The sequence below is a fragment of the Acidovorax sp. ST3 genome, assembly GCF_003231145.1.
In the GTDB taxonomy this organism is placed as follows: Bacteria; Pseudomonadota; Gammaproteobacteria; order Burkholderiales; family Burkholderiaceae_C; genus Acidovorax.
Genome location: NZ_QKVP01000004.1, coordinates 673,744 through 728,637, shown reverse-complemented (window position 1 = coordinate 728,637; position 54,894 = coordinate 673,744). Strand labels below are relative to the sequence as shown.

Sequence of the window (54,894 nt, the reverse complement as noted above, 5' to 3'; positions counted from 1 at the left end):
CCCGAGAGCGTGGTGAGCCCCGAAGAAGCCCCCCAGATCCGTGGCCGCTCGATGCTCGTGAAGCGCCTGCAGCCCATCCCGGTCGAAGCCGTGGTGCGCGGCTACCTGGCCGGCAGCGGATGGAAGGAGTACCAGGAGTCTCGCTCGGTCTGCGGCGTGCCCCTGCCCGAAGGCCTGACCAACGCCGCCAAGCTGCCCGAGCCCATCTACACGCCCGCCGCCAAGGCTGCCATGGGCGAGCACGACGAGAACATCACGTTCGAGCGCACGGTGGAGATGATTGGCCTGGACTTGGCCACGCGCATCCGCGACCTGAGCATTGCCATCTACAAGGCGGCTGCCGAGATCGCCCTGGCCAAGGGCATGATCATTGCCGACACCAAATTTGAATTCGGCCTGGCCCCTGACGGCACGCTGGTGCTGATGGACGAAGTGCTTACGCCCGACAGCTCCCGCTACTGGCCGGTGGAAGGTTATGCCGAAGCCCTGGCCAAGGGCGAGAACCCCCCCAGCTACGACAAGCAGTTTGTGCGTGACTGGCTGGAGCAGGCCCAGGTCAACGGCAAGCCCTGGGACAAGACAGCGCCCTCGCCCCGCCTACCCCAGGCAGTGATCGAGAAGACAGCCGCCAAGTACCGCGAAGCGCTGGAGCGGCTGACAAGCTGAGTTGGGCCGTCACCCACGTCGATGCACCCAAGAAAAAGGCCCTTCACGGGCCTTTTTCTTTGGGGATATGGGCCCTCAGCTCAGCACCACACTGGATAACCGTCGGCGGTACGTGGCCACCACCGGGTCTTCGGGCGGGATCTGACCCTCGGCGACCTTGGGCTTGGGGGCCTCGATCAGTTCGAGGATGGCGACATAGGTCTTGCGCGCGATCTCTTCGCTCCAGGCCTTGTCGCGCATGAGGATTTCGAGCAGCTCGTCCATGGCGTCGGTCCAGCGCTGCTGGGTGATGAGCCAGCGGGCGCGGGCATAGCGGGTGTCGAAATCCCGCTTGTTAGCCGCGATTTTTGCCTCAAATCCGGCCTCAGCGGCTGCATCGTAAGCGCCAGATGCTACAAAATCCAGAGCATCCATCCAGACCTTGAGGGCGCCCAGCTTGCGCGACATGGCGGCCTTGGCGATCACGGGCGCAAACGCCACCTTGGCATCGTCCTCGCGCCCCAGCTGCAGCAGCAGCTTGACGTAGTCAAAGCGCGCGTCGTCGTTGGCGGGGTCGGTCACGACGGCATGCTGCAGTTTCTCCAGCGCGGTGCCGGTGTCGCCTTCTGCCAGTGCTTCCTGCGCCTCTTCTTCCTCGGCCTCGGCCACCATTTCTTCGGCGGTCGGCACGTGCTTGTCGAGGAAGGCGCGCACCTGGCCTTCGGGCAGAGCGCCCATGAATCCGTCTACAGGCTGGCCGTTCATCAGCAGCACGCAGGTGGGAATGCTGCGGATGCCGAACATGCCCGCCAGCTGCTGTTCCTGGTCAGAGTCGATCTTGGCGAGCTTGAAGCGGCCCGCGTATTCCGTCTCCAGCTTCTCCAGCACCGGGCCCAGCGACTTACAAGGGCCACACCATGGCGCCCAAAAGTCCACCAGCACGGGCACATTCATCGAGGCGGCAACCACCTCGGCTTCAAAGTTCTCTACGGTGACGTCAATCATGATGGTGTGGGGCTTAGAACCTGTGGAACAAACAGTTTGCGCGCTATTTTGTCCCATCGAAACAGCCCCACACCCGCCAGGGGGGCGCAAAAAGTAAAATCGCGGGTTCCACCTACAGCGGCTGGGCAGACAAAACCTGCCCGCCAGCACCTTCCACACCATGAAACCCATCCAGATCGGCGTGGTCATGGGTTCCAGCAGCGACTGGGACACCATGCAGCATGCAGTGCAAATCCTTGAACAGTTCGGCATCGCGCACGAGGCCCGCGTGGTGTCGGCCCATCGCATGCCCGATGACATGTTTGCCTACGCCGAGGCCGCCGCTAGCCGGGGGCTGAAAGCCATCATCGCCGGGGCTGGCGGCGCCGCCCACCTGCCCGGCATGATTGCTGCCAAGACCCCTGTGCCCGTGCTGGGCGTGCCCGTGGCCAGCCGCCACCTGCAGGGTGTGGACTCGCTGCACAGCATTGTGCAAATGCCCAAGGGCATCCCCGTGGCGACGTTTGCCATCGGCACCGCCGGTGCGGCCAACGCGGCCCTGTTTGCCGTGGCCCTGCTGGCCAACGAAAGCCCCGACCTGCGCCAGCGCCTGGAAGCCTTCCGCGCCGAGCAGACGGAAGTGGCCCGCAACATGACCCTGCCACCCGCCGCATGACTGCCAGTGACCTGAAGCCTTTGCTCCCCGGTGCGACCCTGGGCGTGCTGGGTGGCGGCCAGCTGGGCCGCATGTTCGTGCACCAGGCGCAGGCCATGGGCTACTTCACGGCCGTGCTCGATGCCGATCCGACCAGCCCCGCCGGGCTGGTGAGCCACCACCACATCCAGACGGGCTACGAAGACCCGCAAGGCCTGGCCGAGCTGGCCCGCCTGTCGGATGCGGTGACCACCGAGTTCGAGAACGTACCCGCCGCTGCATTGGCCGCCCTGGCCACGCAACGCCCAGTGTCGCCCGCCGCCAGCGCCGTGTCTGTGGCGCAAGACCGTGCACGCGAGAAGGCGCACTTTGTGGCCTGCGGCGTGCCTTGCGCACCGTATGCGGTGATCGAAACGGCAGAACAACTGGCGACTGTATCGCCCGACCTGCTGCCAGGGATTCTGAAAACGGCCCGCATGGGCTACGACGGCAAGGGCCAGGTGCGCGTGAAGGCGCCTGCCGAGCTGGCTGCCGCGTGGGAGTCTGTCGGCAAGGTGCCCTGCGTGCTGGAGAAGATGCTGCCGCTGCAGCTGGAATGCTCCGTCATCGTGGCGCGCGGTGCCGATGGGGCGATGGTGCACCTGCCCGTGCAGCGCAACCTGCACCGCGACGGCATCCTGGCCGTGACCGAGGTTTATGAAGGAAATTTGCCGCAAGCGCTAGTGGATCAAGCGGTAGCTGCTGCGAAATCTGTAGCGGAAGGGCTGCAATATGTAGGTGTGCTGTGCGTGGAGTTCTTTGTGCTGCAGGACGGCAGCCTCGTGGTCAACGAGATTGCCCCACGCCCGCACAACAGCGGCCACTACAGCCAGAACGCCTGCGACGTGTCGCAGTTCGAGCTGCAGGTGCGCACCATGGCCCGCCTGCCGCTGACGCAGCCACGCCAGCACAGCGCCGCCGTCATGCTGAACCTGCTGGGCGACTTGTGGTTTGCCCACGGCGACGCGGCGCAGACTCCGCCCTGGGCCCAGGTACTGGCCCTGCCCGGCACCCATCTGCACCTGTATGGCAAGCGCGACGCCAAGCGCGGCCGCAAGATGGGGCACCTGAACATCACCGCCGCCTCCCCTGAGGCGGCTCGCGCCACGGCCCTGCAGGCCGCAGCGCTGCTGGGCATCGAGCCCTTCTGAGCCAGGTTGTTTCCATGATCCTTGACGGCAACGACCCCCAGGCCATCACCGCCGCTGCACGCGCGGTGCGCAGCGGCGCCCTGCTCGGCCTGCCCACCGAAACGGTGTATGGCCTCGCGGCCGATGCCAGCAGTGATACCGCCGTGGCGCAGATCTTTGCCGCCAAGGGGCGGCCCAGCGACCACCCGCTGATCGTGCATGTGGCCAATGCCGAGGGCATTGCGCACTTCGCCAGCCGAGTGCCCGACTTTGCGCAAAAGCTGGTCGATGCCTTCTGGCCCGGCCCGCTCACGCTCATCCTGCCGCGCCTGCCCGGCGTGGCCACCGCCGCCACCGGCGGGCAGGACAGCGTGGGGCTGCGCTGCCCCGCACACCCCGTAGCCCACGCCCTGCTGCTGGCCTGCGCGGCCCCCAGCGATGGCGACGAAGCCGGTGGCCCGCCCGTCTGGGGCGTGGCGGCCCCCAGCGCCAACCGTTTTGGCCGCGTGAGCCCCACCACCGCCCAGCATGTGCAGGACGAGCTGGGCGACGACCTGCTGGTGCTGGACGGCGGGCCCTGCGACGTGGGCATTGAAAGCACCATCGTGGACTGCACGCGTGGTGTGCCAGTGCTGCTGCGGCCGGGCGCGATCACCCGGGCGCAGATTGCAGCAGCCTGCGGCATCGCCCCCCTGTCCAAGGAAGACCTGCCCACAGCCACGCCCCGCGCCTCGGGCACGCTCGAGGCCCATTACGCGCCCAGCGCCAAGGTGCGGCTGATGGACGCCAAGGCGCTACAGACCAGCCTGGATATGCTGGGCGCCGATGCCGCTCACATCGCGGTCTATGCGCGCGCTGCACTGCGCACTCAGTCGTCCAAACTGGTCATGCGGCGCATGCCCGATGACGCAGCGGCCACGGCGCAGCAGCTGTTCGCCGTGCTGCGCAGTTTTGACGACGAAGGCGTGAAGCTGATCTGGATCGAGACCCCGCCCGCCAGCCCCGAGTGGGAAGGCGTGCGCGACCGCCTGCAGCGCGCATCCGCCGCCTGAACCTGCGCGATGGCGCCGCTTTACATCCGTTGACTTTGCGTCGTTAAACTACCCCCCACTTTTCTGGAGAAATACATGGCAGCAAATTGGATGCGCCGCACCCTCATGGTCGCCGCATGTGCGTCGGCCGCGTTGCTCGCGGCCTGCGGTTCCAGCACCACCGAATCGGCCATCACGCCCCAACGCTTCATTGCGTTCGGCGACGCCATGAACGATGTGGGGCAAAACGGCTCGCGCTACACCGTCAATGACGGCAGCGTCAACAACTGGACCCTGCAGGTGGTGGCCAACTACGGCAAGTCGCTCACCCCGGTCTCTGCAGGCGGCCTGAGCTACGCCACCGGCAATGCCCGCGTCAGCGCCAAGCCCGATGCGACCGGCAATGCCAGCACCCGCACCGTCACCGAACAGATCGACGCCTTCCTGGCCAGCGGCAGCTTTGCAGCCACTGACGTGGTGATGGTGAGCGGCGGTGTCAGCGACGTGATCGCCGGCATGGCCGCTGTGAACGCAGGCACCCTGACCCAGGACGCCATGGTGGCCGCCGCCCGCAAGGCCGGTGAGGACCTCGCGGCCCAGGTACGCCGCCTGGTGACGGCGGGCGCCAAGTACGTGGTGGTGACCGGCACCTACGACCTGAGCAAGACCCCCTGGGCCAAGGCCATCGGCCGCGAAGCCCTGCTGAGCAACGCCAGCAGCCGCTTCAACGAAGGCCTGCTGGTTGGCATCGTGGACCTGGGCGCCAACGTGCTGTACGTGGACTCGGCCTACTACGTGAACCTGTATACCAGCGTGCCGGGCAACTATGGCTTCAACAACTCCACGGCTGCAGTGTGCACGTCGGTGGACGCGAACAACGGTATCGGTATCGGCGCGGGCCAGGTCAATTCGGCCCTGTGCACGTCGTCCACGCTGCTGTCGGGTGCCAATGCCACCTCGTTCGTGTTTGCCGATAGCGTGTACCTCACGCCATCGGCCCAGCGCCAGTTTGGCACCTACGCCTACGACCGCCTGCGCGCACGCTGGTAAGCCGGCGCGCTCCGCCCAGCAAAAAGCCGCCCACTGGGCGGCTTTTTTTGTGGGCCTGACCCGTCCTGAATAGCGTTGACACGAGGACCTTTCAAAAAGGGCATGTGTCATGGAATCAGGCATCAAACGCACGCAGCGCGACTACACGCTGGCCTTTAAATTGGCAGTGGTGCAGCAGGTAGAAAAAGGCGAGCTCACGTACAAACAGGCGCAGCAGCGCTACGGCATCCAGGGCCGCTCGACGGTACTGGTGTGGCTGCGCAAGCACGGCCGCCTGGGTTGGAGTCCTGCGGCATCATCTGCAACCATGCCGCTAGACAAGACCAAAGGCCCGCCCACGCCCGAGCAGCAGATCAAGGCGCTGCAGGTGCAGCTCGAACAGGCGCAGGAGAAGGCCGGGCTGTTTGAAGCCGTCATCGATGTGCTGCGCAAGGACTACGGGGTGCGCGTCGTAAAAAAGCCTTTGGGCAAGTCCTCTCGCAAAACCTCATCTCAGGGTTGAGCGTGAAGAGGGCTTGCCAGCATATGGGCCACAGCCGTCAGGCGTACTACCAGGGTAGACGCCGCGAGGCCGATCGCCTGGCGAATGCGCAGACGGTGGTGGAGTTGGTGCGCGAGCAGCGCATGCGCCAGCCACGCATAGGCACGCACAAGTTGCATCACTTGCTGCAGGAGCCTCTGCAGCGCCAGGCAATAGCGCTGGGCCGCGATGCGATGTTCGACGTCCTGCGCAATGCCAGGCTGCTGGTGGCGCCCCGGCGGGCATACCACAAGACGACTGACAGTCATCACCGCTTCAGGCGTCATCCGAACCTGCTCAAAGCCGGGCCACAGCAGGTTCGCGCCAGCGCCAGCGAACAGGTCTGGGTAGCCGACATCACCTACTTGCCCACACACGGCAAGTTCGTCTATCTGAGCCTGGTCACGGATGCGCACTCCAGGAAGATCGTCGGCTGGCACGTGCATGAGAGCCTGCAGACCGAAGAGGTGGCGCAGGCCATGAAGATGGCGCTCTCGGGGCGACAGAGCAATCGGCAGTTGGTGCACCACTCCGACAGGGGTATCCAGTACTGCTCGACGTACTACCAGGCCCTGCACAAGCGCCATGGCGTGATCTGCTCGATGACGGACGGCTACGACTGCTACCAGAACGCGCTGGCCGAGCGGGTCAACGGCATCTTGAAGAGCGAGTTTTTGCTGCAGCGCCCCGCCGATCTGGGGCAGGCCAGAAGGATGGTGGAGCAGTCGGTACGCATCTACAACTGCGAGCGGCCACACCTGTCGCTGAAAATGCAAACGCCGGATGCGGTGCATCGGGCGTCATTGGCCGGATAGTCCGGCTGGAGTTTTTAACCGTCCTGGGTGTCAACGCTATTCAGGACGGGTCAGCCATCGATCTGCCCCGGATGAAGATCAGAACCGATAGACCACGCCCAGCGCCACCACGTTGGGGTTGAGCTTGACGTCGATGGTCTGGCCCGTGGACAGCGTGTTGCGGGTCTTCACGAAGGTCTTGTAGTACGCCACGTCCAGCGACCACTGGTCGTTGAGCGCAATGCTCACACCCACCTGCGGCGTGAGGCCAAACCGGGATTCAGCGCTCAGCGTGGTGGGACGCGAAGGGCTGCCGCCGGTGAGCCCCGTCAGCGCTGCGGTGCCGCGCTCCTTGAAGAACTTGGCGTAAGTCACGCCCAGGCCCACGTAGGGGCGCACGCGCGCATTGGCCTCCAGAAAGCGGTACTGCGCGAACACGGTCATGGGCAGCACCTTGACCTCGCCGATCTTGCCCACGCCGGCGATGGCTCCGGCGCCCATAATGTTGTGCTTGAAAGGCAGGGCCAGGGGCACGTCCACCGCCCAGTGGTCGGTGAGCATGTAGGTGATACCGCCAGCCAACTGGGTGTCGGCATGCACGTCCACCTTGGTGCCCGTGAAGCTGGGCGCGGACAGGTCGCCACTGGTGACCTGGGGCGCGATTTGCGTGGCGCCCGCGCGCACCAGCCAGCTGCCAGCGGTCTGGGCCTGCGCGCCGCCCGACAGGGTGAGCGCCAGTGCAGCCACAGCGCCAGCCAGGGAAGGGGTGATGGTTTTGTTTTGCATGGTGTATGAACCCTTCAACTGCCGATTACAGCCAGCCCGCGCGGGCCAGCGAACGCGATACCAGCTGGCTTACCAGCTGGTGGCCATACGGCGTGGGGTGGAAGCTGTCGGAGAACGCGTAGGTCTTCCACCAGTCCGCGCCCCCCGTGGCGCCTGCGGGTGGTGTCTGCGCCGACAGGGCGGCTGCCGTGCAGGTGGGGAAGGTATAGCTGGGTAGGCCGTCAGCACCCAGGCCGGTGATGGGGCATGCGGTGTTCTTGGCGTTGGTCAGCCCGAACTGCGCCGGGTTGGCCACCTGGTCGTTGAACGAGGTGTAGAAGTCCACCACCACCACCTTGCTGTTGCCCGCAAAACGTTTGGCCAGCTGGGCGTTGAAGGCTTCGAGCCAGGCCTTGAGCAGGCCCTGCACCTGCGCGCTGGCGGCAGCGCCCGCGGACGCCGTGATGCCGCCGAGCACCTGCTGCAGGCGCGGCGTCTTGTCGATGGCGGGCATGTTCAGCACCGCCACACGCTGCGCCCCCTTGCTCAAGGCATTGGCCTCGATCGCGTCGTGGAACTTGTCGGCCAGCGCCACCATGTAGGCGCCACCCACCTGGGCCTGGCCCGTGGCACCGCCCGCAAGGCCGGCGTTGACCGTGGCCGCAGGCAGCAGGGTGGAGAGCAGCGCGCCGAAGGCCTTGCCGCCATCCTTGGAGGCCGACAGGTAGGCACCGATGAGATCCGCAGCGTCATTGCCGCCACCGTCGATCAGCAACAGGTCCCCCGCGCTGAAGCCGTCAGCCCCTGCGTCGGTCAGCTGCTTGACGATGGAAACAGGCGATGCAGGCGCCGTGAAGTTGTTGATGCGACCGCCACCAATGGCGTAGTTGGTGCAGCCCGCCGCGTTGTTGAACGCGCTGCCGGTGGACACATAGCGGGGGCAGAGCGTGCTGCCGTAGTTGCTCGCCACCAGTTCGGGCCAGATGGGCGTGGACGCCGGGCCTGTGGGTGCGCTGCCTTGCACCGTGAACTTGAAGCCGAACGTGCCGCTGTCGGCGATGCTGTCACCCATGACCTTGACGGTCTTGATGGGCGCCACCGGCGAGGTGTCGGCACCGCCGCCCCCGCATGCCACCAGCAGCGACGCTGCCGCCAGAGAAACCCACAAAGCCTTGCGCTGAAAAACCATCGGTATCACTCCTGTTATCGTAAAAATAGAACGACCGTGCTATTCCTCGCAAATCATATTCGCCAACGCAAAAAAGCCCCACCGGGTAAACACTGGTGGGGCTTAGGGGTGGGGTTCTAAAAGCCCGCGAACCCCTTGGGGGGCTTCACGCAGGCATCACAGCCGTCACTTGACCGTGTCGAACACCGCCTTGGCCTGCGCGTGGCAGAAAGGTGGCTCGTAGGTGCCGTGGTAGCTGCCGTAGTAGGTGGCAAAAGCTGCCGAGGTGGGGTCGGTGGGAGCCTTGCCGCCAGGGCCATAAGCGGCCTGGATGGCAGCGTCCACATCAACTGTGCTGACGTTCGTCACACCCCGGCTGTCAAAGTCGGCTTTCATGACGGCCATGTGGACCGCTGGGGGCACCGTGGGGTCGCCCGCGCCGCCGCACAGCATCACACGCGCCTTGGGGGTCCAGCCCAGCAAGTCGTTCTTTTTGGCGGCCAGGTACAGCGGGTGGGTGGTGCTGGTCTGCGAGCCGGTGATGAACGCCGACTGGAACAGCGCGTCACGCGCCTGGTTGGGCGTGCCCGAGGGCAGCGTGCCCGTGGTCACCAGGGTGGTGTAGTTGAGCGTGGGATTGGGCAGCAGATTCTCGATGTAGCCCGAGTACGGCGCCTTGAACACGTCCTTCACGTCGGTATAGACGTTGCCATAGACCTTCTGCCAGGCGGTGACGAGGTAGGGCACAAAGAACTGCACGCCCGCGATCGCGTCGGGAATGCGCAGCGAACCCGACAGGTTGTAGGGGCCCGCCAGGTGCGCGCCCGCGACCACGTTGAATTCGTTGCCGTAGTCCCGCTCGGCGGCGCGCTGCGCTGCCATGGACGAGTGGCCGCCCTGCGAGTAACCGGTGAACATCACCTTGCCCGACAGCGTGGCCCCCACCGTGCCTGCCGCATTGCGTGCAGCGCGCACCGAGTCGATGACCGATGTGGCTTCTGAATCCGCATGCAGGTAGGGGTGGTAGCTGTAGCCCGACTTGGCAAAGCCCAGGTAGTCGGTGGCCACCACGGCATAGCCCTGCGCGGCATACATGGCGGCCAGCAGGAAGGTTTCGCTGTCTTGCGGGTTGGCCAGGGTGCGGGGCTTTTGCACATCGGTGCCCTTGGCATAGGCCACCAGTGGGGCTGCCGTGGTGCAGCTGCCGGCCGGCACCAGCATCACGCCCGAGGCATTGGTGTTTTCGCCGCTCTTGGCACCCACGGTCGCATAGTTCAGCGACACCACCTTCACATCGCACTTGGCCTTGCCGCTGATCGCCTGCAGGCCGCTGCTGGCCGTGGCCGCGTCGATCTGCGCCACGGTGAGCGTGGTGAGCGTGGCAGGGGGGTCGATCAGTGCGCCGCGCGCCGGGTCGTCAGAGCCACCGCAGGCGACAAGCAGGACCGCCGCAGCGGCCACACAGGTAAGGCGGAAATAGGTCATGGATGGATACCTCGGTCAGTGAAGAACGACGCATCGTGCGCGCACCTGCGCTGCAGCATCCATAGGGGATAACGCGGGAGGCCATGCCTCGCCAGACACCTAGGCGACAGCGCGCCAGGGTAGCCCCGCCCGGTCAGTCAGGACGGCGTGCGCTGTACACCAGCTTCATGCCCAGTATGGTGCCGGCCAGGGCCAGGGTGATGGCATTGGCCACCACGATGGGCCAGGCCGCCAGCGCCAGGCCGTAGGCCAGCCACAGTGCCACCCCCACCGTGAAAACGCTGTACATGCCCAGCGAGATACCGCTCACGTCCCGCGTGCGAAAGGTGTGCAGGGCCTGCGGCACAAAGCTGCAGGTGGTCAGGCAGGCGGCCAGATAGCCGATCAGTTCATGGAGTTGCATGGTGGGGAAAACGCAGGGCAGCAGCGATTATTCACTGCTCACGTGCCGTCCAGTCGATGAGGCTGTCGAGCACGGGCCGCGCAGCCCCTGCGTTGGGGTGGTTGACCACCGCCACCAGCACATAGCGGCGCCCGCTGGCGGCATGCACATAGCCCGCCACAGCCATCACGTCGCGCAGGCTGCCTGTCTTGAGGTGGGCGGTGCCCGCCCGGCTCTGGCTGCGGCGCAGCGTGCCATCCACCCCCGTGATCGGCAGCGACGCCACCAGTTCCGGCATCACGGGCGATACCCAGGCCACCTGCAGCATGCGGGCCAAGGCCTGCGCAGTCAGGCGCGCATCGCGGCTGAGCCCGGCGCCGTTGTCTACTTGCGGCAAGTCCGCATCGCCCACGCGGGCCTGCCACCACTGGCGCAGCACCTCGCGGGCGCCGTCGAACGTGGCCACGCCGTTTTTTTGCAGCGCCAGGGTCAGAAAGACCTGCTGCGCCATCACGTTGTTGCTGTACTTGTTCACGTCGCGCACCACCTCGGACAGTGCGGGGGATGTGACCACAAACGCGGGCTTGAGGCCCGGGGGCACCTTGCCGTCTCGCACGCTGCCCGTGAGCTTGCCGCCCAGATCGCGCCACATGCCCTCCACCGCCCGCGCCGCAAAGCCGCGCGGGTCGGCCGCCGCCACCGGCCACACGCGTTCGCCACAGGCAGCGGGGTACACGCCCTGGAACGACACCTTCGAGGGGTCCGACAACTCCGCACGCAGGGCAGTACGCCAGTCCCCACAATCCGCGCCCGGCGCCGCCAGCGCCACGGTGGGCTGGCGCTGCACTCCGGCCAGTGGCGGGTCGTACTGGATGCGCGCCAAGCCAGCGGCCGCATCGGGCACAAAGGTCATCACCGACGACTTGTAATTCAGCAGCAGGGCCTCGGGGGATGCGTTATAGGGCCGCAGCGGCTCGCCATCAAACCGCGCCGGGTCCTGGTCGGGCACATCGAACGCCGTGCGGTCCAGCACGATGTCGCCCACGATGACCTGGATGCCCTGGCCCTGCAGTCGCCGCATCAGCAGCCACAGCCGCTCCATGACCAGCTTGGGATCGCCCTGGCCCTGGATGTACACATTGCCGCGCAGGCTGCCGTCCTGCACCGTACCTTGCACATACACCGGCGTGTTCCAGACATAGGCGGGGCCCAGCTGTTCCAGCGCTGCATAGGTGGTCACCAGCTTCATCACCGACGCGGGGTTCACCGGCACCTGGGCACGGTGCGCAAGGCGCGGGCTGGCCTTGCCGGTAGCTTGCGCGTCCACCACCATCACCGACAGGGACTCGCGCGGCAATTTGGTGCGTGCCAGGGCGGCCTCCACCTCGAGCGGCAGAGCGCCCGCGGCGGGTGCCGCCGTCTGCGCCCCCGCCGAGCCCACCCCACCCGCAGCCACCAGCCACGCGGCACCCCAACCCACCACACCACGCAGCACACGGCGGCGCCAAAGAGCAGAAACAGACAACATGGCGGGGAGTCTATCGCCCGCGCACCTGCACCAAGCGCCGCTCTGCCCCCAGCGCCAGCACGGCCCGCGGCGGGCGCCGATAATCGCCCGATGCGTTTTTCTCCCCGCACCATCGGCCTGCTGGCGGCCGTGGTCACCGTCACCATCTGGACGGGCTTCATCATCATCGCCCGCGCCTCGGCCCAGCGCACGCTCACCCCGTTCGACATTGCGCTGCTGCGCATCGTGGGCGCCAGCCTGGTCTTGCTGCCCTGGGGCTGGTGGATGGTGCGACGGCGCCACGCGGCGCTGGGGGCCTCGGCACCGGCGTCCAGCCTGGCGGGCATATCGCCCCTGCCCTTGCGCACCACGGCGCTGCTGGGCAGCTTTGGCGGGCTGCTGTACGCGCTGCTGGCCTATTCGGGGTTCTTCCATGCACCGGCCACCCATGCGGCGGTGCTCATGCCGGGCAGCCTGCCGCTGTGGACGGCGCTGCTGGCCGCCTGGCTGCTGCGCGACCACATCACGCCGCTGCGCGCCGCCGGCCTGGCGCTGATCGTGGCGGGCGACCTGCTGGTGGGTGGGCGCAGCCTGCTGGCGGCGTTTTCGGGCGGGGACGTGTGGAAGGGCGACCTGCTGTTCATGCTGGCCGCCTCGTCCTGGGCCACCTACAGCGTGCTGGCGCGGCGCCACGCGGTCGATGCGGTGCAGGCCACCATCGCCATCACCGCGTTTGCCTGCATGGTGTACCTGCCCAGCTATGCGCTGCTGGTCTGGCTGGGTGCAGTCACCAGCCATCTGGCCCAGGCGCCATGGAGCGAGATCGCGTTCCAGATGCTGTTCCAGGGCGGGGGCTCCGTGGTGGTCTCGGGCATTGGCTTCACGCGCATGATCCAGCACTATGGGCCCGTGCGCTCCACCATGATCACGGCCCTGGTGCCCGGCCTGTCGGCCATCGGGGCAGTGGTGTTTCTGGATGAGCCGATGCACTGGAATCTGGTGGCCGGCCTGCTGCTGGTCACCGCCGGTATCCTCGTGGGGGTGCTGCGCAAAAGCCAGGCCCCTGCAGCCGCAGCCAAAGCGGCGTCCTGAGCGCCTTTGTCCCCGCCGCGCCACCCCATACCTCCCGACCCTGCCCATGAATCTGCTTGCCTTTGACACCAGTACCGACACTCTCTCCATCGCTGTGCAGCATGGCGATGGGGTCTGGCAGCACCAGGGGCCTGGGGGCGCACAGGCCTCGGCGGCGCTGATCCCAGCGGTGCGCGCGCTGATGGCGCAGGCGGGCCTGACGTTCGACACCTTGGATGCGGTGGTGTTCGGGCGCGGCCCGGGCTCTTTCACCGGGCTGCGCACCGCCTGCGCCGTGGCCCAGGGACTGGCGTTTGGTGCCAAAGGCGGGCAAGGAGTGCCCGTCCTGCCGGTGGACACCCTGCTGGCCGTGGCCGAGGAGGCCCGCCGGCAACACGGCTGTACGCAGGTGGTGGCGGTGCTGGATGCGCGCATGGACGAGGTCTACCACGCGCGCTGCGAGTGGTTGCCGGGAGAAGCCCGCTGGCAGGCGGACGAGGACTTCGGCCTGGGTGCACCCGAGACGGTGCAGCCCCCCACAGGCTGGACGGTGGCAGGCAATGCCCGCGCGCCCTATGGCGACCGGCTGGCGCCCGCCGCCTCACACGTCACGGCCTTGCCCACCGCCACGGCCCTGCTGCGCCTGGCCCCCGCCCTGATCGCTGCGGGCCAAGCCGTGGCCGCGGGCGATGCCCTGCCGCGCTACATCCGCGATAAAGTGGCGCAAACCACCGCCGAACGTGCCGCGCTGCGCGCCGCCCAGGCGGCGGCCAGTCCCTGAGATGTGGTGAATGAATCCCCCATGAGCGCACTGCCTACTTCTTCTGCATTGCCGCCCGGCGCCAGCACCGCCCGCCCCGAGGCGCGCTTCGAGACGCTGACCTTGGCCCGGCTGGATGCCGTGCTGGCGGTGGAACAGCGCGCCTATTCGCACCCCTGGACCCGTGGCAACTTCACCGACGCGCTGGCATCTGGCTACGAGGCGCAGCTGCTGATGGCGGACGACCACCTGCTGGGCTACTTTGTGGCCATGATGGGGGTGGATGAAGTGCACCTGCTCAACATCACCGTCACCCCCGAATACCAGCGCCAGGGCTGGGCCCGCGTGCTGCTGGACGCCCTGGCCCTGTGGTCACGCGGGCGCGGGGCACAATGGCTGTGGCTGGAGGTGCGGGCGAGCAACCTGCGCGCCCAGCAGATCTACCAGACCCACGGATTCCGCCGCGTGGGCGACCGCAAGCGCTACTACCCCGCCGCGCACGGCCAACGCGAAGACGCCGTGGTCATGAGCCTGGCGCTCTGACCCTACGCCGCACCCCGTACCCGCTGAACCTCTGATGGCCTGTTTTCTTTCTGTATGAGCCTCCACCTCGATGCGCGACAGCGCGCCATGCTGCAAGAAATGGGCGTCACCGTGTGGGGCCCCTCCCCCGCCCAGGAAGCCACGGCGCAGCCCCCGGCAAGCGCTCCTTCAGCCCCTGCGGCCGTGGCGGCACCTGCCGTCGCACCGCCGAGCGCACAACCCCAGGCGCCCTCTCCCGCGCCGTCTCCTGCGCCTGCCGAGCGCCCCCCAGCGCCCCCAGCCCACACCACCAGCCGCAGCACATCGCCGACTCCTGCACCGGCCACCACAGGCCCTGCCGCGCCCGCCCTGCGGCTGCACCCACCCCAGGCGCTGTACCCCACCGCCGACCCGGCGCAAACGCCCTCCGGGCTGGGCCGGGGCTGGCTGATCGTGGCCGAGAGCATGACGCCCGCCGAGCCCCTGGGTGGCGATGCGGGCCGCCTGCTCGACAACATGCTGCGGGCCATGCAATTGCACCGGCACCCGCGCGTGTTCCTGGCGGCACTGGAACGGTCTGCGCCCGGCACGGAAGCCAGCGCCGACATCCCGGCCACCCTGGCCGAAGCTGTGGCCCAGCTGCAGCCCGCCATGGTGCTGGTGCTGGGCCATGTGGCGGCACGCGCGGCGCTGGGCCGCACCGAGCCCCTGGGCCGCCTGCGCGCGGGCCCGCATGTGTTGGCCGGGTGCCCGGCGGTGGTGACCTACGACCCCGCCTTTTTGCTGCGCTCGCAGGACAACAAGGCCGCCGCCTGGGCCGACCTGTGCCGGGCGCTGGCCATGGTGCGCAGTGCCGAGGCCGAGGGCTGAGAGCCTGTTGGCAGGGCCCCAGCCCCCTTCCATGCCCCCCGCCGGACCGGCGAGATCATCGCCCGGTGCCATAATCCGCCGCTTGCCTAATTTTTACGGAGACAGCTCCTTGGAAACCTACCCGAGTTGGTAGCTTTCAGCTCCCGGCGCATTTGACTGCTGTGGGGTTGAAAGCACCCCTACCCCCACACCGCGGACGCCAAAAAACAAGGGAGTGAGCCCATGCTCAACATCTTTACGCTCGCCAATGGCCGGCTGTTCCAGGAAGAAATCGAGTCCCTGGAAGAGCTGACCAAGTTCCAGCCGATCTGGGTGGACCTGGAAGCCCCCACGCTGGAAGAAAAGCGCTGGATCAAGCAGCACTACGGCCTGTCCATCCCCGAGGATGCGATGGACGAGGACATCGAGGAATCCGCCCGCTTCTACGAGGAAGACAACGGCGAGCTGCACATCCGCAGCGACTTCTTGATCGATGACGACGAAGACCCCCGTTCGGTGCGCGTGGCCTTCATCCTGAACCAGCACAACACCAACCTGAAAAGCCGGGGCGTGCTGTTCTCCATCCACGATGAAGACGTGCCCGTGTTCCGCCTGCTGCGCATGCGCGCACGCCGCGCGCCCGGCCTCATCGAAGATGCCAAGGAAGTGCTGCTCAAGCTGTTCGACGCCGACGCCGAGTATTCGGCCGACACGCTGGAGAACATCTACGACGAGCTGGAGGCCGTGAGCAAACAGGTGCTGGCGGGCGATGTGACCGACACCCGCGCCGGCGAGGTGCTGGCCGCCATCGCGCGCCAGGAAGACTTGAACGGTCGTATCCGCCGCAACGTGATGGACACGCGCCGCGCCGTGAGCTTCATGATGCGCTCCAAGATGCTCAACTCCGAGCAGTTCGAGGAAGCCCGCCAGATCCTGCGCGACATCGAGTCGCTGGACAACCACACGGCGTTCCTGTTCGACAAGATCAACTTCTTGATGGACGCCACGGTCGGTTTCATCAACATCAACCAGAACAAGATCATCAAGATCTTCTCGGTGGCCAGCGTTGCCTTGCTGCCGCCCACGCTGATCGCCAGCGTGTACGGCATGAACTTCAAGTTCATGCCCGAACTGGACTGGTCGCTGGGCTACCCGTATGCGCTGGGACTGATGCTGGCGAGCGCGCTAGGGCCCATGTGGTACTTCCGCAAGCGCGGCTGGTTGAAATAGGCTTCCCCCTGTGGCGCTGGTGGATACATAGCGCCGGTTTCAGCGCATCGTATCGAACGGCAAATGGGATGCGGTGGAGTGCTCTTTAGAGGGAAATCTGCCACAAGCGCTAGTGCAATATGCCCTGGCCGCTATCAATTTCATAGTTTCTGTAAAAACGACAGCACCATGTGCTCGGCATACCGGCTGGCCACGGTCTGCACGAATTGGGCGAAGTCGCCGTGTGCGTCGTCGTCGGCGCGGTCGGAGATGGTGCGCACCGCGGCAAAGGGCAGGCTGTAGTCATGGCACACCTGGGCGACGGCGGCGCCCTCCATCTCCACGGCCAGCACATCGTGCCCGGCCGCGCGCAGGGCGGTGCACAGGCGCTCGGACTCTTGTGCGGTGGCCACAAAACGATCGCCGCTGGCCACCAGGCCCTGGTGCGCCCGATGGGCATCCCCATAGATATTTTTCAAGCCCCAGAGACCGCTTGCGCTAGTGACGCATAGGTTGGCAGCTTCCAAAAGCATAGCAGTCAGTGCCGGATCGCACGCCAGGCGGGTGCGTGCGTATCCCGGCAGCTCCCACCGAGGGAACAGCGGCGAGGCATCCATATCGTGCTGCACATAGTCTTGCGCCACCACCACATCACCCCGGTGGACCCCGTCGCCGACCCCTCCCGCGACGCCCGTGAAGACGATGCGCGCTACCCCAAAATGTTCGATCAAAGCCGTGGCCGTGGTGGCAGCGGCCACTTTGCCGATGCCCGACAGCGCCAGCACCACCGGGCGGTCGTGCAGCTCTCCGCGCCAGAACGCGCGGCCAGCGTGCATCAGCCGCTGCGGGTGCGCCAGCTGTTGCACCAGCGAGCTCTGTTCTTCGGGCAGCGCACTCAGGATGGCAGTGCTCATGCAAAGGTCCTTGGGGTCATGTCATGGGGCCACAAAACACCCGCGCCACCCGGGGCCGCGCGGTCGCAAAAAAGGCGGCCGAAGCCGCCTGGGGATTGTGACGTGCCAGCAGGCCGCGTCACTTCTTGTCGCGCAGTTCGCGGCGCAGGATTTTGCCCACGGGGGTCTTGGGCAGCTCGGTGCGGAACTCGATCACCTTGGGCTGCTTGTAGCCCGTGAGCTCGTGGCGGCAGAACTCCTTGACCTGCGCTTCGGTGAGCGCCGGGTCCTTCTTCACGATCACGAGCTTCACGGCCTCGCCGGTCTTTTCGTCGGGTACGCCCACCACGGCGCATTCGAGCACGCCGGGGCAGTTGGCCACCACTTCTTCGACCTCGTTGGGGTACACGTTGAAGCCGCTGACCAGCACCATGTCCTTCTTGCGGTCCACGATCTTGAAGAAGCCGCGCGCATCCATCACGCCGATGTCGCCCGACTTGAAGTAGCCGTCCTCGGTCATGACCTTGGCGGTTTCATCGGGGCGCTGCCAGTAGCCGGCCATCACCTGCGGGCCCTTGATGGCGATTTCGCCCGGCTCGCCCAGCGTGGTGACCTCGCGGCCCTCGTCGTCCAGCAGCTTCATGGAGGTGCTGGGCAGCGGCACGCCGATGGTGCCGGTGTACTCGGTGCTGGTGGTGGGGTTGCAGCTGGCCGAAGGGCTTGTCTCCGACAGGCCATAGCCTTCGCAGATGGGGCAGCCCGTCTTTTCGAGCCAGAGCTTGGCCACGGCGCCCTGCACCGCCATGCCGCCGCCCACCGAAACCTTGAGGTTCTTCCAGTTGACGGTGTTGAAGTCGGGGTGGTTGGCCAGGCCGTTGAACAGCGTGTTGACCGCCGGGAAGCTGTGGAAGGTGTGCTTGGACAGCTCCTTCAGCACCGCAGGCAGGTCGCGCGGGTTGGCGATGAGGATGGTCTTGCCGCCCGTGCGCATGCTCAGCATCATGTTCACGGTGAACGCGAAGATGTGATACAGCGGCAACGCACAGATGCTGGTGGGCTGCTCGCCCGCCGGCACCTTCTTCATCACAGGCTCGTTCCAGGCCTCGGACTGCAGCACGTTGGCAATCACGTTGCGGTGCAACAGCACCGCGCCCTTGCTCACGCCCGTGGTGCCGCCGGTGTACTGCAGCAGCGCGATGTCGTCCGGCTTGATGTCAGGCTTCTTGAGGGTGCCGCGCGTGCCTTGGGCCACGGCGTCATTGAAGCGCACCGCACCCGGCAGGTTGTAGGCGGGCACCATCTTCTTGACGTTGCGCACCACGTAGTTGACCAGGGTCCCTTTGAGCAGACCGAGCTGGTCACCCATGGCGCACAGCACCACGTGCTTGACGGGCGTGTGCGCAATGCACTGCTCCAGCGTGGTGGCGAAGTTCTCGATGATGACGATGGCCTTGGCGCCCGAGTCCTTGAGCTGGTGCTCCAGCTCGCGCGGCGTGTACAGGGGGTTCACGTTGACGACCACGAAGCCCGCGCGCAGCACGGCCGCCACGGTCACCGGGTACTGGGGCACGTTGGGCATCATGATGGCCACGCGGTCGCCCTTGACCAGCCCCAGGCCCTGCAGATAGGCCGCAAACGCGCTGGAGAGCGAGTCGGTCTGGGCGTAGGTCACGTCCTTGCCCATGAAGCTGTAGGCCACGCGGTTGGCGTACTTCTTGAACGCCTCGTCCATCAGCGCCACAAGGGAGCTGTACTGCGTGGTGTCGATGTCTGCGGGAACACCTTGTGGATAGGCGGCCAGCCACGGGCGGTCGGTCATTGTGATTGTCTCCTGGTAGGTTTTATGGGGGTCCTGCAAGCACGCCGATGTTTTCAGCACGGTCGTGCTTTTATTGTGGAGGAATTATGCCCGTCAGCTCTTGAGCGCGGCCAGTACCTCGTCCAGCATTTTCTTGGCATCGCCAAACAGCATGCGGTTGTTGTCCTTGTAGAACAAGGGGTTGTCCACCCCCGCGTAGCCCGAGGCCATCGAGCGCTTCATCACGATGGAGGTCTTGGCCTTCCACACCTCCAGCACGGGCATGCCGGCGATGGGGCTGGTGGGGTCGTCCTGCGCGGCGGGGTTCACGATGTCGTTGGCGCCGATGACGATGGCCACGTCGGTGTCCGGAAAGTCCTCGTTGATCTCGTCCATCTCCATCACGATGTCGTAGGGCACCTTGGCTTCGGCCAGCAGCACGTTCATGTGGCCGGGCATGCGGCCTGCCACCGGGTGGATGGCAAAGCGCACCTGCACGCCCTTGTCGCGCAGGGTCTTCACGATGTCGTTGACCGTGTGCTGCGCCTGGGCCACGGCCATGCCATAGCCGGGAACGATGATCACGCTCTTGGCATCGCGCAGCAGCTCGGCCGTCTCGGCGGCGGCCACGGGCACCACTTCGCCCTGCGGCTCGGCAGCGTCGCCCTTCTTGGCGGGCGCACCAGCACCGGAGCCAAAACCCCCGGCGATCACGCTGATGAAGTTGCGGTTCATTGCGTTGCACATGATGTAGGACAGGATGGCGCCCGAGGAGCCCACGAGCGCACCGGTCACAATAAGCAGGTCGTTGGACAGCATGAAACCCGTGGCCGCCGCCGCCCAGCCCGAGTAGCTGTTGAGCATGGACACCACCACCGGCATGTCGGCCCCGCCAATGGCCATGACCATGTGGATGCCGAACAGCAGCGCAATCACCGTCATCACCATCAGAGGCACCATGCCTTGCTCGACGGTCTCGGCGCGCAGGAACTCGCGGCCAAACCAGATCACCACCAGCAGCGCCACCAGGTTGAGCCAGTGGCGGCCGGGCAGCAGCAGCGGCTTGCCGCCGATCTTGCCGTTGAGCTTGCCAAAGGCGATCAGCGAGCCACTGAATGTGACGGCCCCAATCAGGATGCCGACATAGATCTCCACCTCGTGGATGATCTTTTCCGCGCCCTGCAGCTGGATAGAGGTATCGACATAGCTGGCAAACCCCACCAGGCAGGCCGCCAGGCCTACCAGGCTGTGCATGAGCGCAACCAGCTCGGGCATCTGCGTCATCTTGACGACCTTGGCCGCATACAGGCCAATGCCGCCGCCAATGACCAGCGCACCGATGATCCAGGCCACGCCCGCCGGGCTGACGCGGGGGCCAAACACGGTGGCCAGCACGGCCAGCGCCATGCCGACCATGCCGAACAGGTTGCCCCGGCGGGAGGTTTCAGGATTGGAAAGCCCACCCAGACTCAGGATGAACAAAATGGCCGCGCCCAGGTAGGCGACGGTAGCGAGACTTTGGGACATGTTGCGTGCTCCTCGTTGTTCTTGTCGTTATCGGATTACTTGCGGAACATGGCCAGCATGCGGCGCGTGACCGCAAAGCCGCCGAACATGTTGATGGCCGTGAGCACCAAGGCCGCAAACGCTAGCCACAGGATGAGCCCGTCAGGCCGACCGTTCACGCCCGCATCGGGCGGCGCAATCTGCACCAGCGCACCGATGGCGATGATGCTGGAGATGGCGTTGGTCACGCTCATCAGCGGCGTGTGCAGCGCGGGCGTCACGTTCCACACCACCATGTAGCCGATGAAGCAGGCAAGCACGAACACCGTGAAGTGCCCCAGGAAGGCCACGGGCGCGTAGGCACCGACGGCCCAGAACAGCACGGCCACCACGGCAAAAACGATGGTCAGCGTCTTGGCGGACATGGGCGCGCCCGTGCCATGGCCATGGCCCGATTTCTTTTCGACCACCGGGGCCGCTGCCTTGGGTGCGGGCGCCGGTGCTTGTTTGAGCGGCGGGGCGGGCCAGGTGATGGCGCCGTCCTTGACCACGGTGAGGCCACGGATCGCGTCGTCCTCCATGTTGACCACCGCCACACCGTCCTTGGCCTTGCACAGCTCTTCGGTCAGGCGCAGCAGGTTGGTGGCGTACAACGTGGACGACTGCTTGGCCAGGCGCGAGGCCAGGTCGGTGTAGCCCACGATGGTCACGCCATGGCGCACCACGGCCTCGCCAGGCACCGTGAGTTCGCAGTTGCCGCCCTGCTCTGCCGCCATGTCCACGATCACGCTGCCGGGCTTCATGCTCTGCACCATCTCGGCGGTGATGAGCTTGGGCGCAGGTTTGCCGGGGATCAGCGCGGTGGTGATGATGATGTCGGCGTCCTTGGCCTGCTCGGCGTACATCTTGCGCTGCGCAGCCTGGAAGCCCTCGCTCATGACCTTGGCGTAGCCGCCGCCGCCCGAGCCTTCTTCCTCGTAGTCCACCTTGACGAACTCGCCGCCCAGCGACTTGACCTGGTCGGCCACCTCGGCGCGCGTGTCGTTGGCGCGCACGATGGCGCCGAGGTTGGCAGCGGTGCCAATGGCGGCAAGGCCTGCCACGCCAGCGCCCGCAATGAACACCTTGGCGGGCGGCACTTTGCCTGCGGCCGTGATCTGGCCGTTGAAGAAGCGGCCGAAAGCGTTGGCTGCTTCGATCACGGCACGGTAGCCGCTGACCCCGGCGGTGGAAGTGAGCGCGTCCATCTTCTGAGCGCGACTCAAAGTGCGGGGTAGGCAGTCGATGGCCAGCACCGTGGCCTTCTTGGCGGCCAGCTGCTGCATCAGATCGGGGTTCTGGGCGGGCCAGATGAAGTCGATGAGGGTGGTGCCCTCGCGCATCCGCGCCACTTCATCGCTGCTGGGCGGGCGCACCTTGAAGACGATGTCGGATGCCGCCCACAGTGCCGCAGCATCGCTGACGATCTCGGCGCCTGCAGCGCGGTAGACATCGTCACTGAAGTTGGCGGCATCCCCAGCCCCGGATTCGACCGTGACGGCAAAGCCCAGCTTGATCAGCTTCTCCACCACATCGGGCACAGTGGCCACGCGCTTTTCGCCGGGGAAGGTTTCCTTGGGCACGCCGATACGCTGCGGCTGCGGGACGGGGCTTGTCTGCATCAGAGGTCTCCTCAAGTTTCGTAATCGTTATGCCAGGCCGCCAGACAGGGAGGGCTTGCGCGCTAAGGCCTGGAGGTGGGTGTTGGGAAGGGGAAGGGCGGAATGGCCAGATGACCGTCCACCATGCCGGCGCTCAGGCGCACGGCCTGGGCCAGGTCACGACCCCACTGCAGGGTAGGGCGCCCGGCAGCAAGGAACTCTTGGGCGTTGTGCGTTACAGGACGCAGTAGCCGATGGTCTACCAGGGCATCCACTTCCCCCCATACGCCTGCCTGAGTCACGTAGCGGAAACTCATGTACGTGTAGGGCTGGCTCAAAGTGATCTGGTGAACGCCGAGCCACTCAACCAGGTCTGGTCGGTTCTTGTCCAGCCACTGGGCACCACTTCCCCAACGCCTGAGGCGCAGGCAGTCTGCGCGCACCGGGCTGCCGGCAGCAGCGTCCTCCACAATGACATCTTTCTGGGGAGGGCAGTCGCCGATGTCTTGGGGCGGTCCACCCAGATTCCCGGGATGATTGGTCTGTACGCGCAACACAGCCACCCAGTCTCCCTCTACGCTGCGCAGCCCGACAGTGCGGGTCTGAAGGGAAATACTCCCTACGGAGCCTGCAACAGCCTTTTCAGAGGTGCCCAGATCCTGCCACGCCCCCGGTGGCAACACCAGGCGGGCCCGGCCCACGGGGTATTCGGATTGGGGAGGAACAGTGAGGGGCGCGCAGGCCACCGTGAACACCGTCACAGCCAACACGGGCAAGAGAGGCAACAGCCGCCGGAACTTTGAAATGGTCAGAGTCATAGAGAAAGGTTCATACGAATTCGCCTTCAATCATCCCACGGCACCCGAGTACGTCCTTCGACGGCTCCTGCCATGCAACAACCAGCTCGGTGTCGCTGGTGAAAAATGTGTTGAAAGCGCCCTGGTATCGGACACTTCTTGCGGCGCTGCCGGTGGGCAAGCTGACCGCGAGCTTACATGAAGAAAATCTTTGCGCTGTCGCCTTTGTCTGCTGTAGAGAGAACTCCCCAGTCTCCACCCGCACACAGGCAAAAAAAAGCCTGGCAGCACAACGCAGCCAGGCTGGGCAGCGGCCCCTGAGGGCCTGGTGCCAACGATCAGTTCACCACTTGCGCCAGCGCACCCGAGGCGTACTGGGCCGCCACGGCCTGCAGGCTCAGGCCCTTGATCTTGCTGCCCTGACCTTCGCAGCCGAACTCCAGGTAGCGCTGCTTGCAGACCTGCTTGGCCGCTTCGCGGGCGGGCTTGAGCCATTCGCGGGCGTCGAACTTGTCGGGGTTCTCAAACAGGAACTTGCGCACCGCGCCCGTCATGGCCAGGCGAATGTCGGTGTCGATGTTGATCTTGCGCACGCCGTGTTTGATGGCTTCCTGGATTTCCTCGACGGGCACGCCGTAGGTTTCCTTCATCTTGCCGCCGTACTGGTTGATGATGGCCAGCAGTTCGGCAGGCACCGACGACGAGCCGTGCATAACCAGGTGGGTGTTGGGAATGCGCTTGTGGATTTCCTTCACGCGGCTGATCGCAAGGATGTCGCCCGTGGGCTTGCGGCTGAACTTGTAGGCACCGTGGCTGGTGCCGATGGCAATGGCCAGGGCGTCCAGTTGCGTGGCCTTGACGAACACGGCGGCTTCTTCCGGGTCGGTCAGCATCTGGCTGTGGTCGAGCTTGCCTTCGGCGCCAATACCGTCTTCTTCACCGGCTTCGCCGGTTTCCAGGTTGCCCAGGCAGCCCAGCTCACCTTCGACCGTGACGCCCACCTTATGCGCCATGACCACCACCTTGCGGGTCACCTCGACGTTGTAGTCGAACGACGAAGGCGTCTTGCCGTCTTCCATCAGCGAGCCGTCCATCATCACCGAGCCAAAGCCCAGGTCGATGGCGCCCTGGCAGACCTTGGGCGAAGTGCCGTGGTCCTGGTGCATGACCAGCGGAATATGCGGGAAGGCCTCGACCGCCGCCTGGATCAGGTGCTTGATGAAGGGCTCACCCGCATATTTGCGGGCACCCGCGCTGGCCTGCAGGATGACGGGAGCGCCCACTTCGTCCGCAGCCGCCATCACGGCCTGCACCTGCTCCAGGTTGTTGACGTTGAAGGCAGGGATGCCATAGCTGTTGGCAGCGGCATGGTCGAGCAGTTCGCGCATCGAAACGAGGGGCATGGTCGTGGGGTCCGTGGTGGGTTGATGAAGGAGGGGGCGAGGCGCTGTAGCGCCCGGCAATGCGGTGGTAACCGCTTGGTAACTCGTAATTTTAACCGGGGGCCGGTACGGAGGGCGATGGCAAATCCAACCGGTAGCAGGTGGTAAAGGGCGCGGGCGCAGGGGCTGCGCCAAAGTGCCCCCCGTGAATGTCCGCCACGCGGCGCAGGATCTCATGCCCCAGATGCAGGCTGTCCACCGGCACCGCCGCCGCACGGCCCGGTGCGCCGCCGGCCTGCGGGCGCCCCCCGTCGTCACACACCTGCAGCCAGGCACCACCAGCGTCAACCGCGCCCAGCTGGACGGCGATCTGGGTGCCCTCGGGCGTGTGCTTGAGCGCGTTTTCCACCAGATTGCGCACCGCAATGTCCAGCAGCACCGCATGGCCCGGCACGATCAGCGCCGTCGGCGCCGACAGGCCCAAGTCGTCGCCCCGCTTCCACGCTGCCTGGGCATAGTCGGCGCACACCGACCGCGCCAGGGCGCTCAGGTCCACGGGCGCCTTGGCTTCGTGCAGCTCTGCCCGGCTGGCGCGGGCCAGGGCCAGCAGCTGGTTGAGCACATGCCCTGCGCGCAGGGCATCCTGGCCGATGCGCGCCAGCGCCTGGGCCCGGGCCTCTTCTGTCAGCTCCCCCGCCAGGGCACTGGCCTGCAGGGCGATGGAGGATAGCGGCGTGCGCAGCTCGTGCGCCACCTCGTTGGCCAGGCGGCGCTCGCGCACCATGGCGACCTGCTGGCGGTCCAGCAAGGTGTTGATCGACGCCACCACCGACTCGAACTCGCTCCAAGCATGGCGCGAGGCCAGGCGCTGGGCACTGGCGGGGTCCAGCGCCGCCACATCAGCCGACAGCGCATACAAGGGCCGCAAGCCGCGCCACAGCGCGAGCCCCAGGGCCAGAGACACCACAGGCAGCAACCACAGACCAGGCTCGATCAGCTGCCCCGCGATGTCATCCGCCAGCTCGTCCCGCTCGCGCAGCTCCAGCATCACCATGATCTTGCGCGTACGCTCCGCATCCCATTGCGAAAAGCTGCGCCAGGCCACCTTGTCGGGGCCCAGTGTGAGGTCGGCAAACCCCTCGGCATCGCTGAAAGGCGGCTCAGGTACCGAGCCCGTGATGGAAAGCACCCGCCCCTGCGCATCCCACTGCACCACGCTGATGGTCTGCTGGTAGTCGTGCGACTTGAGCCAGGGCGTGGGGGTGCGTTCGGTCCGCTGCGGGCCCTCCATGGCTTCGGTGGCCCGCAGGTTGAGCAGCAGTGCGGTCACGCTGGCCAGGTGCCCGTCGGTCAGCTCGTCGGCCTCATGCACGCCGGTCTGGTAGCCAATGAAGACGAAGCTGCCCCAGACAATGGCCAGCGCCCCCAGGGACCACAGCAACAGCTGCCGGGTGAGCGAGGGGCGGCGCCCCAATGCGGGACGAGAAACAGGGGGCGCGTTCATGCAGGCTTTTCCTGCGGCATGAAATAGCCCACTCCGCGCATGGTCTGGATTGAGGCGCTGCCCAGCTTGCGGCGCAGGTGGTGGATGTGCACCTCGACGGCATTGCTCTCCACGGCAGCATCCCAGCTGTATAGGCGCTCCTCGATCTGCTGGCGCGACAGGACCCGGCCGCGCGCCTCCAGCAGCACCAGCAGCACCGAAAACTCGCGCGGAGACATTTCCACCGGCTTGCCTTGCTGGCGCACCGTGCGCGTCGCAGGGTCCAGCTCGATGTCGCCCAGGCGGATGGTGGGCGACGCCCGCCCCGCCGCGCGCCGCAACAGGGCGCGCAGGCGCGCGTCCAGCTCATCCACATCAAACGGCTTGGTCAGATAGTCGTCAGCCCCCTGGTCCAGCCCCGCAATGCGCTGGTGCACCTGGTCGCGCGCGGTGACGATGAGGACGGGCGTGGCGGGGTCCGGCAAGGTTGCTGATGCGGCGCCGGTGGCGGGAGGGCTCAGGCGCAGGCGCCTGAGCAGTTCGCTGCCGTCCCCGTCCACCAGCCCCAGGTCCAGCAGCACCGCGTCAAAACGCTCGGCGCGCAGGGCGCTCCAGGCGCTGGCGACGCCATCACTGACATCCACCGCATAGCCGCGCTGCTGCAGGTTGCTGCGCAGGCCACTGGCTATGCCCGCATCGTCTTCGACCACGAGTATTCGCATGCGGGCATTGTCGCAGCCCATCAGTCAGGGGAGTGACAGTGGCGATGCCAACTTTAAGACGGCGTTAAGTACGGCCGCCTATCTTCCGGCCCATGCAGCCTTCGTCCGTCCCGCCGTCCACCGTGCCCCACGCCCCCTTACACCGCCACACGCTGCTTTTCTGGACCCTGGGGGCACTGGCCTGTGTCGTGGCCTGGGATGCGGCGGGCCAGGACCTGGCCTTTGCGCAGGTGTTCGGGTCCTCCAACGGGTTTCCGATGCGGGACCAGTGGTTTTTTGTGCAGGTGCTGCATGAAGGCGCCCGCCGCCTGGGATGGCTTCTGGTGCTGCTGCTGGCGTTGAGCGTGTGGTGGCCGCGCGGCTTTTTGCGCAAGCTGGACGCCAGCGAGCGCCTGCAAATGGCCGTGAGCGCCCTGCTCTCGCTGGCCGTGGTCAGCATCACCAAGAACCTCAGCGCCACCAGTTGCCCCTGGGACTTGGCGCAGTTTGGCGGCGTGGCGCGCCATGTGTCGCACTGGGCGCTGGGCGTGCTCGATGGCGGCAGCGGCCGTTGTTTCCCAGCGGGCCATGCATCGGCGGGATTCGCCTTTCTGGGCGGCTACTTCGCGCTGCGCCACAAGGCGCCGACGGCCGCGCGCTGGTGGCTGGCGAGCGCATTGCTGGCCGGGTTTGTATTGGGTGCCGCCCAGCAGGTGCGTGGCGCCCATTTCATGAGCCATACGCTATGGACAGGCTGGCTGTGCTGGACCACCGGCTGGCTCTGCGACCTGGCAGCCACCGCATTGCGGCCCCGCTTTCCGCATTTCGCCAACACCACCACACCAGCGGACGGCTCCCATGCTTGAAATCGATCTGGTCCTGTTTCAGGCCCTCAACGCCGACGCCGCCACCTTGCCTGCCGTGGTAGCGCTGGCACGGTGGGTGTCGCAGCAACTGCCCACCGCCATGGGCGGCCTGCTGCTCGGCAGCTTGGTGCTGGGCAACGCGGCGCAGCGGCGCGCCCTGGCCCTGGCGCTCGCGTCGATGGCCCTGGCCTGGCTGGGAGTGCAATTGCTGCGGCTGGCCGTACCGGCGCCGCGACCTGCGCAACTGGGCATTGGCGTGCAGTGGATCGAGCACGCGGCGCGCGCAGGCTTTCCCAGCATGCATGTGGCAGGCGCCGCCGCGCTGGCGGCCAGCCTCGCACTGCGGCCGGTCCGCGGGCTGACCTGGCTGGCCGCTGCGGTCACGGCCGCGATGGTGTGGAGCCGCGTCTGCCTGGGCGTGCACTTTCCGTCCGATGTGCTGGCGGGCCTGCTCACCGGGGGGCTGGCCGCAGCGGCCATCCATGCCCTGGCCGCGCGGGCACCCCGCTGGCAGGCAGCCCTGCTGCACAAGTCGCCACAGGGCAACGCACACTGACCGCCGTCCGGCGCTATCGCCTTGAGGGCGTAGCGCAGGAGCGGTGAGTGAGGGTGCCATCCCTCTGCCAGTCAGCTGGCCACGCAGATCTTCAGCATGTTAGTGCCGCCGGGTGCGCCCATAGGCTCGCCACAGGTGATGGCGTACACATCACCCTTTTGCACGATGTTGCGGCTCTTAAGGTGGCGCTCGGCCTGGTCCAGCGCAGTGTCACGGTCGGCGCTGGTGTCCATGAGCAGCGGGCGCACGTTGCGGTACATCGCCATCTTGCGCTGTGTGGCCACCTTGGGCGTGAGGGCGTAGATGGGGATGCGGATGCTGTGGCGGCTCATCCACAGCGCCGTGGCGCCGCTGTCGGTCATGGCCACAATGGCCTTGGCGCCCAGGTGGTGGGCGGTGAACAGCGCGCCCATGGCGATGGATTGGTCGATGCGGCCAAAGGTCTGGCCAGTGAAGTCGGCATCGAGCTGGTGGTCTTCCGCTGCCTCGGCGGCAGCGCAGATGGTGGCCATCTCTTCCACGGTTTCGAGCGGGTAGCGTCCAGCGGCCGTTTCGGCACTCAGCATCACGGCGTCGGTTCCATCCAGCACGGCATTGGCCACGTCACTCACCTCGGCGCGCGTGGGCACGGGGTTGGTGATCATGCTTTCCATCATCTGCGTGGCGGTGATGACGACCTTGTCCAGATCGCGCGCCATGCGGATCATCTTCTTTTGCAGCGCGGGCACGGCCGCGTTGCCCACCTCCACTGCCAGGTCGCCACGCGCCACCATGATGCCGTCAGAGACGCGCAGGATGGCCTCCAGGTGCGGTATGGCCTCGGCGCGTTCGATCTTGGCGATCAGGCCGGGCTTGTGGCGGAACTCGGAGGCTGCCACGTTGCACAGCTGGCGGGCCATTTCCATGTCGGTCGCGTTTTTGGGGAAGCTCACGGCCACATAGTCGGCCTGGAAGCTCATGGCCGTGCGGATGTCCTCCATGTCCTTGGCGGTGAGGGCCGGCGCCGTGAGGCCGCCCCCCTTCTTGTTGATGCCCTTGTTGTTGGACAGCTCGCCACCTACTTTGACAGTGGTGTGCACCTCTTCGCCGCGCACCGCATCCACGGTGAGCACGATCAGGCCATCGTTGAGCAGCAACAGGTCGCCCGCCTTCACGTCGCGCGGCAGTTCCTTGTAGTCCAGCCCCACGCCATCGATGTCGCCCAGCTCGGTGCGCGAGGCATCCAGCACAAACTTGGCGCCCGGCTCCAGCTGCACTTTGCCCTCGGCAAACTTGCCCACGCGGATCTTGGGGCCCTGCAGGTCGGCCATGATGGCCACCTCGCGGCCCGCACGCTGGGCGGCGGCGCGCACGGTGGCGGCGCGGTCGATGTGGTCCTGCGCCTTGCCGTGGCTGAAGTTCAGCCGCACCACGTTCACCCCCGCTCGGATCATCGCCTCCAGCAGCGCCGGGTCGCTCGATGCAGGACCCAGGGTGGCAACAATCTTGGTGGCGCGGCGGGTAGGCATGGACATGTCTCTTTTCTCTCGGTCGTTGGGGATGTAATCGAGTTTCAATTCTCACACGAAGCGGTTACATGCGAGTTACCCGTTCCGCAGCAACAGGGCTCAGCGCGTCAGAGCAGCGGGGACGACAACCAATGCGCCAGCACGTGCGCAATGATCGCGGCTTCCAGGCCCTGGCGCGCAAAGAGCCAGCCGGCCACCAGGCCAAAAACCGTGTTGCCCACCAGGACGAACGCCACCACCGGCACGGTCAACACGCCGGCCAGCGCCTGCGCGGCAGGCAGATGCCCCACGGCAAACAACACGGCACTGAGCAGCACCGCCGCAGCCACCAATCCCTTGCCCGGCCGGCCCTGCCCGCGCTGCAACAGGCGCCAGCCCAGCCACAGCAGCAGGGTCATCACACCCCAGCGCACCATCAGCTCTTCGGTAATGCCGCCGTAGAGCAGCTTGACCACCAGCGGCATCGCACTGGCAGGATCGGAGGGCTGGAGCGCCGTAGGCGCCAGCCAGGACAGCACCCACAGCCACGCAGCGCCTGCCACACCGCCCACGATGCCGGGCAGCAATTGGGCTCGCAGCCCAGACCAGGCAGGTTGCCCGCCCAGCCAGGCAGACACTGCAGGCGCCTGCAAACCCACGCGGGGCGCCAGCCACACCCCCAGCGCCACGGCCAGCGCCAGGAGCGCCGCCGTTTGCAACCCGCTGAGCAACAGCACGGCCTCTGGCGGCAGCGGCAGCAGGGCTTCGTTGGCCTTCAAGGTGGGCAGCAGCGTCCAGACCACCGCCACCACGCCGGGCATGCCCAGCAGCCACAGCGCGCCGCCCAGCCGCCACTTGCCGGGCTGAGCCGGAGCATGCGCCGCATCGGCTCTGGCAGCGGTGTCCACGGCCATGGTTTTGCCCACGCTCAGGGGCGCATCAGCGCTTCGATCTCGTCGGCCTTCACCGGCACGCCGCGCGTGATCAGCTCACAACCCGTCTCGGTGACGATGGCATCGTCTTCGATACGGATGCCGATGTTGTGGAACTGCTCGGGCACCCCTTCGGCGGGGCGCACATAGATGCCGGGCTCGATGGTCAGCACCATGCCGGGCCGCAGGATGCGGCTGGGGCGGTTGGTGATGGTTTCGCCCGACAGCGGGTCTTTGCGTTCGCTGGTCTGGCCCACCTCGCCGGGCTCCACATAGCTGCCGCAGTCGTGCACGTCCATGCCCAGCCAATGGCTGGTGCGGTGCATGTAGAACTGAAAGTAGGCACGTTGGTCGATCACGTCCTGTGCGGTGCCCACCTTGTTCTTGTCGAGCAAGCCCAGGTCCAGCATGCCCTGGGCCAGCACGGCCACCGTGGCGTCGTGCGGGTCGCTGAAGCGTGCGCCTGCCTTGGTGGCCGCCACAGCCGCATCCTGGCTGGCCAACACCAGGTCATACAGCGCGCGCTGCGGGGCGGTGAACTTGCCATTGGCCGGGAAGGTGCGGGTGATGTCGCTGGCGTAGCTGTCCAGCTCGCAGCCTGCGTCGATCAGCACCAGCTCGCCATCGCGCACAGGCGCTGCATCGGCGCGGTAGTGCAGCACGCAGGCGTTGGCCCCCGCGGCCACGATGGAGCTGTAGGCCGGGTACTGCGAGCCCGCGTCGCGGAACGCGTGCAGCAGCTCGGCATCCAGGTGGTATTCGCGCACATCCTCACCGGCGCGCAACATGCGGGCCGAGCGCTGCATGGCGCGGATGTGGGCCTGCGCGCTGATGGCGCTGGCGCGGCGCATGATGTCCTGCTCATGCGCGTCCTTGAACAGGCGCATCTCGTCGAGCAAGGTGCATAGGTCGTTCTGCTCGGCAGGGCAGATGGCGCCGTAGCGCACCCGTCCGCGCACCACGTTGAGCCAGCCCTCCACGCGTGCAGCCAGACCGCTGTGCGTAGCAAACGGGTACCAGACGCAGGCCGTGTTTTCCAGCAGGCGCGGCAGCTTGCTGTCCAGTTCGGCCATCGAATGCGCAGCGTCCACGCCCAAGGCAGCGGGCGCAGCAGCCGGGCCCAGGCGGTAGCCGTCCCAGATCTCGCGCTCCAGGTCCTTGGGCTGGCAAAACAGCGTGCTGCGGCCGTCGTGCGCCAGCACCAGGCAGGCGCCGGGCTCGGTGAAGCCGGTCAGGTAATAAAAGTAGCTGTCGTGGCGGAACAGAAAGTCGCTGTCCCGGTTGCGCGGACGCTCCAGCGCCGTGGGGATGATGGCAATGCCCCCGAGTCCCAGCTGGGCAGCCAGGTGCGCACGGCGCTGGGCATAGACGGAGGCAGGCACGGTGGTGTTCATGGCGCGTCGAGAGAAAGAGTGTTGAGTTCGGCCAGCCGCTCGGGCGTGCCCACATCGGTCCAGCGGCCGGTGTAGAGCTGCGCACTGACGCGGCCATTGTCCATGGCCCGGCGAAGCAGTGGCGCCAGCGGGGCTTTGATGCCGCTGGGGTTGCCCAGCGGAATGTCGCACCAGGGCAGCGCCAACAGCTCGGCGCGCAGCAGCGCGATGGTGCTGTAGGTGTAGCGCGGTGTGGGGTCGTCGGCGGGCAGGTTCAGCGCCAGGCCGTCGGCCGACAGGCCGAAGTCGCCCCGCGGGTTGTGGGCGGGGTTGGGCACCAGCCACAGATGGGCCAGATGGTTACTGGCCTCGAAGGCCGCTACCGCCGCGCGGTCGAACACAAAGTCGGGCGCAAACACATCGCCCGCCGCCAGCCAGAACACCGGGCCGAGCTGGGGCAACGCACGGGCAATGCCGCCCGCAGTTTCCAGGGCGCCACCAAAGTCCACTCCTTCGTGGGAGTATGAAATTGATAGCTGCTCAGGCATATTCTTCCTGCGCTTAGAGGCAAAAACACTGGAAAAATGCGCACTGATCTGTCCACCCAGCCATGCGGTGTTGATCACCGTCCGCTCCACACCTGCGTTCAGCAAAGCCTGCAGATGCCACTGCAGCAGCGGCTGGCCTTGCACCAGCAGCAGGGGCTTGGGGGTGGTGTCGGTCAAGGGGCGCATGCGCTCGCCCCGACCTGCGGCCAGCAGCAAGGCAGGCACCTGGTGGTGGGCGGGACTCATGCGGCCACCCCGCTCACAGAGCCCCGCTGGAGCGCGTGGCGATCCACGGCCGTGGGCTGGAACAAGGCCAGCAGCGTGTCCATCAGCGCGTGCGCCTTGGCCGAATGGTCGGCGCCGAAGTTGCACACATACACATCCAGCGTCACCGCGCGCTGCTCAGGCCAGGTGTGCACACACAGGTGGGACTCTGCTAGCAAAACAGTAGCTGTCACCCCACCAGGGCCATGCGCCGTGGCCGGAAACTCATGAAACAACTGCCCCACAGCCTGCAGCCCGGCGACGCGCACCGCATCGGTACAGGCCCGACCCAGGGCGGTGGCGTCCAGCAGCCAGACACTGGCGCAGCGGCAGCCCTGGAGATCGGCAGTGAGGTGCAGTCCTTGCATGGCCCGCACTGTAGTGCATTGCCGCCCTGCACCCAGCGCACGGCTGGCCGATTCAGGCGGGTGAAAGCCGCGCCGGTAAAATGCCGGGTTTCCCCTGAACCTCCCACCCTGAACCACTCCCCCATGGCCAACACCCAGCAATCCCAACAGATGGCAAATGCGATCCGCGCATTGGCCATGGACGCCGTTCAACAAGCCAACTCCGGCCACCCCGGCGCCCCCATGGGCATGGCCGACATGGCCGTGGGCCTGTGGGCTCGCCACCTCAAGCACAACCCCACCAACCCCCAGTGGTTTGACCGCGACCGTTTTGTGCTGAGCAACGGCCACGGTTCGATGCTGATCTATTCGCTGCTGCACCTCACGGGCTACGACCTGCCCATGAGCGAGCTGAAGAACTTCCGTCAGCTGCACAGCAAGACCGCCGGCCACCCCGAAGTGGGCATCACCCCCGGCGTGGAAACCACCACCGGCCCGCTGGGCCAGGGCATCACCAACGCCGTGGGCTTTGCGCTGGCCGAGAAGCTGCTGGCCGCCGAGTTCAACCGCGAAGGCCATGCCGTGGTGGACCACAACACCTACGTGTTCCTGGGTGACGGCTGCCTGATGGAAGGCATCAGCCAGGAAGCGATTTCGCTGGCAGGCGCCTGGAAGCTGAACAAGCTGATCGCCCTGTACGACGACAACGGCATCTCCATCGACGGCCAGGTGACGCCCTGGTTTGCCGACAACACCGCCCTGCGTTTTGTGTCCGCCGGCTGGAACGTGATCGGCCCCATCGACGGCCACGATGCCGACAAGGTGGCGGACGCGATTGCCGAAGCCAAGAAGCAGACCGAGCGCCCCACGCTGGTCATCTGCAAGACGCACATCGGCAAGGGCAGCCCCAACCGCGCCAACACCTCTAAGGCCCACGGCGAGCCCCTGGGCGCTGAAGAAATCAAGCTCACCCGCGAAGCCCTGGGCTGGACCGCAGAGCCCTTCGCCATCCCCGAAGACGTGTACGTCGGCTGGGACGCCAAGGCCAGCGGCCAACAAGCCGAAGCCGCCTGGAACGACCGCTTTGCCGCCTACAGCAAGGCCTTCCCAGAACTGGCCGCAGAATTCACCCGCCGCATGAAGGGCGACCTGCCCGCCAACTTTGCCCAGGTGGCCGTGGACACCGTGGTGGCCGCCCACACCAAGGGCGAAACCGTGGCCAGCCGCAAGGCCAGCCAGCTGGCGCTGGAAGCCTTCACCGCCGCACTGCCCGAACTCCTGGGCGGCAGCGCCGACCTGACGGGCTCCAACCTCACCAACACCAAGAGCACGCCCAACCTGCGCTTCGACATGCAGGGCAATGTGGTCAAGACCGAAGTGGCCGAAGGCCAGAAGATCGGTGGCCGCCACATCAACTACGGTGTGCGCGAGTTCGGCATGGCCGCCATCATGAACGGCGTGGCACTGCACGGCGGCTTCATCCCCTACGGCGGCACCTTCCTCACGTTCAGCGACTACAGCCGCAATGCCATCCGCATGGCCGCGCTGATGAAGCAGCGCGTGATCCACGTGTTCACGCACGACTCCATCGGCCTGGGCGAAGACGGCCCCACGCACCAGTCCATCGAGCATGTGGCCAGCCTGCGCCTGATCCCCAACCTGGATGTGTGGCGCCCTGCCGACACGGCCGAAACCGCCGTGGCCTGGAGCGTGGCCCTGTCCAACCGCAACAAGCCCACCGTGCTGGCCCTGTCGCGCCAGAACCTTCCGTACGCGCCCAAGCGCGACCTGGGCGACATCTCGCGCGGTGCCTACGTGCTGAGCGAGCCTGCCGATGTGGGCCTCAAGAAGAAGCCCGCGGCCGTGATCATCGCCACCGGCTCCGAAGTGCAGCTCGCCCTTAAGGCCCAGCGCCTGCTGGCCGACAAGAAGGTGCCAGTGCGCGTGGTCTCCATGCCCAGCACCACCACCTTCGACCGTGAAGACGCCAAGTACAAGAGCAGCGTGCTGCCTGCCGGCGTACCGCGCGTGGCCGTGGAAATGGGCGTGACCGACGGCTGGTGGAAGTACGGCTGCGCCGCCGTGGTGGGCATCGACACCTACGGCGAATCGGCCCCCGCGCCCGTGCTGTTCAAGCACTTCGGCTTCACCGAAGAGAACGTGGCGACCACGGTACATGCCGTGCTCCAGGGCGGCCGCTGACCGCACTGATGGCCCGGGTTCGTAACATTGTGCAAACGTGCAGGGGGTTCACGTGATTTACAGCACGTTGCAAGCCTTTTGTCGGCTTGACGCGGCCCCCTGCGACCGGCACGCTTGGCGTCTTCATTGACCCACCCTTCGAGGAGAAGCCATGACATCGAACCTGTTCCCCAGCAAATCCCTGGCCGCCCTGGCCCTGCTTTCGCTGGCCAGGCTGTCGGCCCATGCCCAGGTCGAGATCACCGACCCGCCGGAAGGCCACAACTTCGGCAAGGTGCCGCTCAACGCCACCTATGCCACCCAGTACTTCTCGGTGTTCAACCGCGGCAATGCGGCAGTGCAGCTGGGGGCCGTGGCATCGAGCGGCGCGGCCGTAGTGACCTGCGCCGGTCTGGGCTGCCCCGTGGTGGCACAGGGAGACTTCAAGATCCCGCAAGGCTCGGACGGCTGCTCCAACGCCACGCTGCAGCCCAGCCAGGGCTGCTCGACGCTGGTGAGCTTCTCGCCCTCGGCACCCGGCTCCCGCATCTCGCAGCTTGTCGTGCGCTCGCGCGATGGCGCCAGCCTTGCCACCTACATGATGCACGGCACGGGCACCTCGCAGCCGCTCGACTGCGTGCTCGACTGGGCCGAGAAGACCTTCCCGCAGATGCTGACCACGCCCACGGGCACGGCCACCGTGTCGCCGTTCCACGCGCGCTGCTATGCCAACGGCACCCTGTGCCTCGGCGCCGACACCGCCGTCCCCACCTTCGACCAGCCCAGCGTGTACCTGTACCAGACGCAGCCCACGCCGTCGGTGCAGCGCCTGGGATACCTCGCGACATTCGCCGAAGCGGCGCAGTGTCGGCCCTGATTCCTTAACGTTTGGAGAACCTTGGAAATGACGATCAAGATTGGTATCAACGGCTTCGGCCGCATCGGCCGCAACGTGCTGCGCTCGGCCATCCAGAACTTCAGCGACATCGAAGTCGTGGGCATCAACGACCTGCTGGAGCCCGACTACCTGGCCTACATGCTGCAGTACGACTCGGTGCACGGCCGCTTCGACGGCACCGTGGCCGTGGAAGGCAACACCCTGATCGTCAACGGCAAGAAGATCCGCCTGACGCAAGAGCGCGACCCTGCCAACCTGAAGTGGAACGAAGTCGGCGCCGACATCGTGATCGAATCCACCGGCCTGTTCCTGGACAAGGTCACGGCACAAAAGCACATCGACGCAGGTGCCAAGAAGGTCGTGCTGTCGGCCCCCTCCAAGGACGACACCCCCATGTTCGTGTTCGGCGTGAACCACGACACCTACGCGGGCCAGGCCATCATCTCCAACGCCTCGTGCACCACCAACTGCCTGGCCCCCGTGGCCAAGGTGCTGAATGACAAGTGGGGTATCAAGCGCGGCCTGATGACCACCGTGCACGCTGCCACCGCCACGCAAAAGACCGTGGACGGCCCTTCGAACAAGGACTGGCGCGGTGGCCGTGGCATTCTGGAAAACATCATCCCTTCGAGCACTGGCGCTGCCAAGGCCGTGGGCGTGGTGATCCCCGCGCTGAACAAGAAGCTGACCGGCATGTCCTTCCGCGTGCCCACCTCCGACGTGTCGGTGGTCGACCTGACGGTGGAACTGGACAAGGCTGCCACCTACGACGAAATCAAGGCCGAAATGAAGGCCCAGTCCGAAGGCGCGCTGAAGGGCGTGCTGGGCTACACCGAAGACAAGGTGGTGGCCACCGACTTCCGTGGCGACACCCGTACTTCGATCTTTGACGCGGACGCCGGCATCGCGCTGGATGGCACTTTCGTCAAGGTCGTGAGCTGGTACGACAACGAATGGGGCTACTCGAACAAGTGCCTGGAAATGGTGCGCGTGGTCGCCAAGTAAGCTTTCTTTGAGAAGTTGAAAAAGCGCTAGAGGCAACTACCCTGTTCAAGCCGGCGGCCTGCAAAGGCTGCCGGCTTTTTTTGCCTACGCAGTACCCGCCTGCGCAATCAGGACACCGCAGCAGCAGGGGCATGCGGCGGTGCGCTGGCAATGTGCACCGTGCGGGTGGGGAATGCAAACTCCACCCCCATGGCCTTGAACTCGCGCAGCAGCCCCAGGTTGATGGACTGCTGCAGGTCCATGTAGAGGTTGTAGGCCGGGTCTTCGACGATATAGACCACCTCGTAGTCCAGCGAGTTGGTGCCCAGCGCCTTGAAATGCGCACGGTCAAAGCGCAGCTCCGGGTGCGACTCGATGAGCTTGCGCACCACGCCTGGAATCGCCTCCGCCTGCTCGGGGGTGGTGTCATAGGCCACGCCAAAGGTGAACACGATGCGCCGCCGCTCCAGCATGCGGAAGTTGCTGATGGTCTGCTTGAGCAGGTCGGTGTTGGACATCACGATCTGCTCGCCCTGCAAGCTGCGGATGCGCGTGGTTTTGAGGCCGATCACCTGCACCGTGCCCGACACGTTGCCCACCACGATGAAGTCGCCCACCTCAAAGGGCTTGTCCACCGCAATCGCCAGCGAGGCAAACAGGTCGCCCAGGATGTTCTGCACCGCCAGCGCCACCGCAATACCACCCACCCCCAGGCTGGCGATGAAGGCCGTGATGTTCACCCCCACGTTGGACAAGATGGCCAGCAGCACCACACTCCACAGCAGCGTGCGCAGCCCCCACGACATGAGCGTGGCCGAGGCGCTGACCTGCGTCATGCCGCTGGACGAGTGCCGCTCCACATAGCGGCGCACGCCGATGCCAATCGCGCGCATGCCCCACAGCCCCATCTGCAGCGCCACGGCCACAAACCACAGCTGGCTCAGACGGCTCTCCCAGCGGCCTGGAAGATCCAGCAGACTTGCGCCCACCAGCAGCGCCACCACCAGCACCAGCGTGCGACTCGTGCCTTCCAGCACATCCACCAGGGTCAGTGCCATGCCGCTGTGTGACTGCGTGGCCCACACCTTGGCGCGGCGGGTCAGCAGGTGCAACACCACAAGGATGGCGGCATAGGTAGCGACAGCCGCTGCCAGGGCCACACACAGGCTCCATAGCGGCACACCCGCAAAAGTGGTCTCCTGGACCCAGGTGAAAAACGTGGATGGCGGCATGCAGTAACTCTCCTCTTCGTTGTGCAAGGGGGATGGGTGGATAGCGGGCGTACGGTGTACGCAAACAGCCCGCGCAAAGGCATCGGCAGCAGATGGCGCAGCCTGGGAACAACGCGGCGTGCGCGCGTGTTGCCCTTGATCGAGACCCCTGCAAAGCGAGAGTTCCCCAACGCGCCTTCACATCCGTCGCACTCACAGTGTCAGCGCCCGGCGTGCAAATGTTCGTAAGACATGCCCGACAGCGATACAGAGGCAGGGCCTACGCCCGCTCGCTGAGCGGGCCCCAACAATGCATCAACACCAGAACCCCCTGGTTGCCCACCCCACACACGGGTGCGGCGTCTCCAACAACCTCCAGAGGAGTCCCACACACCATGCATTCATCTGCACTGATCCGCACTGCCACAGCGGCACTCGCACTGGGCGCACTGGCCGCCTGCTCGTCCACCCCCGCCCCCACCGAACAGATGGCGGTCACCCGCACCACGGTGAACCGCGTAGCGGCGGCACCGGCGGTGGCCACCAGCGCCCCCGTACAACTGCAGCAGGCCCGCGAGAAGCTCATCCAGGCCGAGAAGGCCATGGCAGAAAAAGACTATGTCGCCGCGCGTCGCCTAGCCGCAGAGGCCGAGGTCGATGCCCGCGTGGCCGAGACCCGCGCCGACGCAGCCGGCAATGCCGCCACCCTGGCCCAGGTGCAGGACAGCATCCGCGCACTGCAGGAAGAAATCAACCGTCGATCGCCCCGCTAATCCAGCGCCCTGCGCGGTGCCCAGTGCGCCCCACCTAGCGGCTGCGCCTCTCGCCCACCGGCGCCAAGGCCCCCGATGGCCCCGCGATTGAATTCACTCCAACACCCAAGGAACACCCGACCATGCCACGCTTTTTTCACCGCACCACCGCCCTGTGCACCAGCCTGATTGCTGTGGGCCTGCTGGCCGCCTGCGCCAGTACCACCCCGTCGCCCGCCCTCGAAGAAGCCCGCACTGCCGTGAGTACTGCGGCAGGCGACCCGGCCGTCAACCAGTACGCCCAGCTCGAACTCAAGCAGGCCACCGATGCCCTGGCCCAGGCCGACCGCGTGTGGGCCGATGACAAGGACACGTCCGAGACCAACCACCTGGCGTACATCGCCCGCCAACGTGCCGAGATCGCCACCAACACGGCCCGGGCACGCCAGCTCGATGCCAATATCAAGCAGGCCGGCAGCGAAGCGGATCGCATCCGCCTGCAAGCCCGCACCCAGGAGGCCGATGCCGCCCGCCTGCGCGCACAGCAGGCCCAGCAGCAGGCCATGAGCGCCGAGCAGCGCGCCTCACAACAGCAGGCACAAGCCACCGCCGCCATGGCCCAGGCCAACGCTGCGCAAGACCGTGTGCGCGCACTCGAAGCCCAGCTGCGCGACATGGAAGCCCAGCAAACCGAACGCGGCCTGCTGGTGACCTTGGGCGATGTGCTGTTTGCCTTCAACAAGGCCGAGCTGTCGGCCCAGGCGGCACCACGTCTGGACAAGCTGGCCAACTTCCTCAAGCAGTTCCCGGACCGCAAGCTGCTGATCGAGGGCTACACCGACAGCGTGGGTAGCGACAGCTACAACCAGGACCTGTCAGACCGCCGCGCGCAGGCCGTGCGCGATGCTCTGGTGCAGCGCGGGGTGGACACCAGCCGCATCACCGCACGCGGCTATGGCAAGGCCCACCCAGTAGCTGATAACGCATCGCCCGAAGGCCGCGCCATGAACCGCCGCGTGGAGATCGTGATTGCAGATGACAAGGGGAACCTGCGCGGGAGATAAAGCACACCCCCCTGAGGCGCTGCGCGCCTTCCCCCCGCTCTCGCACCGCTGCGCGTTGCGGGCAGGGAGACGCCGCCATCGCGGCGGGGCGGCCCTTGCGCGGCGGCCGCTGGCTTGAGCCACGCCGGTTTCTGCGGCCTATATCAATAAACGCAACAAAGACCGCGCCGCTCACGCTGCGCGGTCTTCAAACGTCTCGGTATCGACTTCACTCGCGCTCTGCGCGTTGTAGCGGCTGCCCACCACCGTGCGCTCGTTGATCAGCGCGTCCAGCCGCGCCATGGTGGCGGAATCCAGCCGCACATCGACGGCGCCCAAGTCGTCCTGCAAATGCGCCACGCTGGTGGTGCCGGGGATGGGGATGATGTGCTCGGCCTTGCGCAGTAGCCATGCCAGCGCCAGCTGGGCGGGCGTGCAGCCGACATCGCGCGCAATAGCCTGGTAGCCGTCGAGCAGCGCCAGGTTGGCCGCATAGGCGTCGGGCGCAAAACGGGGCATGGCGCGGCGAATATCCTTGGCGTCGAGCGCGCTCACATCGCGCAGCTCGCCACAGAGAAAGCCCCGCGCCACGGGGCTGAACGCCACAAAGGCGGCGCCCAGCTCGCGGCAGGCGTCCAGCACGGCGATCTCGGGGTTGCGCGTCCACAGCGAATACTCGGTCTGCACCGCCGCAATGGCATGCACCGCGTGGGCCTTGCGCAGGGTGGCGGCAGACACCTCCGACAGGCCAATGCTGCGGATCTTGCCCGCGCGCACCAGGTCGGCCAAAGCACCCACGCTGTCTTCGATGGGCACCTTCTTGTCCCAGCGGTGCAGGTAGTACAGGTCGATCACATCGGTCTGCAGGCGCCGCAGACTGTCTTCGCAGGTCTGGCGCAGCGTGGCGGGTCGGCCATCGATCACGCGCACCAGCTTGCCGTCGCCGTTCACATCCACGCCCTGCATGCCGCATTTGCTGGCCAGGGTGAAACGGCTGCGGTGCTGCTTCAGCACACGGCCCACCAGGGTTTCGTTGGCGCCAAAGCCATAGAGCGTGGCAGTGTCGAACAACGTCACGCCCGCATCCAGCGCGGCCAGCAGCACGCGCTCGCCCTGCTCGGCAGACACCGGCGCTCCATAGGCGTGCGAGAGGTTCATGCAGCCCAGGCCGATGGCCGAGACGGAGAAAGGTCCAAGGTTTCTTTGTTGCATGCCGCGAGCTTACGGCAAGCGCGGCAACCGACCGGGTGGCTCGGGCTTGGGGCTGGGAGCGGCTAAGTCTTGGTACTGGGCGGCCGCTTCGCCCACAGTTCAATGCGCTCACCCGCTGCGCAGGCGGCCACCAGCTGCGCAAACCGGGCCTCCCGGGTCGCATCACGTTTGGCGGATGTGACCCAGTGCAGCATCACCTTGCGGTAGCTGGGCGGTGTGGATTCCTGAAAGTACCGCCACGCGGCTTTGTTGCGCTGGAACGCACGCTGCAGCGCCACCGGCAGCTCGGCCACCCCCGCCTGCTCGTGCGAGTAGATGGCCGACTTGTCGGCCTTGCGGTGCGCGAAAGCGGCCAGCCCCGCAGCCGTCATGCGGCCTGCCGCCTGCAACTGCTCCACCTTGGCGATGTTGACCGCACTCCAGATCGACGACGGCTTGCGCGGCGTGAAGCGAATCGAATACGTGTGCTCGTCAATGCGCCGCCGGATGCCATCGATCCAGCCAAAGCACAGGGCTTCGTCCACGGACTCCGACCAGCCCATGCTGGGGCGGCCCGAGCCCACTTTGTGAAAACCCACCAGCAACTCCGGCGCGCTGGCCGCATGGCGCTCCAGCCACTGGCGAAATGCCTGGGGGGTGGCGAAGAACGTGGGGGTGGTCTGGGAGGCCATGGTGTTGCGAACGTCCTTCCTGAGTGCTGCCGGGCGGGCTCTTGCTGCTGTGCCGGTGGGTCGGCTAGGCCACCACGATGTCTTGGGCCAGCTCGGCGCAGGGTCCCAGGGGCAACACGCACAGTGTCACGCCGTCGAGCGTGAGCACCAACCCCAGTTGCCCGCCCACCTGAACCACCCCACCCACCGTGGCCGGTGCGCGCGAGGCACGCGGTGGTACGGGTTGCACGGAGCGCTGCGTCGCCATCGCACTCACGGGCGGCTGGCGCAGCAGGGCCCACAGGGCCTGCGGGTCCCGTAGTTGCAAAGACTGCAGATAAAGGCGCAGCACCGCCGGGTCGCCGTCACTGGGTTCACCGCGTTCATCACCGTGGCGGGCCTGCGCTTCGGCTTGCCGCAGGCGCTGCAATGCGCGGCGCAATTGCTGACGGCTGGCCGCTTCCGTCCGGCCGGTGGCCTGTGCCAGCTCGGCATGGCTGGCATCGAACACCGCATGCAGCAGCACTGCGGCGCCCTCCATGGGCGTGACGCACGCCGCCAGCCGCCGCAATGCGAGCATGGCTTGCTGCGCCAGCGCGGCATCGGCCTCTGCCGAGGGCGCGACCGAACCGGCAACAGCGCCATGCGCAGTCTGCGTGGCTTCGGTCAGCCATTGGGCCATCCACTGGCGCCGCCGCAGGCGGTCGATGGCCAGGTTGCGCACCACCGTCAACAGCCACGCCTGGGCCGCATTGAGCGCCGGGGCCTGGGCCTCCAGCGCACGCACGTAGGCGTCCTGCACGGCGTCCTCGGCCTCGGCAGGACCCAGCAGGCGCGTAGCGGCGCGCAGCAGGGTACTGCGGTTGGCGTTCACCAGCGCCATCAGGTGTTCATCGTTCTGCATCGGGGCATGGTGCCACAGGCTGCGGCAAGCCGTACATCGGCAGACCCTGGTTCGGCATGGGGTGGCGGCGCTCAGTTCAAGAGCCCGCTTTGCGAAGGGACCGTCAACTTTCCCTGCGTCTTGCCGATAACCAGGGATGCAAGTTGCCAGCACCACCTCCGTCAAACCTTCTTCCTCCAGCGGCAGCAGCGACATCGCCAAGCTGCAAAAGCAGCTGCGCGAGCTGACGGAGGAACTCAAGGGCGTAGTCAGTTCCGACATGGACGCCAAGGCCAAACAAGAGAAGGCCAAACTGCTGCAGGCGCAGATCCAGATGGTGCAAGCCCAGATTACGGCGATACAGCGCGCGCAACAGCAAGAGCAACAACTGTCCCAGGTGGCGAAGGCCGAAGAGGCGGCGGCCAATGCCGCGCAGCAAAAGAAGACCCAGGCGGCAAAGACTCCATCTGCTGGGCTGGGCAACAACGTCGATACCTACGCCTGAGCAGTAGGGCTTGGTGAGGAGGCTGCCAACCTGCAGCACACCGCCCCCGGCATGCGTCCGGCGCCGCATGGGCCTGCGGCGTCCGCGACAAGCTCCACCCGCTATTGCATGGACAATCTCGGCATGTCTGGCGCACCCACTACTTCACACCCTTCTTCCGCCCACCCCGTGCTGATCGCCGGGGGTGGCATTGGTGGCATGGCCACCGCCCTCACCCTGCACCAGATCGGCGTGCCCTGCATCGTCTTTGAAACGGTGCCGGAACTGCAGCCGCTGGGCGTGGGCATCAACCTGCAGCCCAACGCCGTGCGCGAACTGCACGACCTGGGGTTTGGCAACGACGTGCTGGACACCATTGGCCTGCAGGCACGCGAATGGGCGCTGGTGGGCCGCAACGGGAACGAGGTGTATGCCGAGCCGCGCGGCCTGGAGGCGGGCTACCACTGGCCGCAGTATTCGGTGCACCGGGGTCAGCTGCAGATGATGCTGTACCACGCTGTCAAAGCCCGCCTGGGCGACAACGCCGTGCAGCTGGGGCAACGTGTGGTGGGCTACCGGCAGGATGCGAATGGCGTCACCGCCATCGTCGAAACACGCGACGGCGAGAAGCGTGAAGTGGCGGGCTCGCTGCTGATTGCGGCCGACGGCCTGCACTCGGCCGTGCGGGCGCAAATGCACCCCACGCAGCCCCCCATCCAGTGGGGCGGCGCCATCATGTGGCGGGGTACCACGCCGGGGGTGCCGGTGCGCACGGGCGCGTCGTTTGTGGGCGTGGGCTCGCTGCGGCACCGCGTGGTGTTCTACCCCATCACGCCACCCGACCCGACCACAGGGCTGGCCACCATCAACTGGATCGCCGAGATCACGGTGGACAACCAGGGCGGCTGGCAGCACGGCGACTGGAACCGGCGCGTGGCGCTGGAGGAGTTCATCCACCACTTCGACGGCTGGAACTACAGCTGGCTGGACGTGCCCGCCATGCTGCGCGGTGCCAAGGACATTTTTGAATACCCCATGATCGACCGAGACCCGGTGCCCACCTGGGTGGACGGCCGCGTGGCGCTGCTGGGCGATGCGGCGCATGTGATGTACCCCGTGGGCTCCAACGGGGCCAGCCAGGCCATTGTGGATGCACGCGTGCTGGGCGCCCAGCTGATTGCGCATGGCGTGGGCCCGCAGGCGCTGCGCGCCTACGACGACAAGCTGTGCAAGGACATCTCTGCGCTGGTGCTGCGCAACCGGGGCTCTGGCCCCTTTGGCCTGCTGGGGCTGGTGGACGAGCGCTGCGGTGGGGTGTTCGACCACATCGACGACGTGCTGCCGCGCGAGGAGCGCGAGGGCTTCATGGCCCGCTACAAGGCGGCGGCGGGCTTTGCGATCGAGACACTGAATGCGGCGCCGCCCACCATTGCGCCAGGGCAGCGCGTGGCGGTGAGCTGAGCAGCCCCAGGGGCACAGAGCGGGCCATTCGGTCCGCTCTGCAGCGCTCCCCTGAATGCGCCAGCGCACGGAAATGTCACGTCCGGCGTGTCTCGTTCGTCATGGCAGTCCTGTCACTCTTTTCAAGGACTTGGCCCCATGGACACGCCAGACACCCACACCCCACCCTCTGCCCCAGGCTCCGAGCCGCGCACCTCTTACCTGGAAGAAAAGGCTTTCAAGGCCCGCACCCTGCTCGTCTTCGGCACCATCACCGACACGCTGGCCGCCGATGTGGCGCGGCGGCTGATTGCGCTGGATGCCGAGAGCGCCGAGCCCATCGACATGCTGGTGAGCTCGCCCGGCGGGCACCTGGAGTCGGGCGACACGATCCACGACCTGGTGCGCTTCATTTCTGCGTCGGTGAACATGATCGGCACCGGCTGGGTGGGCAGTGCGGCCACGCACCTGTACTTGGCGGCACCCCGCGAGCGGCGGTTCTGCATGCCCAACACACGCTTTCTGATCCACCAGCCCAGCGGCGGTGCGGGTGGCCCGGCCAGCGACATCGCGATCCAGGCGCGCGAGATGGTGAAAGCGCGTGAGCGAATTGCGGGCACCATTGCACGGCAGACGGGCAAGCCGCTGGAGGTGGTGCTGGCAGACATCGAGCGGGACCGCTGGATGTCGGCCGAGGAGGCGGTGGACTACGGCCTGGTCTCGCGCATCATCGAGCACAAGACGGCATTGAAGGGGTGAGGCCGCACACCCAATCACTATCAAATAAATAGCTGCCAGCGCTTGATGGATAAGCGCCAGCAGCCAATTTGGATTGCAATCAGCCTGCGTTGAGCTGCTGCTCCAGGTTGTGCAGCACCTGGTAGCACGGCAGCACCTGCGCCACGCTGGCGTTGGGCTCACGGCCTTCCTTGATCGCGGCGAAGAACTCGCGGTCCTGCAGCTCGATGCCGTTCATCGACACATCGACCTTGCTCACATCGATCTTCTCTTCCTTGCCGTTGACCAGATCGTCGTAGCGGGCGATGTAGGTGGCGGTGTCGCCGATGTAGCGGAAGAACGTGCCCAGCGGGCCGTCGTTGTTGAAGCTGAGCGACAGCGTGCAGATGGCGCCGTTGGCCGCCTGCAGCTGGATGCTCATGTCCATGGCAATGCCCAGGTCCTTGTGGATCGGGCCCTGGATGGCGTTGGCCTTCACGATAGGGCTGCCCGCTTGGTAGGCGAACAGGTCCACCGTGTGGGCAGCGTGGTGCCACAGCAGGTGGTCCGTCCAGCTGCGGGGCTGGCCCAGGGCGTTCATGTTCGTGCGGCGGAAGAAGTAGGTCTGCACATCCATCTGCTGGATGTTGAACTCGCCGGCCGTGATCTTCTTGTGCACGTATTGGTGGCTGGGGTTGAAGCGGCGGGTGTGGCCGCACATGGCCACCAGGCCGGTCTGCTTTTGCAGGGCAACGACCTTCTCGCCATCGGCCAGCACGTCGCACAGAGGGATCTCGACCTGCACGTGCTTGCCCGCTTCCAGGCAGGCGATGGTCTGGCTGGCGTGCATCTGCGTGGGCGTGCACAGGATGACGGCGTCCACTTCCTTGATGGCCAGGCTGTCGGCCAGGTCGGTGGTGACGTGCTTGATGCCGTACTTGTCGGCCACTTCCTGGGTCTTGGCCAGGTCGCGGCTGATGAGGGAGACGACTTCAACGCCGTCAATGTTCTTGATGCCGTCCAGGTGCTTGATGCCGAAGGCGCCAGCGCCTGCGAGTGCGACTTTGATGGTCATGGTGTGTGTCCTTTGGCGGGTTTTTTACGTGTTCTCAAGAATCAGGTGGCCCACGGCGGTGTTGGACGCGGGCACATGGTAGAAGCGGTGCGCCAGCTTCGGCGGCTTGCCACCGGCCACATCGGCCGTTGCACCGCGCGCAACATCGGACATCGCGCCGCGCGCGATGAGCCACATCACCAGCTCGATGCCTTCGCTGCCCGCCTCGCGCACGTAGTCGATGTGCGGGATGCTGGCGGCGGCCTCGGGATCGCTGATGAGCTTGTCGAGGAAGGCGTTGTCGAACTCCTTGTTGATGAGGCCGGCACGCGGGCCCTGCAGCTGGTGGCTCATGCCGCCGGTGCCCCAGATGTGCACGTTCAGGTCTTCGTCGTAGCTCTCCACCGCCTTGCGGATGGCCTGGCCCAGGTTGTAGCAACGGCGGCCGCTGGGCACGGGGTACTGCACCACGTTGACGGCAAACGGGATCACCGGGCAGGGCCAGGCTCCCGTCTTGGGGTCTTGCTCGCCGCACATCAGCGACAGCGGCACAGTGAGGCCATGGTCCACATCCATCTTGTTGACGATGGTGAGGTCAAAGTCCTGCTGGATGACCGACTGCGCAATGTGCGCCGCCAGGTCTGGGTGGCCCTGCACCACGGGCACGGGGCGGGGGCCCCAGCCCTCGTCGGCGGGCTGGAACTGCGCGGCCGTGCCGATGGCGAACGTGGGAATCATCTCCAGGCTGAACGCCGTGGCGTGGTCGTTGTAGACCAGGAAGATCACGTCGGGCTTGTTGTCCTTCATCCACTGCTTGGAGAAGTCGTAGCCCGCGAACAGCGGCTTCCAGTAATCTTCTTGTGTCTTGCCCAGGTCCAGCGCAGCGCCGATGGCAGGCACGTGCGACGTGAACACGGAGGCGGTGATCTTGGCCATGGTCAGTTTCCTTTCTTGCCCACTGCGGCTTGCTGCAGCACGTGGCCCTTGCCTTGCGGCTGCCGGTGCGCCTGTGCGTCGCCGTCTTCGCCGATCACGCGGTTGCCATTGGCCGAGCGGCCGCCGCTGATCATCATGTTGCGGTATTCCTCTTCGGTCATGCCGGTCATGCTGCCCGCCATCTGCTGGAAGCTCTTGCCGTCGGTGGCCCCGATCTTGGCCAGAAAGTAGATGTTGCCGCCCAGGCGGATGCACCAGTTCAGGTCGCGTGCCAGCACGGCCTGCTTCTGCTCTTCGGTCATCGCCCACTCGTCCAGATAGGCGCGTTCGTTGGCCTTGAAGCGTGCGCGGTTCTCGGCCTTCATCAGGCTCATGCAGAACTGGTTGAGCCAGTAGCCCTTACGGCTTTGCTCCGCGTCGAAGATGGTCGTGCCGGGCACGTCCAGGTAGGGTTTGTCGAGTGGCATGGCGTCAGCCTTTCTGGGTCACTTCTTCGGGCCAGTACAGGCGCATGGGGTTGTCCACCAGCAGCTTGCACTGCAGCTCGGCCGTGGGGGCGATGTGCGGGATGAAGTCCACCAGCAGGCCGTCGTCGGGCATGTGGTCCTTGAGGTTGGGGTGCGGCCAGTCGGTGCCCCACAGCACGCGGTCTGGGAACTCTGCGACCACCTTGCGGGCAAAGGGCACCACATCCTGGTACGCGTTCTGCTCACCATTCAGAGCCTTGGGGCCGGTGACGCTCAGGCGCTCAGGGCAGCTTACCTTGCTCCACACATTGGGGTGCTGGCGCATGAACTTCAGGAACAGCTCAAACTCCGGGCCGTCCACCGGCTTGCTCACATCGGGGCGGCCCATGTGGTCCACCACCACTGTGGTGGGCAGTGCGGTGAAGAAGTCCCACAGCTCGGGCAGGTCCACCGCCTCGAAGTAGATCACCACATGCCAGCCGAGCTTGGCGATGCGCGCGGCAATCTCCATCAGCTCGTCCTTGGGCGTGAAGTCCACCAGGCGCTTGACGAAGTTGAAGCGCACGCCGCGCACACCGGCGTCGTGCATGGCCTGCAGTTCTTCGTCAGTGACGGAGCGCTTGACGGTGGCCACGCCACGCGCCTTGCCGCCGGAGTGCACCAGCGCATCCACCATGGCGCGGTTGTCCGCACCGTGGCAGGTGGCCTGCACGACCACGTTGCGTGCAAAGCCCAGGTGGTCGCGCAGCGCGTACAGCTGGTGCTTGCTGGCGTCGCAGGGCGTGTACTTGCGCTCGGGCGCGTAGGGGAACTCTGCCCCGGGGCCGAACACGTGGCAGTGCGCGTCCACCGCGCCTGCAGGCACCTGGAAACGGGGTTTGCTGGGGCCGGCGTACCAGTCCAGCCAGCCGGGGGTCTTGGTGAATTCGCTCATGGGCATGGGTCCTTGGTTGCTGGGTGGGGCAGGTCAGTCGAGGGACACGTTGGCCTTCTTGATCACCTCGCCAAAGCGCTGGCTCTCGTCCTTGACGAACTGGGTGAACTGCGCGCGGGTGGTGGGGAAGGGCTCGTAGCCAAAGCTCTTGAACTTCTCCTGCACATCGGCGCCGGAGAGGGCTTGCTCGATGTCCTTGCGGATCTTGTCGGTCACGGCAGCGGGCAGGCCGGGCGGCACGGCGATGGCGTTCCAGCCCGTCACCTCAAAGCCCTTGGGGCCACCCGATTCGCCCACGGTGGGCACGTCCGGAAAGCTGGCCAGGCGCTGCGGCGCGGTGACGGCCAGAAAGCGCAGCTTGCCCGCGCGCTGCAGTGGCCCGGCGGTGGCGGCACTGCCCAGCGCAAACGACAGCTCGCCGGTGGAGACCGAGGTGTAGAGCTGCGTGGTCTCTTTGTAGAGCACGTGCTCCATCTGTGTGCCGGTGGCGCTTTCAAACAGCTCGGAGCCCAGGTGCACCGGGTTGCCGATGGACCAGGAGCCGTAGTTGAGCTTGCCGGGGTTGGCCTTGGCGTCGGCCACGATGTCGCTCACGGCCTTGTACTTGCTGTTGGCGGCCACGGTGAAGAAGAAGTAGGTCTTGAACAGCGGCAGCAGGGCGTCGAAGTCCTTGGCCGTGTCGTAGGGCAGCTTCTTGAACAGGCTGGGGTAGGCGGCCAGGTGCACGTTGTCGAGCACGATCAGGTCATGCCCGTCCTTGGCGCCGCGCTTGAACGCGTCGATGGCGATGAAGCCATTGCCACCGGGGCGGTTCTCGACGACCACAGGCTGGCCCCAGCTCTTGGACAACTTGTCGGCCACCAGGCGGGCCACGCCGTCCGGGCCACCGCCCACTGGGAAGGGCGTAATGATGCGCACGGGCTTGGACGGAAACGCTTGCGCCGAGGCGAACTGGGGCACACAGCCCAGGGCTGTGGCCAGGCCCAGGGCCAGGCCTGCACGGCGGGAAAGGGAAACGGGAGACACGGAACAACGCATGGAAAGAAAGAAGCTGTTTGCTATTAATTACATAGCTGCAAGCACATGATTCACTGGCGCTTGCAGCCAATAAGGCTCAAAAAGGCTCAAAAACCGCTCAATCGATGTACTTGAGGCCCGCCTTCTCCAGGCCGGGGCGCATGTTGTACATGTCGAGGCCCAGCACGCCGCTGGCGAGCTTGGCGCGCTTTTCGCCTTCAAAACTCTCGCGCTTTTGGGCGGCGGCCAGCGTCTCGGCCGCGCGGGCGGCGGGCACACACACCACGCCGTCGTCGTCGGCCACGATCACGTCGCCCGGCGTGACCAGCGCACCGGCGCACACCACGGGGATGTTGACCGAGCCCAGCGTGGCCTTGATGGTGCCCTTGCTGCTGATGGCGCGGCTCCACACGGGGAAGTTCATCTCCTGCAGCGTCTTCACGTCGCGCACACCAGCGTCGATGATGAGGGCACGCGCGCCACGGGCCTGGAAGCTGGTGGCCAGCAGGTCGCCAAAGTAGCCGTCGGTGCATTCGGAGGTGACGGCGGCCACCACGATGTCGCCGGGCTGGATCTGCTCGGCCGCCACATGCATCATCCAGTTGTCGCCGGGCTGCAGCAGCACGGTGACGGCCGTGCCGCTGACCTGCTGGCCACTGTAGATGGGGCGCATGTAAGGCTTGAGCAGGCCCACGCGGCCCATGGCCTCGTGCACGGTGGCCGAGCCCAGGGCGGCCAGGCCGTCGGCAGCTGCGCGGTCAGCGCGGGTGATGTTGCGGTAGACAACGCCAAGTTCAAACATGTCAGAGCCCCTTTGCCTTCAGGCGTGAATCGAGTCGGGAGAACACGCGGCGCGTGTTGGCTTCGTAGATCTGGTGCTTGTCGTCGGCACTCAGGATGGTGGAGGCCTCGATGTAGCGCTTGGTATCGTCGTAGTAGTTGCCGGTGGTGGGGTCGATGCCGCGCACCGCGCCAATCATTTCGCTGGCAAACAGCACGTTCTTCACCGGAATCACGGTGTTCAGCAGGTCGATGCCGGGCTGGTGGTACACGCAGGTGTCGAAGTACACGTTGTTCATCAGGTGCTCGTCGAGCAGCGGCTTCTTCATCTCCTGCGCCAGGCCCCGGAAGCGGCCCCAGTGGTAAGGCACCGCGCCGCCGCCGTGCGGGATCAGGAACTTGAGCGTGGGGAAGTCCTTGAACAGATCGCCCTGGATGAGCTGCATGAAGGCCGTGGTGTCGGCATTCAGGTAGTGCGCACCGGTGGTGTGGAAGCACGCGTTGCAGCTGGTGCTTACGTGGATCATGGCGGGCAGGTCGTACTCCACCATCTTTTCGTAGATGGGGTACCAGTGCTTGTCGGTCAGCGGGGGGCTGGTCCAGTGGCCGCCCGAGGGATCAGGGTTCAGGTTGATGCCCACGGCGCCGTATTCCTTCACGCACTTTTCCAGCTCGGGGATGCAGGTGGCGGGATCGACACCCGGCGACTGCGGCAGCATGGCCACGGGCACAAAGTGGTCGGGGAACAGCGTGGAGACGCGGTAGCACAGCTCGTTGCAGATGGCCGCCCAGGTGCTGGACACGTTGAAGTCGCCAATGTGGTGGGCCATGAAGCTGGCGCGGGGGCTGAACAGCGTGATGTCGCTGCCGCGCTCTTTCATCAGCTTGAGCTGGTTGGTCTCGATGGACTCACGCAGCTCGTCGTCGCTGATCTTCAGGTCAGCCACCTTGGGCATGGCTGCGGGGTCTTTGATGCCGGCGATCTGCGCATTGCGCCAGTTCTCCAGCGCCTTGGGGGCCGTGGTGTAGTGGCCGTGGCAGTCGATGATGAGGCTCATTTTTGGGTGCTCCTGGAAGGTGTTCTGGTGATCGGTCAGGCGGGGGTCATGCCCTGCTTTTGCTTGGCTTCGGCGGCAGCGGGCGAGGCCAGGTAGGCCAGCAGCGAACGCGCGGCATCCACCTGCTGCGAATGCACGCCGATGCCCGCGGAAAACGTGGTGGTGATCTGGATGGCCGACGGCAGCGGGCCCACGATCTGGATGCCCTGTACATGCAGCAGCTCGCTCAGTTGCTGAAAGCCCAGCGCCACTTCGCCCTTGGCCACCAGCGAGCCCACGGGCACGCCGGGAGGCGCCTGCACCATGCGCGGGGCGATCTGCTCGGCAATGCCCCAGCGCTCGAACAGTTTGCTCAGCGCCACTCCGCTGGGGCCGGTGGACAGGCTGATGCTGGGCGCGGCCAGCACGGCAGCGCGCACGGCGTCTTCGCTCGACAGGTCGGGCAGCGGCGCGCCCGCAGGCACAGCCACGGCCACGCCGGAGTGCACCCAGTCCACCTTGCTGCCAGGCACCAGGTGGCCCGCAGCCAAAAGCTTGTCGATGGCGTCAGACGCGAGGATCACTACGTCGAATGCCTCACCGGCCGCCACGCGCTTGGCGGCGTCCACCCCGCCCACCGATTCGATGGCGGCCTGCGCGCCCGACTGCTGCGCAAAACCGGCCACCAGGTCGGCCAGCACCTGGCGCGTGGCCATGGAAGAAATGCCTCGGATCACAGTAAAGCCTCACGCAAATCAGGGGTTGTGCAACCAATGCGCCCCAGAGCGTGCGCCTGAGATGCATTCTTGTTTGCGCGAGTCTGGGCGGGCTGCGTCATGCGTTGTCTCCTGCCGGGCTGCGGGTGGCCCAGGCGGTGCGTGCAGTTGTATACATGCCGCCGATTGTGGGCAGCGGCGGCCCAAACATGAAGGCGGCACCGGCACTACCAGATATATCATTCCGTGATCGTTGACCCACAGCTATAGCAGAGAGCCTTGCCCATGGACCTCAAGCAGATCGAATACTTTGTGCGCGTGGCCGAACTGGGCAGTTTTACCCGCGCCTCGGTGGTGCTGGACATTGCCCAGCCCGCCCTGAGCCGCCAGGTGCGCCTGCTGGAGGTGGAGCTGCGCCAGAACCTGCTGGTGCGCAACGGCCGGGGCGCTACGCCCACCGAGGCGGGCAAGCTGCTGCTGGAGCACGGGCGCGGCATCCTGCACCAGGTGGAGCGCGCCCGGGAGGAGCTGGGCCGCGTGCGCGGTGCGCTGGCCGGGCGCGTGGCGATCGGCCTGCCACCCAGCATTGCCAAGGTGCTGACGGTGCCGCTGACGCGCGCCTTCCGCGTGAAGATGCCGGACGCGGCGCTGGCCATCAGCGAGGGCCTGTCGGTGGCCATGCGCGAATCGCTGACCACCGGGCTGCTCGACATTGCCCTGCTCTACAACACCACGCCCGCGCCGGGCATCGAGACCACGGCGCTGCTGGAGGAAGACCTGTTTCTGGTGCAGCGCCGCGCCCCCGGCCAGAGCGAGGCAGAGGCTGATGCCCTGGCCCGCACGCCCCTGCCGCTGGACGAGCTGCCGCGTTTTCCGCTGGTGATTCCCACGCGCCCCAACTCCATCCGCATGCTGGTGGAGTCCGAACTGGCCGCACGCGGCAAGCGCCCGCAGATCAGTCTGGAGATCGACGGCGTGGCCGCCATCCTGGACCTGGTGGCTGATGGCGCGGGCTGCGCGGTGCTGCCCATGAATGCGGTCACTACGTCGGGCAAATCGGAGGTGTTCAACACCCGGCCCATCCACGGCGCGGGCAGCGATGGAGAGGATGCGGAAGCCAGCGGCAACACGCGCCTGCGCAGCAAGCTGTTCATGGCCGTCAGCTCGCAACGCCCGGCCACGCTCACGCAGCAGGCGATGGCGGAGCTGATTCGGACCACGCTGCAGGCGTTGTACAGGTCTCCCCCCTGAGGCGCTGCGCGCCTTCCCCCCGGGGGGACGACGCCATCGCTGCGGGGCGGCCCTTGCTCGGCGTCCCTGGTATTCGGCCGCGCCAGTTGCATGGAGCAGAGACGAATCAAAGGGGCTGAGGCGTCAGTCCCCAGCAGCTGGGGATGGCAAGCTTTCCAACAACCGGTCCGCATAGTCCTGCCAGCGTGCGTCCTTGGGCAGGCCCTGAAAGACGCCCTCGCGGGCCAGGTCGGCCACCCACTGCTGCTTGGCGGCGATGGCGGAGGCCATCAACGGCACCATGCCGGCCTCGCGCACCGTGTGGGCCGATTCGCGCATCTCCTCGGCGCGGCGCTGGCCGTGTTGCACCACGCGGCTGAAGAAGTAGCGGCCCTGCTCGTGCCAGTCGATGGACGGGAAGGTCTCGGCCAGCGTGGGCAGCACATGGTCTTCCACGCCGTAGTGGCGGGCAGTGGCGTAGCTTTCGATGACCAAGGCCTCCAGCCCCTTGATCATGATGCTGCGGCACATCTTGATGGCGCTGGCCACGCCCAGTTGCTCGCTCACGGGTTGGGCATCCATGCCCCAGCCGGTCAGCACTGCGGCCAACGCGGCAGCTTGCGCGCCGCCCAGCAGCATGGGCACACGGATGCCGTAGGGCGGCACGGACGTCATCACCCCCGCCTCGACATAGTGCGCGCCACGCGCCGCGATGAGGGCCGCCGCCTGCTGCTTGGTGCCGGGCGATGCCGAGTTGAGGTCCAGGAACACGGTGCCGGGGCGGATGTGCTGCGCCGCCTCCTGCGCCACGGCCAGCGTGTTCGACGCGGTAACGGCCGAGATGATGCAGTCGCAGCGCGCGCACAGCGCCTGCATCGCATCCACCGCCACCACCCCCGCCTGCCCGGCGTGCTTCTGCAGGGCGTCGCGGTGCGCGGGGTCGACCAGCTTCAGGTCCCAGGCGGCGACGGAGGCCACGCCGGGCTGCACGCGCAAGCCCGCACTGAAGATCTTGCCCACCTCGCCATAGCCCACAAGGCCGATGTGTGTGATGTTCATTCGATGTTCCATTCCGCCTTTAACCACCGCCAGCGATCCGCTGCGGCAGCGCTCACTGACGCGCGATCTT

Annotated in this window: 55 protein-coding genes (2 of these 55 cut by a window edge); 22 read left to right on the top strand and 33 right to left on the bottom strand. The window is 66.3% G+C overall.

The features are described from left to right. Positions 1–666 carry the 3' portion of a phosphoribosylaminoimidazolesuccinocarboxamide synthase gene (locus DNK89_RS16010; protein ID WP_110960892.1) on the top strand. It extends 255 nt beyond the left edge of the window, so the window shows 666 of its 921 coding nt (coding positions 256–921); its start codon lies beyond the left edge, outside the window; the stop codon is at positions 664–666. A gap of 75 nt (positions 667–741) precedes the next feature. On the opposite strand, the gene trxA is transcribed toward DNK89_RS16010, so the two are convergent. Beyond that, positions 742–1,650 (bottom strand): thioredoxin, encoded by a 909-nt coding sequence (gene trxA / locus DNK89_RS16005; protein ID WP_110960891.1) that lies wholly within the window; start codon positions 1,648–1,650, stop codon positions 742–744. 160 nt (positions 1,651–1,810) lie between these two features. Here trxA and purE point away from each other — a divergent pair, with 160 nt between their 5' ends. The 5 genes from purE to DNK89_RS15980 all read left to right on the top strand — a co-directional run bounded on the left by purE (position 1,811) and on the right by DNK89_RS15980 (position 6,869). Next, entirely contained in the window at positions 1,811–2,305 is a 495-nt protein-coding gene (gene purE, locus DNK89_RS16000) for a 5-(carboxyamino)imidazole ribonucleotide mutase (RefSeq protein WP_056643723.1), read from the top strand. Next, the gene (locus tag DNK89_RS15995) at positions 2,302–3,474 is read left to right on the top strand and encodes a 5-(carboxyamino)imidazole ribonucleotide synthase (protein ID WP_110960890.1); all 1,173 of its coding nucleotides are present in this window, start codon (positions 2,302–2,304) and stop codon (positions 3,472–3,474) included. The genes purE and DNK89_RS15995 overlap by 4 nt, the downstream gene beginning before the upstream one ends. Before the next feature lie 14 nt (positions 3,475–3,488). Beyond that, positions 3,489–4,505, top strand: coding sequence for an L-threonylcarbamoyladenylate synthase (locus DNK89_RS15990; protein WP_110960889.1), 1,017 nt, complete (start codon positions 3,489–3,491; stop codon positions 4,503–4,505). Between the two features lie 75 nt (positions 4,506–4,580). Beyond that, positions 4,581–5,534, top strand: coding sequence for an SGNH/GDSL hydrolase family protein (locus DNK89_RS15985; RefSeq protein ID WP_110960888.1), 954 nt, complete (start codon positions 4,581–4,583; stop codon positions 5,532–5,534). A gap of 109 nt (positions 5,535–5,643) precedes the next feature. Then, positions 5,644–6,869, top strand: a protein-coding gene (locus DNK89_RS15980; protein ID WP_203422292.1) for an IS3 family transposase whose coding sequence is annotated in 2 segments (ribosomal slippage) — positions 5,644–5,985 and positions 5,988–6,869 — 1,224 coding nt in all. Because the reading frame shifts where the segments join, the coding sequence is not laid out codon by codon here. Between the two features lie 78 nt (positions 6,870–6,947). Here the strand turns inward: DNK89_RS15980 and DNK89_RS15975 are convergent. From DNK89_RS15975 to dacB, 5 genes are all read right to left on the bottom strand, one after another. Then, on the bottom strand, positions 6,948–7,634 hold the full coding sequence (locus DNK89_RS15975; protein WP_060986164.1) for an OmpW family protein: 687 nt from the start codon (positions 7,632–7,634) through the stop codon (positions 6,948–6,950). 25 nt (positions 7,635–7,659) lie between these two features. Continuing rightward, entirely contained in the window at positions 7,660–8,802 is a 1,143-nt protein-coding gene (locus tag DNK89_RS15970) for an SGNH/GDSL hydrolase family protein (protein ID WP_110960887.1), read from the bottom strand. Positions 8,803–8,967: 165 nt separating this feature from the next. Continuing rightward, positions 8,968–10,266, bottom strand: coding sequence for an alpha/beta fold hydrolase (locus tag DNK89_RS15965; RefSeq protein WP_110960886.1), 1,299 nt, complete (start codon positions 10,264–10,266; stop codon positions 8,968–8,970). 133 nt (positions 10,267–10,399) lie between these two features. After that, entirely contained in the window at positions 10,400–10,669 is a 270-nt protein-coding gene (locus DNK89_RS15960; RefSeq protein ID WP_056743054.1) for a SemiSWEET transporter, read from the bottom strand. Positions 10,670–10,700: 31 nt separating this feature from the next. Beyond that, the gene (gene dacB / locus DNK89_RS15955) at positions 10,701–12,176 is read right to left on the bottom strand and encodes a D-alanyl-D-alanine carboxypeptidase/D-alanyl-D-alanine-endopeptidase (protein ID WP_110960885.1); all 1,476 of its coding nucleotides are present in this window, start codon (positions 12,174–12,176) and stop codon (positions 10,701–10,703) included. Positions 12,177–12,266: 90 nt separating this feature from the next. On the opposite strand from dacB, the gene DNK89_RS15950 reads away from it, so the two are divergent. From DNK89_RS15950 to corA, 5 genes are all read left to right on the top strand, one after another. Then, positions 12,267–13,247 (top strand): DMT family transporter, encoded by a 981-nt coding sequence (locus DNK89_RS15950; protein ID WP_110960884.1) that lies wholly within the window; start codon positions 12,267–12,269, stop codon positions 13,245–13,247. Between the two features lie 46 nt (positions 13,248–13,293). After that, positions 13,294–14,007, top strand: coding sequence for a tRNA (adenosine(37)-N6)-threonylcarbamoyltransferase complex dimerization subunit type 1 TsaB (gene tsaB, locus DNK89_RS15945; RefSeq protein WP_110960883.1), 714 nt, complete (start codon positions 13,294–13,296; stop codon positions 14,005–14,007). Positions 14,008–14,028: 21 nt separating this feature from the next. Beyond that, entirely contained in the window at positions 14,029–14,529 is a 501-nt protein-coding gene (gene rimI, locus DNK89_RS15940) for a ribosomal protein S18-alanine N-acetyltransferase (protein ID WP_015016146.1), read from the top strand. Positions 14,530–14,583: 54 nt separating this feature from the next. Continuing rightward, the gene (locus DNK89_RS15935; protein ID WP_238990831.1) at positions 14,584–15,378 is read left to right on the top strand and encodes a uracil-DNA glycosylase family protein; all 795 of its coding nucleotides are present in this window, start codon (positions 14,584–14,586) and stop codon (positions 15,376–15,378) included. A gap of 222 nt (positions 15,379–15,600) precedes the next feature. Next, positions 15,601–16,587: a magnesium/cobalt transporter CorA gene (corA, locus tag DNK89_RS15930; protein ID WP_015016148.1), complete on the top strand. Its 987-nt coding sequence runs from the start codon at positions 15,601–15,603 to the stop codon at positions 16,585–16,587. A 140-nt stretch (positions 16,588–16,727) separates the two neighbouring features. Here corA and DNK89_RS15925 read toward each other — a convergent pair whose 3' ends face one another. The 8 genes from DNK89_RS15925 to DNK89_RS15890 form a co-directional block, all read right to left on the bottom strand. Next, on the bottom strand, positions 16,728–17,480 hold the full coding sequence (locus DNK89_RS15925) for a 5'-methylthioadenosine/adenosylhomocysteine nucleosidase (RefSeq protein WP_110960882.1): 753 nt from the start codon (positions 17,478–17,480) through the stop codon (positions 16,728–16,730). 118 nt (positions 17,481–17,598) lie between these two features. Next, positions 17,599–19,278, bottom strand: a complete 1,680-nt coding sequence (locus DNK89_RS15920) for a long-chain-fatty-acid--CoA ligase (RefSeq protein ID WP_110960881.1) — start codon at positions 19,276–19,278, stop codon at positions 17,599–17,601. 93 nt (positions 19,279–19,371) lie between these two features. After that, positions 19,372–20,784, bottom strand: coding sequence for a Re/Si-specific NAD(P)(+) transhydrogenase subunit beta (gene pntB / locus DNK89_RS15915; RefSeq protein ID WP_110960880.1), 1,413 nt, complete (start codon positions 20,782–20,784; stop codon positions 19,372–19,374). 35 nt (positions 20,785–20,819) lie between these two features. Beyond that, the gene (locus tag DNK89_RS15910; protein WP_110960879.1) at positions 20,820–22,424 is read right to left on the bottom strand and encodes a Re/Si-specific NAD(P)(+) transhydrogenase subunit alpha; all 1,605 of its coding nucleotides are present in this window, start codon (positions 22,422–22,424) and stop codon (positions 20,820–20,822) included. A 62-nt stretch (positions 22,425–22,486) separates the two neighbouring features. Next, positions 22,487–23,221: a hypothetical protein gene (locus DNK89_RS15905; RefSeq protein ID WP_110960878.1), complete on the bottom strand. Its 735-nt coding sequence runs from the start codon at positions 23,219–23,221 to the stop codon at positions 22,487–22,489. A gap of 317 nt (positions 23,222–23,538) precedes the next feature. After that, positions 23,539–24,603: a class II fructose-bisphosphate aldolase gene (gene fba, locus DNK89_RS15900; RefSeq protein ID WP_110960877.1), complete on the bottom strand. Its 1,065-nt coding sequence runs from the start codon at positions 24,601–24,603 to the stop codon at positions 23,539–23,541. Positions 24,604–24,694: 91 nt separating this feature from the next. Further along, a complete protein-coding gene (locus tag DNK89_RS15895; RefSeq protein WP_110960876.1) occupies positions 24,695–26,086 on the bottom strand; it encodes a histidine kinase dimerization/phospho-acceptor domain-containing protein in 1,392 nt (463 codons plus the stop codon). Beyond that, entirely contained in the window at positions 26,083–26,787 is a 705-nt protein-coding gene (locus tag DNK89_RS15890; protein WP_110960958.1) for a response regulator transcription factor, read from the bottom strand. The genes DNK89_RS15895 and DNK89_RS15890 overlap by 4 nt, the downstream gene beginning before the upstream one ends. 92 nt (positions 26,788–26,879) lie before the next feature. Between DNK89_RS15890 and DNK89_RS15885 the strand changes: the two genes are divergently transcribed. Beyond that, positions 26,880–27,632 carry a phosphatase PAP2 family protein gene (locus tag DNK89_RS15885; protein ID WP_110960875.1) on the top strand — a complete coding sequence of 251 codons (753 nt, stop codon included), beginning with the start codon at positions 26,880–26,882 and terminating at the stop codon, positions 27,630–27,632. Next, a complete protein-coding gene (locus tag DNK89_RS15880; RefSeq protein ID WP_110960874.1) occupies positions 27,625–28,188 on the top strand; it encodes a phosphatase PAP2 family protein in 564 nt (187 codons plus the stop codon). Before DNK89_RS15885 ends, DNK89_RS15880 begins: the two co-directional genes overlap by 8 nt. Before the next feature lie 71 nt (positions 28,189–28,259). On the opposite strand, the gene pyk is transcribed toward DNK89_RS15880, so the two are convergent. The 5 genes from pyk to speD form a co-directional block, all read right to left on the bottom strand. Next, positions 28,260–29,696: a pyruvate kinase gene (gene pyk, locus DNK89_RS15875; protein WP_110960957.1), complete on the bottom strand. Its 1,437-nt coding sequence runs from the start codon at positions 29,694–29,696 to the stop codon at positions 28,260–28,262. 107 nt (positions 29,697–29,803) lie between these two features. Continuing rightward, a complete protein-coding gene (locus tag DNK89_RS15870) occupies positions 29,804–30,589 on the bottom strand; it encodes a type II CAAX prenyl endopeptidase Rce1 family protein (RefSeq protein ID WP_110960956.1) in 786 nt (261 codons plus the stop codon). Between the two features lie 14 nt (positions 30,590–30,603). After that, positions 30,604–32,001, bottom strand: coding sequence for an aminopeptidase P N-terminal domain-containing protein (locus DNK89_RS15865; protein ID WP_110960873.1), 1,398 nt, complete (start codon positions 31,999–32,001; stop codon positions 30,604–30,606). Next, complete coding sequence (locus DNK89_RS15860; RefSeq protein WP_110960872.1) at positions 31,998–32,774, bottom strand: nucleotidyltransferase family protein; 777 nt, start codon at positions 32,772–32,774, stop codon at positions 31,998–32,000. The genes DNK89_RS15865 and DNK89_RS15860 overlap by 4 nt, the downstream gene beginning before the upstream one ends. After that, a complete protein-coding gene (gene speD, locus DNK89_RS15855; protein ID WP_110960871.1) occupies positions 32,771–33,160 on the bottom strand; it encodes an adenosylmethionine decarboxylase in 390 nt (129 codons plus the stop codon). Before speD ends, DNK89_RS15860 begins: the two co-directional genes overlap by 4 nt. A gap of 123 nt (positions 33,161–33,283) precedes the next feature. Here speD and tkt point away from each other — a divergent pair, with 123 nt between their 5' ends. The 3 genes from tkt to gap all read left to right on the top strand — a co-directional run bounded on the left by tkt (position 33,284) and on the right by gap (position 37,223). After that, positions 33,284–35,341 (top strand): transketolase, encoded by a 2,058-nt coding sequence (gene tkt / locus DNK89_RS15850; RefSeq protein WP_110960870.1) that lies wholly within the window; start codon positions 33,284–33,286, stop codon positions 35,339–35,341. Between the two features lie 151 nt (positions 35,342–35,492). Then, on the top strand, positions 35,493–36,197 hold the full coding sequence (locus DNK89_RS15845; protein ID WP_110960869.1) for a hypothetical protein: 705 nt from the start codon (positions 35,493–35,495) through the stop codon (positions 36,195–36,197). Positions 36,198–36,224: 27 nt separating this feature from the next. Next, positions 36,225–37,223: a type I glyceraldehyde-3-phosphate dehydrogenase gene (gene gap, locus DNK89_RS15840; RefSeq protein ID WP_110960868.1), complete on the top strand. Its 999-nt coding sequence runs from the start codon at positions 36,225–36,227 to the stop codon at positions 37,221–37,223. 107 nt (positions 37,224–37,330) lie between these two features. Here the strand turns inward: gap and DNK89_RS15835 are convergent, their stop codons facing one another. Then, the gene (locus DNK89_RS15835; RefSeq protein ID WP_110960867.1) at positions 37,331–38,434 is read right to left on the bottom strand and encodes a mechanosensitive ion channel family protein; all 1,104 of its coding nucleotides are present in this window, start codon (positions 38,432–38,434) and stop codon (positions 37,331–37,333) included. Between the two features lie 374 nt (positions 38,435–38,808). Here DNK89_RS15835 and DNK89_RS15830 point away from each other — a divergent pair, with 374 nt between their 5' ends. Together DNK89_RS15830 and DNK89_RS15825 are read left to right on the top strand one after the other, a co-directional pair. Then, the gene (locus DNK89_RS15830) at positions 38,809–39,186 is read left to right on the top strand and encodes a DUF4398 domain-containing protein (protein WP_056643773.1); all 378 of its coding nucleotides are present in this window, start codon (positions 38,809–38,811) and stop codon (positions 39,184–39,186) included. A gap of 122 nt (positions 39,187–39,308) precedes the next feature. Then, positions 39,309–40,229 carry an OmpA family protein gene (locus DNK89_RS15825; protein WP_110960866.1) on the top strand — a complete coding sequence of 307 codons (921 nt, stop codon included), beginning with the start codon at positions 39,309–39,311 and terminating at the stop codon, positions 40,227–40,229. Positions 40,230–40,400: 171 nt separating this feature from the next. Here the strand turns inward: DNK89_RS15825 and DNK89_RS15820 are convergent, their stop codons facing one another. From DNK89_RS15820 to DNK89_RS15810, 3 genes are all read right to left on the bottom strand, one after another. After that, positions 40,401–41,420 (bottom strand): aldo/keto reductase, encoded by a 1,020-nt coding sequence (locus DNK89_RS15820; protein WP_110960865.1) that lies wholly within the window; start codon positions 41,418–41,420, stop codon positions 40,401–40,403. A 62-nt stretch (positions 41,421–41,482) separates the two neighbouring features. Next, entirely contained in the window at positions 41,483–42,091 is a 609-nt protein-coding gene (locus DNK89_RS15815; protein WP_110960864.1) for a YdeI family protein, read from the bottom strand. 64 nt (positions 42,092–42,155) lie between these two features. Continuing rightward, positions 42,156–42,974, bottom strand: a complete 819-nt coding sequence (locus DNK89_RS15810) for an RNA polymerase sigma factor (RefSeq protein ID WP_110960863.1) — start codon at positions 42,972–42,974, stop codon at positions 42,156–42,158. 136 nt (positions 42,975–43,110) lie between these two features. Between DNK89_RS15810 and DNK89_RS15805 the strand changes: the two genes are divergently transcribed. The 3 genes from DNK89_RS15805 (at position 43,111) to DNK89_RS15795 (ending at position 45,636) form a co-directional block, all read left to right on the top strand. Further along, positions 43,111–43,458, top strand: a complete 348-nt coding sequence (locus DNK89_RS15805; protein ID WP_110960862.1) for a FlxA-like family protein — start codon at positions 43,111–43,113, stop codon at positions 43,456–43,458. 123 nt (positions 43,459–43,581) lie between these two features. Next, positions 43,582–44,898, top strand: coding sequence for a flavin-dependent oxidoreductase (locus DNK89_RS15800; RefSeq protein ID WP_110960861.1), 1,317 nt, complete (start codon positions 43,582–43,584; stop codon positions 44,896–44,898). A 138-nt stretch (positions 44,899–45,036) separates the two neighbouring features. Then, complete coding sequence (locus tag DNK89_RS15795; RefSeq protein WP_110960860.1) at positions 45,037–45,636, top strand: ATP-dependent Clp protease proteolytic subunit; 600 nt, start codon at positions 45,037–45,039, stop codon at positions 45,634–45,636. A 79-nt stretch (positions 45,637–45,715) separates the two neighbouring features. Here the strand turns inward: DNK89_RS15795 and DNK89_RS15790 are convergent, their stop codons facing one another. From DNK89_RS15790 to DNK89_RS15755, 8 genes are all read right to left on the bottom strand, one after another. Then, positions 45,716–46,669 carry a Gfo/Idh/MocA family oxidoreductase gene (locus tag DNK89_RS15790; RefSeq protein WP_110960859.1) on the bottom strand — a complete coding sequence of 318 codons (954 nt, stop codon included), beginning with the start codon at positions 46,667–46,669 and terminating at the stop codon, positions 45,716–45,718. A gap of 24 nt (positions 46,670–46,693) precedes the next feature. Further along, positions 46,694–47,584 carry a class III extradiol dioxygenase subunit beta gene (locus tag DNK89_RS15785; protein WP_110960858.1) on the bottom strand — a complete coding sequence of 297 codons (891 nt, stop codon included), beginning with the start codon at positions 47,582–47,584 and terminating at the stop codon, positions 46,694–46,696. Between the two features lie 2 nt (positions 47,585–47,586). Next, positions 47,587–48,051, bottom strand: coding sequence for a protocatechuate 4,5-dioxygenase subunit alpha (gene ligA / locus DNK89_RS15780; protein ID WP_015016175.1), 465 nt, complete (start codon positions 48,049–48,051; stop codon positions 47,587–47,589). A gap of 4 nt (positions 48,052–48,055) precedes the next feature. Next, positions 48,056–48,985, bottom strand: a complete 930-nt coding sequence (locus DNK89_RS15775; RefSeq protein ID WP_110960955.1) for an amidohydrolase family protein — start codon at positions 48,983–48,985, stop codon at positions 48,056–48,058. Positions 48,986–49,018: 33 nt separating this feature from the next. Beyond that, entirely contained in the window at positions 49,019–50,023 is a 1,005-nt protein-coding gene (locus DNK89_RS15770) for a tripartite tricarboxylate transporter substrate binding protein (RefSeq protein ID WP_110960857.1), read from the bottom strand. A 97-nt stretch (positions 50,024–50,120) separates the two neighbouring features. After that, positions 50,121–50,804, bottom strand: a complete 684-nt coding sequence (gene ligK, locus DNK89_RS15765; protein ID WP_056067987.1) for a 4-carboxy-4-hydroxy-2-oxoadipate aldolase/oxaloacetate decarboxylase — start codon at positions 50,802–50,804, stop codon at positions 50,121–50,123. A 1-nt stretch (position 50,805) separates the two neighbouring features. Continuing rightward, positions 50,806–51,840 (bottom strand): amidohydrolase family protein, encoded by a 1,035-nt coding sequence (locus tag DNK89_RS15760; protein WP_110960856.1) that lies wholly within the window; start codon positions 51,838–51,840, stop codon positions 50,806–50,808. A gap of 35 nt (positions 51,841–51,875) precedes the next feature. Further along, positions 51,876–52,535: a substrate-binding domain-containing protein gene (locus DNK89_RS15755; protein WP_110960855.1), complete on the bottom strand. Its 660-nt coding sequence runs from the start codon at positions 52,533–52,535 to the stop codon at positions 51,876–51,878. 285 nt (positions 52,536–52,820) lie between these two features. On the opposite strand from DNK89_RS15755, the gene DNK89_RS15750 reads away from it, so the two are divergent. Beyond that, on the top strand, positions 52,821–53,786 hold the full coding sequence (locus DNK89_RS15750) for a LysR substrate-binding domain-containing protein (protein ID WP_110960854.1): 966 nt from the start codon (positions 52,821–52,823) through the stop codon (positions 53,784–53,786). A 123-nt stretch (positions 53,787–53,909) separates the two neighbouring features. Here DNK89_RS15750 and DNK89_RS15745 read toward each other — a convergent pair whose 3' ends face one another. Further along, positions 53,910–54,824, bottom strand: coding sequence for an NAD(P)-dependent oxidoreductase (locus tag DNK89_RS15745; protein ID WP_110960853.1), 915 nt, complete (start codon positions 54,822–54,824; stop codon positions 53,910–53,912). A gap of 52 nt (positions 54,825–54,876) precedes the next feature. Beyond that, positions 54,877–54,894 carry the end of a tripartite tricarboxylate transporter substrate binding protein gene (locus tag DNK89_RS15740; RefSeq protein WP_110960852.1) on the bottom strand. The gene runs 963 nt beyond the window's last position, so 18 of the gene's 981 nt are visible here — the last part of the coding sequence; its start codon lies beyond the right edge, outside the window — the gene reads right to left on this strand; it ends in the stop codon at positions 54,877–54,879.

Excerpts from the sequence above, each read along its gene's own strand:
- trxA (WP_110960891.1), bottom strand. The coding sequence starts at position 1,650 with ATGATTGACGTCACCGTAGAGAACTTTGAAGCCGAGGTGGTTGCCGCC.
- purE (WP_056643723.1), top strand. The coding sequence starts at position 1,811 with ATGAAACCCATCCAGATCGGCGTGGTCATGGGTTCCAGCAGCGACTGG.
- DNK89_RS15995 (WP_110960890.1), top strand. The coding sequence starts at position 2,302 with ATGACTGCCAGTGACCTGAAGCCTTTGCTCCCCGGTGCGACCCTGGGC.
- DNK89_RS15990 (WP_110960889.1), top strand. The coding sequence starts at position 3,489 with ATGATCCTTGACGGCAACGACCCCCAGGCCATCACCGCCGCTGCACGC.
- DNK89_RS15985 (WP_110960888.1), top strand. The coding sequence starts at position 4,581 with ATGGCAGCAAATTGGATGCGCCGCACCCTCATGGTCGCCGCATGTGCG.
- DNK89_RS15975 (WP_060986164.1), bottom strand. The coding sequence starts at position 7,634 with ATGCAAAACAAAACCATCACCCCTTCCCTGGCTGGCGCTGTGGCTGCA.
- DNK89_RS15970 (WP_110960887.1), bottom strand. The coding sequence starts at position 8,802 with ATGGTTTTTCAGCGCAAGGCTTTGTGGGTTTCTCTGGCGGCAGCGTCG.
- DNK89_RS15965 (WP_110960886.1), bottom strand. The coding sequence starts at position 10,266 with ATGACCTATTTCCGCCTTACCTGTGTGGCCGCTGCGGCGGTCCTGCTT.
- DNK89_RS15960 (WP_056743054.1), bottom strand. The coding sequence starts at position 10,669 with ATGCAACTCCATGAACTGATCGGCTATCTGGCCGCCTGCCTGACCACC.
- dacB (WP_110960885.1), bottom strand. The coding sequence starts at position 12,176 with ATGTTGTCTGTTTCTGCTCTTTGGCGCCGCCGTGTGCTGCGTGGTGTG.
- DNK89_RS15950 (WP_110960884.1), top strand. The coding sequence starts at position 12,267 with ATGCGTTTTTCTCCCCGCACCATCGGCCTGCTGGCGGCCGTGGTCACC.
- tsaB (WP_110960883.1), top strand. The coding sequence starts at position 13,294 with ATGAATCTGCTTGCCTTTGACACCAGTACCGACACTCTCTCCATCGCT.
- rimI (WP_015016146.1), top strand. The coding sequence starts at position 14,029 with ATGAGCGCACTGCCTACTTCTTCTGCATTGCCGCCCGGCGCCAGCACC.
- DNK89_RS15935 (WP_238990831.1), top strand. The coding sequence starts at position 14,584 with ATGAGCCTCCACCTCGATGCGCGACAGCGCGCCATGCTGCAAGAAATG.
- corA (WP_015016148.1), top strand. The coding sequence starts at position 15,601 with ATGCTCAACATCTTTACGCTCGCCAATGGCCGGCTGTTCCAGGAAGAA.
- DNK89_RS15925 (WP_110960882.1), bottom strand. The coding sequence starts at position 17,480 with ATGAGCACTGCCATCCTGAGTGCGCTGCCCGAAGAACAGAGCTCGCTG.
- DNK89_RS15920 (WP_110960881.1), bottom strand. The coding sequence starts at position 19,278 with ATGACCGACCGCCCGTGGCTGGCCGCCTATCCACAAGGTGTTCCCGCA.
- pntB (WP_110960880.1), bottom strand. The coding sequence starts at position 20,784 with ATGTCCCAAAGTCTCGCTACCGTCGCCTACCTGGGCGCGGCCATTTTG.
- DNK89_RS15910 (WP_110960879.1), bottom strand. The coding sequence starts at position 22,424 with ATGCAGACAAGCCCCGTCCCGCAGCCGCAGCGTATCGGCGTGCCCAAG.
- DNK89_RS15905 (WP_110960878.1), bottom strand. The coding sequence starts at position 23,221 with ATGACTCTGACCATTTCAAAGTTCCGGCGGCTGTTGCCTCTCTTGCCC.
- fba (WP_110960877.1), bottom strand. The coding sequence starts at position 24,603 with ATGCCCCTCGTTTCGATGCGCGAACTGCTCGACCATGCCGCTGCCAAC.
- DNK89_RS15895 (WP_110960876.1), bottom strand. The coding sequence starts at position 26,086 with ATGAACGCGCCCCCTGTTTCTCGTCCCGCATTGGGGCGCCGCCCCTCG.
- DNK89_RS15890 (WP_110960958.1), bottom strand. The coding sequence starts at position 26,787 with ATGCGAATACTCGTGGTCGAAGACGATGCGGGCATAGCCAGTGGCCTG.
- DNK89_RS15885 (WP_110960875.1), top strand. The coding sequence starts at position 26,880 with ATGCAGCCTTCGTCCGTCCCGCCGTCCACCGTGCCCCACGCCCCCTTA.
- DNK89_RS15880 (WP_110960874.1), top strand. The coding sequence starts at position 27,625 with ATGCTTGAAATCGATCTGGTCCTGTTTCAGGCCCTCAACGCCGACGCC.
- pyk (WP_110960957.1), bottom strand. The coding sequence starts at position 29,696 with ATGCCTACCCGCCGCGCCACCAAGATTGTTGCCACCCTGGGTCCTGCA.
- DNK89_RS15870 (WP_110960956.1), bottom strand. The coding sequence starts at position 30,589 with ATGGCCGTGGACACCGCTGCCAGAGCCGATGCGGCGCATGCTCCGGCT.
- DNK89_RS15865 (WP_110960873.1), bottom strand. The coding sequence starts at position 32,001 with ATGAACACCACCGTGCCTGCCTCCGTCTATGCCCAGCGCCGTGCGCAC.
- DNK89_RS15860 (WP_110960872.1), bottom strand. The coding sequence starts at position 32,774 with ATGAGTCCCGCCCACCACCAGGTGCCTGCCTTGCTGCTGGCCGCAGGT.
- speD (WP_110960871.1), bottom strand. The coding sequence starts at position 33,160 with ATGCAAGGACTGCACCTCACTGCCGATCTCCAGGGCTGCCGCTGCGCC.
- tkt (WP_110960870.1), top strand. The coding sequence starts at position 33,284 with ATGGCCAACACCCAGCAATCCCAACAGATGGCAAATGCGATCCGCGCA.
- DNK89_RS15845 (WP_110960869.1), top strand. The coding sequence starts at position 35,493 with ATGACATCGAACCTGTTCCCCAGCAAATCCCTGGCCGCCCTGGCCCTG.
- gap (WP_110960868.1), top strand. The coding sequence starts at position 36,225 with ATGACGATCAAGATTGGTATCAACGGCTTCGGCCGCATCGGCCGCAAC.
- DNK89_RS15835 (WP_110960867.1), bottom strand. The coding sequence starts at position 38,434 with ATGCCGCCATCCACGTTTTTCACCTGGGTCCAGGAGACCACTTTTGCG.
- DNK89_RS15830 (WP_056643773.1), top strand. The coding sequence starts at position 38,809 with ATGCATTCATCTGCACTGATCCGCACTGCCACAGCGGCACTCGCACTG.
- DNK89_RS15825 (WP_110960866.1), top strand. The coding sequence starts at position 39,309 with ATGCCACGCTTTTTTCACCGCACCACCGCCCTGTGCACCAGCCTGATT.
- DNK89_RS15820 (WP_110960865.1), bottom strand. The coding sequence starts at position 41,420 with ATGCAACAAAGAAACCTTGGACCTTTCTCCGTCTCGGCCATCGGCCTG.
- DNK89_RS15815 (WP_110960864.1), bottom strand. The coding sequence starts at position 42,091 with ATGGCCTCCCAGACCACCCCCACGTTCTTCGCCACCCCCCAGGCATTT.
- DNK89_RS15810 (WP_110960863.1), bottom strand. The coding sequence starts at position 42,974 with ATGCAGAACGATGAACACCTGATGGCGCTGGTGAACGCCAACCGCAGT.
- DNK89_RS15805 (WP_110960862.1), top strand. The coding sequence starts at position 43,111 with ATGCAAGTTGCCAGCACCACCTCCGTCAAACCTTCTTCCTCCAGCGGC.
- DNK89_RS15800 (WP_110960861.1), top strand. The coding sequence starts at position 43,582 with ATGTCTGGCGCACCCACTACTTCACACCCTTCTTCCGCCCACCCCGTG.
- DNK89_RS15795 (WP_110960860.1), top strand. The coding sequence starts at position 45,037 with ATGGACACGCCAGACACCCACACCCCACCCTCTGCCCCAGGCTCCGAG.
- DNK89_RS15790 (WP_110960859.1), bottom strand. The coding sequence starts at position 46,669 with ATGACCATCAAAGTCGCACTCGCAGGCGCTGGCGCCTTCGGCATCAAG.
- DNK89_RS15785 (WP_110960858.1), bottom strand. The coding sequence starts at position 47,584 with ATGGCCAAGATCACCGCCTCCGTGTTCACGTCGCACGTGCCTGCCATC.
- ligA (WP_015016175.1), bottom strand. The coding sequence starts at position 48,051 with ATGCCACTCGACAAACCCTACCTGGACGTGCCCGGCACGACCATCTTC.
- DNK89_RS15775 (WP_110960955.1), bottom strand. The coding sequence starts at position 48,985 with ATGAGCGAATTCACCAAGACCCCCGGCTGGCTGGACTGGTACGCCGGC.
- DNK89_RS15770 (WP_110960857.1), bottom strand. The coding sequence starts at position 50,023 with ATGCGTTGTTCCGTGTCTCCCGTTTCCCTTTCCCGCCGTGCAGGCCTG.
- ligK (WP_056067987.1), bottom strand. The coding sequence starts at position 50,804 with ATGTTTGAACTTGGCGTTGTCTACCGCAACATCACCCGCGCTGACCGC.
- DNK89_RS15760 (WP_110960856.1), bottom strand. The coding sequence starts at position 51,840 with ATGAGCCTCATCATCGACTGCCACGGCCACTACACCACGGCCCCCAAG.
- DNK89_RS15755 (WP_110960855.1), bottom strand. The coding sequence starts at position 52,535 with ATGGCCACGCGCCAGGTGCTGGCCGACCTGGTGGCCGGTTTTGCGCAG.
- DNK89_RS15750 (WP_110960854.1), top strand. The coding sequence starts at position 52,821 with ATGGACCTCAAGCAGATCGAATACTTTGTGCGCGTGGCCGAACTGGGC.
- DNK89_RS15745 (WP_110960853.1), bottom strand. The coding sequence starts at position 54,824 with ATGAACATCACACACATCGGCCTTGTGGGCTATGGCGAGGTGGGCAAG.